The organism is Agrobacterium sp. (assembly GCF_032092815.1).
GTDB lineage: Bacteria > Pseudomonadota > Alphaproteobacteria > Rhizobiales > Rhizobiaceae > Agrobacterium.
This window is the reverse complement of record NZ_DAMDBP010000011.1, coordinates 1-57,671: the sequence shown is the minus strand read 5'-3', so window position 1 is coordinate 57,671 and position 57,671 is coordinate 1. Positions and strand designations below refer to the sequence as shown.

The window sequence follows — 57,671 nt, the reverse complement described above, 5'->3', positions numbered from 1 at the left end:
GGATGGCTTCAAGGCTCGGCTGCTGGCGTCGCCCGACATCAACGGCACCGTCCAGCTTGTTGTTTTCGATATTCACCCAAGTCCGGTAACCGGAAGGTTCCGCGCAGCCGACAGGCGAAATGCCGAGTGAAAGCGCAATTTCCGTAGAGGTCCATTCAAGCGTGACCACACGTTTTGCCGGCGCGGCAACAAGCAGATCAGGTGTGGCAGCCAAAGCCGCCACACCTGCTATAAAGCTTCGTCTTTGAATTTCGATTACCACTTCACGCTCACGGTACCCACCACGGTTCGTCCCTGACCGTAGTAGCACTGCGTGGTGGTGTTGCAACCGGCCACATAGTCCTTATCGGCAAGGTTATATCCATTGAGCTGGAATGAATAACGATCATGTTCATACCGCGCAAAGGCATCGACCAGTGTGTAACCAGACACGAAAAAGGTATTGTTGGTATCTCCCGCCGTTTTGCCAATATGGCGGGCGCCGGCACCAATGGTCAGCTTGCCATCCCAGGCGTCCGGCATCGGCACATCATAGCTGACGAATATCGACTGCTGCTGTTTCGGCACCGTATATGGCAGCTTGCCAACCTGTGTCGCCGTCTGACTGCGCGTCACCTCCGGGTCCTGCCAGCTGGCGGCGGCCGTCACATTCAAGCGGTCCCAAAGGGTGGCATTGGCTTCAAGCTCGATACCACGAACCCGCACCTCGTCGGTTTGATAATATTCGCCCGAAATGCGTTGAACGACATTCTGCTGCGTCGCTTCGAAACCGGACAACGTCACATTGTAGTCTTCACCCTCCGGTGCATATTTGACACCAATTTCCTTCAGTTCACCGGTCGTCGGTTTCAGTGGCTTCGGTGCCAACGTGAGAACTGGGGAGAACGATGTCGAATAGACCGCATAAGGAATGAAGCCATTGTCAAAGACATAAGCAGCACCAACGCGACCGGTAAAGGCGTTGTAATCGCGGCGCTGCTGCGTGAGCACGTCAGGGGTGCCATATGCAATGCTATCGGAATCATTGGTTACGAAGTCCTGACGTCCACCAATCGTCAGACGGAAACGATCAAGCTCAATCTGATCCTGCAGATAGATGCCAGCCTGTTTCTGCGTCTGATCAAGATGTGTCTTGATAGGAGCAGACGTCACACCGATGTTGTAGATCGGGTTAAAAATGTTGAGGTTATATGCAGTGCCGGTCTTCGTTCCGGTATCATTGACGAGATTTTGCCACTGCAGATCGACACCACCCAACAGCGTGTGGCTGACTGGGCCCGTATCAAACTTGTACTCAAGATTGGTGTCGAGGGCGATGGCATTGAGCGTCGGTTGCGCATTGTAAACCGTACGTGCAAGCGTAGTCGGGGAGGCGGCAAAGCCAGTGGCATAGAGGTTCTGGTAGTTCACATCGAGATAGGAATAACGGAAATTCTGTCGCAACGTGAGATCATCGTTGAAGGCATGCTCCAGACGGTAACCGATATATGCGGTTTCCTTGTCGTAGATTGCCAATGATGGGTCACCATCGGAAAAATTACGCGGGATCGTCAGTCCAAGACTGTTTGGATAGACACTGCCAAGCGCCGGAATAAGCGACGGTACCTGGCCGGCATCATCCTTCATGTAAGCACCATAGACGGTGATGCTGGTATCTTCGTCAGGCGACCATTTCACCGTAGGGCTGATCGCGATGCGGTCATTCTTGCCGAAATCATTCATCGTGTCGCTGTCACGCACAACACCTTCAACACGATAGGTCAGGTCTGATCCGCTGCCGAGCGGACCTGTGGTGTCGAAGCCGACTTCCTTCTGCTTGAAGCTGCCGAACCTGACATAGGCTTCGCCACCGGCCTGATCAGAAGGATCCTTGCTGATCATGTTGACGACACCACCGACATTCGTCTGGCCGAACAGGGCAGAGCTCGGTCCACGCAGCACTTCGACGCGATTCAGGAAATAGGGTTCTACACGAAAACCTGCATAACCGCCGGTCTGGTTGGCAATCTGCGGAACGCGCAGACCGTCGAGATAGAGGTCAGCACTGAAACCACGAATGGTGAAATAGTCCGAACGCGGATCATTACCATATCGCTGGCCATTGACGTTGGAACTGTAGAGCAGACTGTCGGCGACCGTCTGCACGGCGCGGTCTGTCATCGCACCACGGGTGATGACTGAAATGGACTGAGGCGTCTCGGCAATCGGTGTCGTCGTTTTGGTCGCCGAGGCAGAGTCCTTTGCGACGTAACCGCGCTGTTCAACACGCGCCCCTTTCACGGGCGCTTTCCCATCGATGACGATAGGCGCAAGCTGCAGTGAGGCGTCGGCATTCTGCGCCAATGCCACTCCAGACCCGCCGACAAGCGAGCCCATGGCGACACCGGACATCATCCAAAACCGAATACGCGCAGCGCGACGGGTCAATATATTGCGAGGCGTATGAATGATGTTTTGCATTGCGACGAACCTGTGATGCGAGTACTGGCGGAGGCGGGGAGTATCCGGGCAATTTCCGCTCTATCTCGAAGCCCCGCCAAATTCGGCGCATAACTAGACTTTTTTAATCATCATTGTCAGGTCAAAATTGGTCTTTCGTGGGCCATTTATCGGCCTGATTGGATTGTTTTGGCGAAATAGTCTTCATTGGGCCATATTTTCTTTTTGAAAAACCGGATCGCTGCGACTATTGCTTCGGCTCATCGCAGTGTCACCGAATTGCCGGTCATCAAATTGCTGTGCATTTGGAGCTGAAATGACAGAGCAGCATAAAGCCGCAGACCTTCAAAACGTGCCAAGGCCGGTTACCGCAATGGCCCGCATCTACGATAAAAGCGTCGATTTCGGCTGGCACAGCCACCGCCGTGGTCAATTGCTGCAAATTATCGACGGTTTCATGACCGCACGTACCGCCGACAGCTCGTTCATCATTCCAAGCGGTTACGGGCTGCTGATCACCCCTGACATCCCGCATGCGGTGAGGTCGCATGGCCGCGTTTCCATGCAGTCGCTGTATATCGAACCGGACCCCGGTGTTACCCTGCCATGGGAGCCGGCTCGGGTCATCGAAACATCGGTGCTGTTATCGGCTGCTGTCAGTGCCTTTCTCGAACAACCGACCCTCTATGATGAAAAGGGGCGCGGCGGACACCTCGCGGCCTTGATCCTCGATGAAATCGCCCATGCGCAGGAAGGGCCGTTTGCCCTGCCGATGCCCGTGGACAAAAGGCTGCAACGGCTATGCCGCGACCTCTCGGAAACGCCGTCAATCGATCTCGACATTGACCACTGGGCGGATGATCTCGGCATGAGCCGCCGCACCATGACCCGCAAATTCCGCAGCCAGACGGGCATGAGCTTTGCCGAATGGCGGCGACGCCTTCGCATGGCACATGTGATGCGCAGGCAGGCGGAAGGGGCGCGACTGGATGAAGCCGCCGCCGATGTCGGTTATCGCAGCCTCTCTTCACTTCGAAAAGCCATGCGCGAGGTCGCGGTGTGAACGACCAAGTGGGCAACCAAGTGAGCGAGCGAACAACACGCATACCCGCCGTCGAAGCGCGTGGACTAACCGTGGCCTATGGCGACGCCCTTGCCCTCAGCGACGTCAACGTCGAGGCACATCAAGGGCGTATCACCGTGATATGCGGCGCCAATGGCTCCGGCAAAAGCACTCTCCTGAAGGGATTGGCGGGGCTGGAAACACCCACATCGGGTGACATCTTGCTTTCCGGCCAGCCCCTGTCGGAACTGTCGCGGCGCGACATCGCCCGCAGGGTCGCGGTGATGAGCCAGTCACCGGAAGTGCCGACCGGTCTGACGGTCGAAGAACTGGTGGAACAGGGCCGCCATCCGCATCGCCCCTGGCTTGGCCGCATATCCGCGCGTGACCGCAGCCTGATCGATAGCGCCATTCGAAGAGTTGATCTTCACCATCTGCGCCAACGGGAGCTTGCAACATTGTCCGGTGGAGAACGCCAGCGGGCTTGGGTCGCCATGGCGCTGGCGCAGGAACCGCAATTGCTATTCCTGGATGAGCCGACCAGCTTTCTCGATATTCGCCATCAGGCCGAACTTCTAACCTTGCTTCGTCAGCTCAACCGCCAGGAGGGGCTGACAATCGTTGCGGTGCTGCATGACCTGAACCAGGTCATGGATATTGCAGACGATGTGCTGCTGATGTGCAAGGGCAGGGTTCTGGCAACAGGTACTGCGCAACAGGTTCTAACGGCAGATCTGCTGGAGGACGCCTTTGGCTGCAAGGTCGACATCGTGCCACATCCGCGTGACGGCGAACGTGGTTATTGCCTGATCGACTGGGTGGGTAACACCGACGCAACTGGCACTGTGCGGCGTGAGGCATGAAGGTGTCGCGGTCACGCATCCGGCCCGTGCTGTCGATCTGTGCCTGGCCAATTGGCCTTTGCCTGCTGTTGATGCTTGCCCTTGTTGATTTTCGCATCGGCAGCAAGCTGGTGGCCTGGAGCGACGTTTTGGCATTTCCGTCACGTCCCGCCACCCTGGCCCAGACGGTTCTGGAAACAATCCGCGCCCCAAGATTGATTGCCGCCATTTTTGTGGGTGCGGCGCTTGCGGTGGCAGGCTCGGTGTTTCAGAGCGTGCTTCGAAATCCTCTTGCCGCCCCGGATATTCTCTCCGTCACCAGCGGCGCGCAACTGTTCCTCGTTGTGTCGACCCTGCTGCTGCCAGCCGTGATCCCACCAATCATCGCCACGACATCTGGTGCCGCAGTCGGCGCCGTCTTCTGCATCGCGCTGGCTGGCGGCTTTCGCGCATCTCCAGGACGGCTGGCCTTGGCCGGCGTTGCGACATCTCTCTGTTTTGTGGGCATCGCCTCGGCAATCATCCTGCTCGCCGATGATCGGGCCTCCGGCCTGCTGTTGTGGACAGCCGGCATTCTTGACCAGACAGGCTGGTCGAAAATCCTGACGGCTGGCCCGGCCATTCTTTTATCGTTTGCAGGTCTGATGCTGATCGCACGCCAGCTGGATCTGCTTGTGCTCGGTGAACAGACCTCAGCCAGTCTAGGTGTGACGCGGGCTACCACGCTGACGGGCCTGACAGCCGGTGTGGTTCTGGCAGGTGCGGCGGTAACACTTGCCGGACCAATCGGTTTCATCGGGCTTGCCGTTCCCAATGCGCTCAGAGCACTCGGCATTACACGACACCATCGCCATCTGCCTCTTGCCGCGCTCTGGGGTGCCAATGCGCTGCTGTTTGCAGATGTGATAACACAGGTGCTGGTTGGCAATGGCGTGACCGTTCCAACGGGCATTGCCGTTGCCTCTCTTGGCGCACCTGCGATGCTGCTGCTCTTGAGAACAACCAAGGCAGGTGGTGAGGGCCGCATGCCAACACCTTCAACGGCGCGACGCCTGCGTGCCTCTCTGCTTTTTACAGCCCTTGGCATAACAGGTCTGATGCTGGTGGTTGCGGCATTGATGATTGGCGACGGCGTTTCGTCGTCTTTCGATGCGGCTCTTGCAAATCTTGATCTGCGCGCGCCGCGTCTGATCATTGCACTGGGATGTGGTGCCATACTGGCAGCAGCAGGTGTGGTGTTACAGGCTGTCACACGAAATCCGCTTTGCGGCCCTGAAACACTGGGCCTGTCACAAGGGGCAGCACTGTTTAGTCTGGTGGCACTGCTTGCAGGCCTTTCTCCGGGCACACCGATTTTTCAGATGGTTACGATCGCCGGCGCGATGTCAGCGGTGCTTCTTCTGATGATATTTGGCCCCGGCAGATCGCCACAAAAGCTCATTCTGGCCGGCATCGCCATCGCAGCCAGTTTTGGTGCCATCAGCACCATCATCGTTGTCGAGGCACGGCTGCAGACCGCGCAGGCGCTATCATGGCTCAGTGGATCAACGCATGGTCGCGGCTATGGTGATGCCGCGGCGATGGTTCCCTGGCTTTTGGTCGTAACAATGTTCGGCCTGTTTTGCAGCCGCCAGCTCGACGCCCTTGTGTTGGGCGATGAAAAAGCACGTGCACTGGGTGTGGAGACGGGTCGCGGCCGCATTTTTGCGCTGATCTATGCGGCAGTCGCCACGGCCATTGCCGTTTCGACAATTGGCGCGGTCGGGTTCATTGGCCTGCTCGCCCCCCATGCCGCACGCCTGATTGCTGGTCCCCGCCATGCGAGAAATCTGCCGGTTGCAATGGCCATTGGCGCCATTCTCATGGCAACGGCAGATCTTGTCGGGCGCAGTATCATCGCACCGCTGGAACTGCCCGCCGGCATTATCACCGCCGTCGTCGGCGCACCGTTCTTCATGCTGTTAATGCGCCCGCCAGCATCCCGAAAAACGTCCGTTTCGTAGCCACCTCAGCCCAGTCCGAGCGTTGTCACACCGAAAACATACGCGGTTTCGAATGACGGCGGTGTGCCACGATACATGCGCGTCGTCTGGAAACCGCGCTCAAGACCGTGATCCTCTAGGACGGCGGAAAACTCGGCTTGATCGGCAGGCACGTCGATGTGGATCAATTGACCTTCAATCTCGGCCGCACAGGCAAAAAGCAATGTTGTTGCAGCACCAGTGTCAGCGGCGAAAAGCGGCCCGATCTTGTACCCCTCATGGCATTGCCGCGCGACAGCATAACCGCAGATCGCACCATCGCGGACAAGCACTTTTGTCTGCCTCGGCAACGCCAGCCACGCCTGCAAAAAAGCCGCACGGCGCTCTGCAAAACACCCGGCGTCGAACGCGATCAGGCTGATCGGATCAATCTCCTCAAGGGAGCGGATGTCAGGATCGTTCCGGCCTTTCAGCTTTCCGCTCCAGCGAAAGGTCTGATAGTCAGGGACAAATCCCATGGATCGATAATTCGCCAGTTGCTCCGGCACGCCGTCTAGACCGATCGTTCGGTTTTTCAGATGCGCCATGCCCGCATCCCAAACGCGCCGCCCGTATCCGCGCCCACGAAAATCAGGATGCGCGATATAAAGACCGATAAACCCGAAATCAGATCCATAACGGATGGCAGATATGCCGGCGGCCATCTGCCCATCGACAAAACAGCCGATGAATCCTTGCGGATCAGCGGCCTGAAAGGGTGCCGCATCGGCCAGTCCGGGGTTCCAGCCCTCGGCCTTTGCCCAGCCGATCAGCATGTCGATCTCTGCCAGATCGAGCGATCGGATCACAACCTCACTCATAAGCCTGTCAGCCGATCAGGTTGAAAGGCCTCCAACATGCCTCGATAGGGTTTCGAGATCGGTGTCGCATAGGCGCCGCGCTTGGCGGTCGACAGGCCAAGCGTAACCAGAGATTCTGCCTGTTTCACCGCCGCTGCAACGCCGTCCACGACAGGCACACCGAATTCGGCCCTAAGCTCTGCGGTCAGATCCGCCATGCCGGCGCAGCCGAGCACAATCGCTTCAGCCCTGTCTTCCTTCAGCGCCAGCGCAATCTCGCTGCGCAACCGGTCGCGGGCATTGGAATTCGGGTCCTCAAGAGACAGGACGGAAATATCCGCGGCTCGCACCTTGCAGCGCGACGACATGCCATAGCGGTAGACGAGATGTTCAAGCGGCAGCCGCGACCGTTCCATCGTCGTCACAACAGTGAATTTCTGGGCGATGAAGGCCGTGGCAGAAACCGCCGCCTCGCAGATACCGATCACCGGCACGTTGGCGAGTGCCCGCGCGGCATCAAGGCCGGTATCGTCGAAACAGGCAATAACGACGGCATCGATGCCCTGTTTTTCACCAGCAGCGATTTCCTTGAGCAGGCCAGGCACCGCAAAAACTTCGTCATAATAGCCTTCAATGGAAACCGGTCCCATCGATGAGGTAACGGCAACAATCTCCGTCTGATGCCCTGCAACGCGGCGAGCGCTGTCGGCGATGGTTGCGGTCATGCTGGCGGTTGTATTGGGATTGATGATCAGGATACGCATCGGTGTCTCATCAACTCCGCTGTCTGCGACGATTAAGATGGACGATCAGGCCGAGTGTGCCAGCAATCACCAGGAAGGAGAAAACTGTGGTGACCGTACCGAGCGCATAAAGCACCGGCGTCGTCACATTGGTCGTCATGCCGTAGATTTCCAGCGGCAGTGTGTTGAATGATCCTGCTGTCATCAGCGTGCGGGCAAATTCGTCATAGGACAGCGTGAAGCCGAACAACCCAACGCCGATCAGGCTCGGTGCGATCATCGGCAAAACGACATTCGAAAATGTCTGCCAGGAGGATGCGCCAAGATCCCGTGCCGCTTCCTCGTAAGCCGGCGAAAAGCGGTTGAAGACGGCAAACATGATCAGCACACCAAAGGGCAGCGTCCAGGTCAGGTGCGCGCCGAAGGCCGAGGAATACCATGCGGGCTGCAGGCCGAGCTGGCTGAACAACACGCCGATGCCGAGCGAAACGATGATCGAGGGGACAACGAGGCTTGCGACCGCCAGATAAAACAGCGCCGTCGCGCCGATGAATTTTCGGCGAAAGGCCAGTCCGGCCAGCAGCGACACGACAACGGTTACCAGCATGACCATGATGCCGAGCATTGCCGAACGGCGGAACGAACCGCCGAAATCACCCACGGCCTGGGTTTCGAACAGGTTGGCGAACCAGCGCAGCGACACGCCGTTGAGCGGGAAGGTGAGGCCACCATTCGGCCCCTGGAAGGAGAGGATCAGGATCGCCGAGAGCGGGCCATAGAGGAACAGCACGAAGACGGCAAAGAAGATGGCGAGAAGGTAGAATTCCCGGGAGCGTTTTTCGCGGTACATCTTAAAGCTCCTTCCGGATATCGACGATCCGCAATATGCCAGCGACCATCATCAACACGAGCACCAGCAGCACCACGGCATTGGCGGCAGCGGCCGGATATTGCAGCAGCGACATCTGGTTCTTCATCATCAGCGCGACGGAGGCGCTCTGTCCGCCGGACATCACCTGAACGGTGGAAAAATCGGCCATAACAAGCGTCACGACAAAAATCGTGCCAATCGCCATGCCGGGTTTGGCCAGTGGAATGATGACATTTGACAGGATCTGCCAGGAAGAAGCGCCTGCATCACGGGCCGCCTCTACCAGCGATTTGTCGATACGCATCAACGTGTTGAAGATCGGTGTCACCATGAACAGCGTGTAGAGATGCACCATGGCCAGCACGACGGCAAAATCGGAATAGAGCAACCATTCCACCGGCTCGGAAATTACTCCGGAGCCCACCAGCGCCGAATTGATCAGGCCGTTTCGACCAAGAACCGGGATCCAGGAAATCATCCGGATGATATTCGATGTCAAAAACGGGACGGTGCAGATCAGGAACAGCACCATCTGCATTGATGTGGTGCGGATGTGGAAGGCGAGGAAATAGGCGACCCAGAAACCGATGAAAAGCGTGATGACCCAGACCAGGGCGGCATATTTCAGGGTGTTGAGGTAGGTCTTCCAGGTCACCCATGACCCCAGCGTTTCGGCATAGTTCATCGTCAGGAAGTCGGGATACATCTGGGCGAAGTCATAATCCCAGAAACTGACAACTGCGATCATGATGATCGGTAGCAGCAGAAAGAACCCAAGAATGAGCGTCAGCGGCACCGCCTGTAGATAGGAGATGACGGCAAGCGGCAGCTGAAAGCCTTTTGGGCGAGCCTGCCCGGCATTTTCCGTATCCGTCGATGTGATCGTCGCCATTGCTTGGCATCTCCCTATGGGCCTCTGGACCTTCTCTCAACGAAAAGGCATCGCTCCCGGCTACATCATCTCGCCTACCGGCCATCTTCTCCACGATTGGGAAGAAGACTTGATCCGCTCACCTGCCATGATCGCGCCTGGCGGTGCGGCTGGGTTAAGCCCTCCCCCTTGCGGGGGGGAGGGTGATGTGTTTGTCTATCAGGCTGCGATAAACTCGTTCCAGCGGCGGACCATGTAGCGGTCTTCGTCCATCACCGAGTTCCAGCAAGCGACATGGCCCATGCGTTCTTCGAAGGAGCCGCCGTCGCGCACGGCGCCGGCCTTTTCCATGACCTTGCCATCCGGCGCGACGATATCGCCCGTCGCGGCCTTGCCTTCGATCCAGTAGCCCCATTCATCGGCCGACATGTGTTCCTTGGCGGTTTCCATGCAGGCGGAGTAATAACCCTGACGGTTGAGATAGGCGCCAACCCAGCCTGACGTGTACCAGTTGATATATTCGTAGGCCGCGTCGAGCTGTGCACCGGTCAGATGTGCTGCAAGACCCAGACCGCCACCCCACGACCGATAACCTTCCTTCAGCGGCTGGTATTTGCAATCGATGCCCTTGGAGCGTACGGCGGCAACCGCTGGCGACCACATGGACTGGATGATCACTTCGCCCGATGCCATAAGGTTGACCGACTCGTCGAAGGACTTCCAGAAGGCGCGGAACTGGCCGTCCTGCTTGGCCTTGATCAGGAAGTCGATCGTCTTGTCGATCTCTTCCTTGGTCATGTTGCCCTTGTCGGCATATTTGATGTTGCCGAGCGCTTCCATGATCATCGCCGCATCCATGATGCCGATCGACGGGATGTTGAGGATCGAGGTCTTGCCCTTGAACTTCGGGTCCATGATGTCGGCCCAGGTGGTGATTTCACGGCCAACCAGATCGGGACGAATGCCAAGCGTATCGGCATTGTAGATCGTTGGCATCATGGTGAAATACTGGGTTTCTTCCTTGGCAAAGGTCTTGTCGCCCGGCTTTTCAACGAAACCGACCGTGTGCGGCGCGGTGCCCTGTGCAATCACGCTGTCAGGTGTCAACTTGCCATTTTTGAACAGCGGCACGACCTTGTCGTAATATTTCAGCTTCTTGGTATCCATTGGCTGGATCACGCCTGCCGCATAAACCTTCTTCAGGATCCAGTATTCGATATCGGCGATGTCATAGGACTTCGGCTGGGTGACTGCGCGCTGGGCGGCGGCATCCGAATCCGTCGCCGTCATCTCGAGCGTGATGCCGAGATCGGCCTTGCACTTCTCGGCAATCGCATTGAGGTTCGACACGCCGGTGCCAAACTGGCGAAGCGTGATCGGGTTCTGCGCCCAGATGGTCGGGAAACCGGTAATTGCGCCTGAACCGGCTGCAAGGCCGGCCGCAGCCGATGCCGTTTTCAAAAGCGAACGACGGGAAATTCCCTTGGCCGTCTTCTCAATCCCCGTTTTTTTTGTATCGGTCATGCCAGTTCTCCTCTTGAGGTTTATTGTTGTATTTTCAGTGCTTAAGCCGCCCCAGCACGAGCGCGTCCTCACGCTCCCACGAAAGCGGAATGGCATCGCCAACCTTCACCGGATTGGCGAAATAGTCCTTGTCACTGAGGATCGCGGTAAAATCCTCTACACCGGAGCCATTGACGGTGAGCTTCACCGATGAGCCGCGATATTCGACGTTGGAAACGGAACCGGTGAAACCGAGACCCTTTTCGGTCGCCGGTGCTACGCGCACATGGTCGGTCCGGACCGCGATGTCGGCCGTGTCGGTCAGGCCCGCTGCATCGGCGCCGATCGCCAGAAAGTCGCCGCCAGCCGGAACCGAAATCATCAGCTCATCGCCGTCGCTTTTGATCACGCGGCCGGAAATCACGTTGTGATCGCCCATGAACTTGGCGACGAAGGCAGTTGCCGGACGCTCAAACACCGTGCGTGGATGAGCGGCCTGCTCGATGCGACCATCATTCATGATGACGATGATATCGGCGAGCGCCATTGCCTCTTCCTGGCTGTGCGTCACATGCACGAAGGTAATGCCAAGCGAGGTCTGCAGCTTTTTAAGCTCCGCCCGCATGCGGATTTTCAGGAACGGGTCGAGGGCGGAAAGCGGCTCGTCGAGCAGAAGCGCTTCCGGATCGGTGATCAAAGCGCGGGCAAGCGCCACTCGCTGCTGCTGGCCGCCGGAAAGCTGGGCCGGGCGGCGTGGCGCATAGGCTTCGAGCTGCATCAGCTTCAGCATGTCGAGCGCCTTGGCACGCCGCACGTCTTTCTCCACCCCCTTCATCTTCAAGGAAAAGGCGACGTTGTCGACGAGATCGAGATGCGGGAACAGTGCGTAGGACTGGAACATCATCGCCGTGCCGCGCTTGGCCGGCGGCAGGTCGGTGACAACAGCATTGCCAAGCCGGATATCACCCGTCGAGATGCTCTCATGTCCGGCAATCATTCTGAGCGTTGAGGTCTTGCCGCAACCGGAAGGTCCTAGCAGGCAGCAATAGGTGCCGGCGGGGATCTTCAAACTGATCTCATGGACAGCCGTGGTGGCACCATAGATCTTGGAAACGGATACGATGTCTATTTCAGCGGCTTTGCTCATAGGCACTCTCCTGCGATTGTTTTTAGTGATGCAGGAGCCGTGCCAGTTCAATTTATCGTTGAAGAACAACGATATATTGTCACAAGACCATTTTCGTCATTCATGGTTGCGTAAATTTGCATCGATTGTTTTCGATCCAATGGTCAAATCGTATGCAATCTTAATAATGGATTGTAAAATATCCTACTAGGCAGATGACCCCTCAACGCGCTACAACAGGTCATACTGGACGAAACCAATGACCTTGCTTGAACAAACCGCCGTCTCTGCTGATCCGATGATCGAGGACCGCTCGATGGCGATCCGCGAGTCTCTGCGCAATGCCATCATCGACCGACGGCTTGCACCGGGAACGAAACTGTCCGAGGCGGAAGTCGGCGCGCTTTTTGATGTCAGCCGGACGGTGGCGCGTGCCGCCCTGCAGATGTTGACCTTCGAAGGTCTGGTGAAAACAGAACGTAACCGTGGTGCCTTCGTGTCCAATCCGACGCCGGAAGAGGCACGGCAGATCTTTGCATCCCGCCGGCTGATCGAGCCGGGCATTGTTACCGCCGCCGCCGAACGGATCACGCCGCAGGACATCGCGCGTTTTCGCGAACAGTTGATTGAGGAAGAGCGCTATATGAATGAGCGCGGCCCGGCAGCACGGCGGGCGGAAATCAAGGCATCCGGTGATTTCCACCTCATGCTGGCCTCTGTTGCCGGCAATGCCATCCTGCAACGTTTTATGGATGAGCTGGTGGCGCGGTCTTCACTGGTCATCGCGCTATATGGCCGTTCCGGTGTGTCGAGCTGCGGCCATAGCGAACATTTCGCCATTCTGGACCTGATCGAACGCGGTGACGCCAAACGTGCCGCAGACCTGATGCTGCACCATATCGATCACATCGAGGCCGATCTAGACTTGCAGCCCAAGCAGGGCGTGGCGCTGAAAGATGCGCTGTCAATTGGCTAAAGGATGAGGTCATCCAGACAATGACGCCGACCTCCAGGGTCGGCGTCAGATTTTTCATTACTTCTTGATGGCTTCCAAATCGACATCCAGCGACAGGTCTGGACCGAGGCCGAAATCGGCCAGTTTGGTGATGCCGAAATCTGCGCCGGTGATGGCACCGGTGGCAGAAAATCCAGTCTTGATGGTGTTTGCATCCCAAGGCAGCGGAGATTCTGCATTCCACGTCACGTCAAGCGTGACAGGCTTTGTGGTGCCAGCAAGCGTCAGATCGCCGGTGACCTTGGCTGTTTTGTCGCCAGTCTTTTCAATGCCGGTGCTCTTGAAGGTGATCTCAGGGAATTCCTCGACATTCAGGAAGTCTGGGCTCTTGAGGTGGGTATCACGCTGCTCGTGGTTGGTGTCGATGCTGGCAGCATCGATTTTCAGGTCGATGGAGCTCTTCGTGACATCGTCCTTGTCGAATGAAATTTCGCCAGAAACCGTGCGGAAGACGCCGTGAGCCTTTGCCCAACCGGCGTGGTTGGTCTTGAAGCTGACCCATGCATGGGTTGGGTCGATTTCATAGCTGTCGGCTGCAAAGGCAGTACCGGCGGCAAACAGACCAAGAAGGGCTGCGGTTGTTGCAATAAATTTCATGGACTACTCCTGTGAACGGGTATCGAAATGATACCGGTGGGGATCATCAGCCGGCGAATTGAAGACCGGCAGTGAGGATGGCAATGATTGCCGGCACGGCGACGATCAATCCGCAGATCAGCGGGCGCAGCGCCGGGGCAAGTTTCAGGCGGTTGGCGAAGGTTGAGGTCAGCGGCAGCAAGGTGAGGGTGAGGCCGGCGATCACCAGAGCGGCGCTGGAGGCCTGTGGTGCCAGGATCGCGGTTGCCAGCAGGCCGACAAATGCCACCCACGCAAAGGCAAATCCACTCAGGCCACCAAGATTGAAGGCGCGCTGGTTTCCACGCAGTTGCGCAATATAGGCCACCAGGAGGTAACCACCGAACAGGGCGGTCAAGGCGCCATTGAACATGGCCATGCCCATATAACCGCCAAAGATCGCCACAAGCGCCGTGGACAGTGCGGTGGCAAATGCCGCCTGTGGCAGAACCGGCTGCTGCTCAGCCGTGTCACGGCTTTTTGCAAGCGTTGCCCAGATGGTACCGACCACCGCAATGGCAATGAGAATGAGCGTGACCGTCAGTTTCCGCCCGCTATTCGACAAAATGACGCTGCCCATCCACCAGGCGGGAACCGCCAGAGAGATCAGCGCGCCAAAACCGGCGAGCGCTGCGGAGCGTGAACGAACAAAAGGTGCGAGGATTGCAAAAACCAGACCACCAGCCAGCAGCACATAAGGCAGTTTATGAGCGGCCCGCACCGGTGGAAAGGCTGGCAAGCCATCCAGACCAACAAGCACCACAGCCGCAAACAACGGGATGAGTGCGGCCACCAAAATCCAGCCTGTGCGGCTTGCCTTGCGTGCCACCAGGCTTGCGACAACACCAAGGACCAGGGGCAGTGCAACGATCGTTAAAAGCATCGTTTGAAGCATGTGAAATATGACTTTCCGTATCACTTATCAAAAGTCGGTTCGACTATGCGGGCGACGCTAATCCGACTGCTCGACGCCGCGCAAGCGGGGCCACGGGCCGGATTCGTCACATTGACGTGATAGAAATAGTTATCGAGGGGTGACACTTCGTTCGCAAAAATTGAACAATAAACTCCCGTTCAATTTTGATCACAATCGTCAAGCCAGCACACAGAGAGGTCACCAAATGGTGGTGACAAATACAGACAGACGGCACCTCTGACGTACAAAAAAAGGGGGGGGGGCGCCCGGCAAGAACCGGACGCCCCCCACGAGACGGCTGAATGCACTCAGTGGTCAGACGCCACCTGCGGGGTTGGTTCGACCTTGCGTTTGCCCTTTGCCTTGACCCAATCGACTGCGACAAACAGCAGTGGCACAAAGAACACGCCCAGAATGGTCGCAAAGATCATGCCACCCATCACCCCGATACCGATCGAGTTCTGAGCCGCAGAGCCTGCACCCGTTGCCCGCGCCAGCGGCAGAACGCCAAGAATGAAAGCAAGCGAGGTCATGACGATCGGACGCAGTCGCATTCTGGCCGCTTCAATGACCGCCTCAATGGCGGTTCGTCCGGTCGTCATCAGATCCTTGGCGAATTCGACAATCAGAATGGCGTTTTTCGCTGTCAGGCCGATGGTCGTCAGCAGCCCGACCTTGAAATAGACGTCGTTCGATTGGCCGAAGAGCTGCGCAAACAGAAGCGAACCAAATACTCCAACCGGCACAGCAAGAATGACGGCGAAGGGAACGGACCAGCTTTCATAAAGAGCAGCAAGGCACAGAAACACCACGACAAGCGACACGGCATAAAGCAGCGCTTCCTGCGAACCCGCCAGGCGCTCCTGATAGGAGATGCCCGACCATGCGGCGCTGTAACCGGCGTCAAGGTCGGTAACAAGCTGCTCGGCGCCATCCATGGCCGCACCGGAGCTGACGCCACTTTGCGCAGAACCATTCATGGATACGGCGGCCGTGCCGTTGAAGCGGGCAAGCGACGGTGACCCTTGTGTCCACGATGTGGTGGCGAATGCCGAGAACGGGATCATCTGCCCCTCGGAATTTTTCACCGACCAGCGATTGACGTCATCCGGCTGCATGCGGAACGGCGCATCGGCCTGCACGATAACCGGCTTGATCTCACCCTTGTAGATGAAGTCATTGACCTGTGAACCGGAAAACACCGTGGTGACCATGCTGTTGAGATCCGACAGGCTGATGCCGAGCGCACTTGCCTTTTCCTGATCGATATCGATCTTCAGCTGTGCTTCGAGCGAGCGTGTATTGCCACGCACATCAGCGACTGTGGCGCTGCCTTTGGCATTGTCGGCCAGTGTGTTGGCAGCGGCGGTCAGCGCATCACGACCATTGTTCGCCGTATCCTGCAGGTACATGGAGAAGCCACTGGATTGGCCAAGGCCCTGAATGGCTGGCGGCATCATTACAAAAACCTCGGCATCGCGGATCTTGCGGAAATAGGCCGAAGCACGTTGCTGCACGGCAGAGGCACTAAGGCGGCTATCGGTCCGGTCATCAAAATCCTTGAGGCGAACAAAGCCCATGGCCGCATTTTCACCACTGCCATTAAAGCCAAAACCAAGCGTCATGAACACGCTTTGAACCGCATCTTTTTCCTCATTGAGATAATAGTCCTGAACCATGTCAATGACGGCCTGCGTGCGGGCAGCATTGGCGCCAGCCGGCAGTGTGATCTGGGTCATCAGCACGCCCTGGTCCTCTTCCGGCAGAAACGAGGTCGGCAGCTTTGAATAAAGACCATAGGCCGAGACAAGAAGAATGGCGAATACGAGGAACATCCGCACAGGCCGCGCAATCATCTTGCCGACCCATCCGGCATAACCGTTGGTAATACGGTTAAACCCTCTATCGAACCAGCCGAGCCAGCGGCTGAGCCCCCAACCATGGTTGGGTTTCAGCATCATTGCGCAAAGGGCAGGTGTCAGAATGATGGCCACCAAAACGGACAGCAACATTGCACTGGCAATCGTCACCGAGAACTGCCGGTAGATCACGCCGACCGATCCCGAGAAGAATGCCATGGGGATGAACACCGCCGTCAGAACGAGGGCGATACCAATCAGCGCGCCCGTGATCTCGCCCATCGACTTTTCCGTCGCTTCACGTGCGGAAAGTCCCTCATCGCGCATGATGCGCTCGACATTTTCAACGACAACAATGGCGTCGTCGACCAGAAGCCCGATGGCAAGCACCATTGCAAACATGGTCAGCATGTTGATTGAAAATCCAAGTGCCGCGAGAATGCCAAATGTTCCCGCCAACACCACCGGCACCGCAATCATCGGGATGAGGGTTGCACGGAAATTCTGCAAAAACAGCAACAGAACCACGAAGACGAGAATGATCGCCTCGATCAGCGTATGGATGACCTTTTCGATGGACAGCTCAACAAAGGGCGTTGTCTCATAGGAATAGGCAATCTCGACACCATCGGGCAGCGACTTTGCAATCTCGTCCAGTTCGGCGTGCACGGCATCGGATGTCGATATGGCATTGGCCCCGGAGGCGAGCTGGACACCAAAACCTGCAGCGGGCATGCCGTTATAGGTCGAGCTCTGCCCGTAACTTTCCAATCCGACTTCCACCCGCGCAACGTCGGACAGACGCACAACGCTGGCGCTGGAATCCGTCTTGATGATGATACGCTGGAACTGGTCGATAGAGGTCATCTGGGTGCGGACGATGATGCTCGCCTTGAGCTGCTGCCCCTTCACCACAGGTGTGGAACCAATAGACCCCGCCGCAACCTGGGCATTTTGCGAGGAAATGGCGGAGGTCACATCGGAGGGAACAAGTCCGTATTTTTCCATCAACACGGGATCAAGCCAGATGCGCATGGCGTAACCTGAGCCGAAGGACTGGACCGAACCTACCCCATCTATCCGTTCGATACGTTCCTCGATCTGGCCCGACATGATATCGGCCAACTGATCAGAGGTGTAACGGCCGTCATGCGACACGATATTGCCAATCATCATGATGCCGGAGGAAGACCGGCTTACCCGCACGCCGTCGTCCAGGACGGCATCGGGAAGTTGAGATTCGACACGCGACAGCTTGTTCTGGACTTCGACCTGTGCCGTTTCAGGATTGGTGCCATTTGCAAATGTCAGCGAGATCGAACTGGATCCCGTGCTGGAGGTCGATTCCATGTAGAGCAGACCCTCAAGGCCAGTCATGGCACTCTCGATGCGTTTGGTAACAGAGTTCTCCACCGCATCGGCAGTCGCACCGGTATAGGTCGCATTGATGCGGACCGTGACCGGGGCGATCTCCGGATATTGCGAAATCGACAGCGAATAAATGCCCATCAGACCAGCAAGCATGGTGGCGATGGCAAGCACGATCGCAAAGACCGGTCGTGCAATGAAAAAGCTGGCAACAGCGTTGCGCGACGTGTTCATCGTCATTTGCCGCCCTCCGCACTGTCGTCTGAGGCAATGGTTTGTTTCACGACACCATCCTCATCGATACTGGCTGCGACAGGCTCAATGGCCGATCCGTCAGATATTTTCTGGAAACCATCAACGATGACCTTGTCGCCAGCACTGACGCCTTTGGTCACGATCCAGTCGTTTCCACTCGAGCCTGAGGTGGTCACCTCAACGAGTTTTGCCGTATCATCGGCAGAAACGAGATAAATGGTCGCCTTGCCGTCATCGCCGCGCGTGACGGCGCGTTGCGGAATGAGGAAGGTATTGGTCATTGTTCCAAATTTCAGGGAGGCGGAAACAAACATGCCCGGTATCAGGACGCGCTTTTCATTGGGAAATGTAGCCCGCACGGTAAACGAACCGGTGGTTTCGCCAACGATCATGTCGGCAAGCGATACCTTGCCTTCACCATCATAGGCCTTGCCATTTTCAAGCGTCAGAGCGGCAGCCAAAGGGACACCACGCGGAACGGAAATCTGGCCCTCATCAATCTGGTCACGCATACGCAGCAGGTTGGCACTGGTGTCCATCAGGTCGACATTGATCGGGTTGATCTGGCGAATGGTCGCCAGGGCATCCGTCTGGTTTTCGGTCACCAGTGACCCGACGCTGACGGCAGCAATACCGATCTGCCCGGTAATTGGCGCGCGAATGGTCGCATTGTCGAGGTTGATCTGTGCGGTTTCCAGATCGGCTTTGGCAGCCTCTTCTGTTGCCTGGGCCTGAAGCAGCGCAGATTCTGCATCTTCAGCAACCTGCGCACTGACAGCATTCGTCTGCTGCAGCACCTTATTTCGGTCATAGGTCGCCTGCGCGCTTTTTGTGGCCGCCTGCGCCTTTTTCAGCGCTGCGGAGGCCGAGGCTCGCGCAGCCTTGAACTTTGACGGGTCGATCTCAAACAGGACATCGCCTTCTTTCACCTCGCGCCCTTCGGTAAAGGCTATCTTGCGGATGATACCAGCGACCTGCGGACGAACTTCCGCCGTGGCATAAGCAACGACACGGCCGCGCAGCGTTGTCACCTGCTCAACAGGCTCGGTCTTCATCGTGATGTAACCGACCTCTGTTTTCCCGACTGGTGATGGACCTTTTTCAGTGTCCTGATTGCACGCTGTGAGCAAAAGAAGTGTCGCTGAAGCGGCCAGTGCCCTCGAAAATTTCATACAGAATCCTATTTTGTCGCTATTATCACCGTGCGGAAATGCAGGGGGGAAGAGATTTATCTCGATCTGACAATTAGGGTAACCATCATTACCGTAATTTCAAGTTACCAATTTGTAAGCTCCAGGCAGGCCGCAGCGAATGGCGAGACACTCCACTGAAACCAGGTGCCGCCAAACAGGCGAGGGCACCACAAGACAGTGGCGATCGTCATGAGAAGCTCGACACAATTCAATGGAGGCGTTGATGGAGCGTGGTTACGTCTGCGGTCGCAAAAATGGCTCGAATGTCAGCGGGGAAAAAGGCCGCATCCGGATCGGCGCCAGCGGCATCACGATTAAAATTTTGATGGATGTCGCCTTCGGCGCGCAAATGGCCAAGGGTTGGCCCAATGGAGCCAAACCGGGCGACGATGACCAAGCGGGATATCTGCGGACTGTTTTTGCACGATGGTCGACGGCCTGCAGCCGCGTGCCCCCAGCATTCACGGACTATCATCAATGGCGAGAAACGGACGCCGGCGCCCGTTCACCCTAGTCCTCAATCGTCGCTGACATGCCGAGTGCGGCACGTGCAGCACGCTCGCCACTCATGAAAGCCGCATCCGTCCAGATGTAACCCCACTGGCCGAACCGTCCGCAATATTCGATACCCACCTCATCGAGATAGGCGTGCACGATCTCGACCGCGGCCTTGCGGTCAAGGTCAAAGATCACATTGCCGAAGGGCAGCATGATCGCACTTTTATGGATGACCTCGGATCGCGACATCACGACACCTGACTTGATCAGCGCATCAATGGCCGGTTCGATCCAGTCATCCGGGCTGCCGGTCAATGGCCGGTATTTTTCGCTGAAGTAGATTTCCGCCTGCAGGGCACCACAGCCATCCGGCACACTTTTCTTCGACAGGTTGCCACGGTAGCTGACCCGCGCAAACGGAATGTCCTCATCATAGAAATAGGACCATTGCGGTTTGGTCTCGATCGGACGATTAAGCCCGATATTGACGACCACCACCTGGGTGCAGGCAAGTCTTGCTGCCGCCGCACGCACATCATCCGGCACACCCTTGATCAGCGGAATGACCACGGGAAGCGGCAGCGACGAAATCAGCTTGTTGAAGTCATGTGTCGTGCCGTCCTTGAAGGTCAGCTTCTTTTCCCTGGTGTCGATGGCGGCAATCTCATGATCGCAAAGCACCTCGGCCTTGTCGTAAAAACCGCTGATGAAGGATTCAAAACCACCCTCGGTCGGATAGCGAAACTCGTTGACGTAAAAAACATCAAGCGGTTCGTGTTCCAGCGCGCCGCGCAGAACTTCTTCAAGATTGGGCCTGTAGAGGCGTGGTCCCAGCCAGTCGGTCGACATGTTGCTGGCACCTGTCGTGTGGTATTTGCGGGTATAGACCGCCGGGAAGGTTTGAGCGAAGGTCTTGCCGAACGCGGCCAGCAGCCAGTCCTCGTAATTGTCGATCTTCGGATTTTCGATCTGGCGGGCCTCGATGAAATCCTTGATGCAATTGACAACCAGTTCTGGCGGCAGGCCATGCAGGTTGACCTGTGCAGGGTGCTTGATCCAGTGCCCTTGCCAGTAATTGTTGCAATAGACATTGCCGACCTCGAACTTCTGGCCGGTCGATTCCGCAAACAGGTTCTTCACGCGCGGATTTTTCGTGAACGAGATATGGACGCCCTCGTCGAACACGAAACCATCACCATTGCCAAAACTCGAGGTGAGGCCACCTGGCCTCGACCTCTTGTCGTAGATTCTGGCCCTGATGCCATTGGCAAACAGAACGTTGGCCGCACCGAACCCGGCCATGCCGCTGCCCAAGATCGCGTATCCCTGATGCTCCATCGTCGTTCCCTCAGTTCATCCAGCGGACATCGTCGGACAGACGCCCCGCATCCATCAGCCGTTCCAGTGTCGTCAAACGTTTGGCCGCCGCTGGAACGACTTCGCGCCCGGCCTGTTTGGCACTGGTCAGGCCATCGACAAGACGGCCAATCGATTCCGACAGTGAAACCGACGGCTGATGATCAGGCGCAACCTTGGCAAATCGGGTGAAATCGACCTGATAGGAGCGTTGATCCGGAGGTGCATTTGTGTTGATCGAAACCCGCGTGCCGGGGATCGCCTCTGCAACCGCTTCAGCCAGCTGGAACACCTGATAATTGTTTTCGTTGCGGCCCGCATTGATCGACACGAAACGACCGTCATCATCACTGTCGCGTTTGATCGCCCATTCCATGGCCCGCGCCATGTCCTTGACGTCAATCAGCGGCCGCCAGGGCGTACCATCGCTCAAAACCCTGATCTCACCGGTCGCCAGTGCCGTTGCAACGAAATCATTCAGCACCAGATCCAGCCGCAGCCGTGGCGACTGTCCGCAAGCGGTCGCAAAACGCAGGCAGGTGATTGCCATCTTTGGGGCTTCAAGCTGTTCCAAGGCCTGTTCCGTGGCGATCTTCGAACGGGCATAGGCCGTCAGCGGCGTCAACGTATCGGTTTCCTTGCGCGGCCCACCCTCGGCAATCCCGTAGACGCTGCAGCTCGAGGCAAACACGAAGCTTTTCACGCCGGCCTCGGCTGCGGCTTGCGCGATATCGATACTGGCGCGGTAATTGATGCCTTCGGTCTGCTTTTCAAAACGGGCACCGATCGGATCATTGGACAGCGCAGCCAGATGCACGACGGCATCAATGCCTTCCAGCAGTTCGGTAGGAAAATCCCGGACGTCGCCGAACACCTGCTTGTCCAGTACACGCTCGGGAAATTCATCCGGCAATGTCAGGCATTGGGCAAAATAACCGCTGTCGAAACCGATCAATTCGGCATCAGGCCAGACGGAACGAAAATGGGCTGCCACGACAGGGCCGACATAACCCATATTTCCAGTGATCAGGATACGCATTGGCGAACCGCCTCTATCTCGTGGTTGTCGAAAGAACAGGGACAGCCGGGCTTGACCCGACGATTTTTTCCAGTTGCACAGGCCGGTAACCGAACTGGGTGACGGTGCGTAAAAGCATGCCGTTACCGACCCTTCTGGCATTGTGTGGCATCCGCATTGAACTGGCGACGCGCAAGAGATGCAAACCGTTGCGAATATTCGCCTCAATGCCGCCGATCTTGCGCCCGCTTCGGCTGATGCCGCCATAGATCAGTTTCGGCTGGGGCAAGCCGCGAAAACTGCTTCTGATCTCATTGAGATCACCCTCCGGGTTCATGCCCAGCCTTTCAAAGGTCTTGTAGACGGCACCGGTATAAAGCGGCCTGGTATGCAGGATCGGCGAGGCATCGATAAAAGCCGCACGATAAGCGGGTTTGGCCATCATCATCGTCCAGATGTCGTCCTGCCCCCAGCCGGTTGGCCAGCGGTCAAGCACCGGTAAAAGCGTGCGCAGATAATCGGTGCGGATGATGGGACACATCGGCTCGACATAGTTCCCATACCGCAGCTTGAAGGTCGGGCAATGCGTCGTGACCGGATAGGAAATATGGCTGGATGGCAGAAGCGATGGCTGGCCGATGTCAAGGTCATGCGATGCCATGATCTCGAACAGATCGGATATCCCGTTCGGCTCAAACAGCAGATCATCATCCGGAAACATGATGTAATCATAGCGGTCGAGAAGATCAGGATTGGCTCGCAGATAACGGCAAGCGCTGTCCCATTTCGTGCCCGTATCGACCGAGAGCGGAAAATCGCCGTCATCGAGGTCTGCCTGCTGTTCGTCATAGGTGCTCAGCTGCAGATCCCAGTTTCGCGATTCCTTTGGATCAAGCAACCAGTTGCGATGCAGTGACAACCGGCCGACACGCGCAAATATCAGGTTGCGAACGTCTTTGGCGTCAGACATCAGCCACCTCGATCTCTTGCGGATGAGGAATGGCTCTGAGGAAGGTGCCGCCCTTCTTGCTGTAATCGGCCTGCTGGACAACGATTTCGTCAGCAAAATTCCACGGCAGGATTAGCAGGTAGTCGGTCGGTTCGGTCACCAGCAGATCAACCGGCTTGATCGGCAAACGGACGCCGGGCATGAATTTTCCAACCTTGTGGGTGTTGCGATCCACCACATATGCAATGGTGGACACGGGCAGGTCAGCATAGTTCAACAGCGTGGCACCCTTGGCGGCAGCGCCGTAAGCAGCAATCGTCTTGCCATCGTCACGGAAGGCGCCAAGCATGGTTCTGAGGCCGTCGCGAATGCCTTCGACGCGCAGGCCGAAGTCGCGGTAACAATCAAAACCGGTCAGGCCCATCGCGGCTTCCTCGTCTTGCATCTTCTGCAGGCGATCGGTTTTTCCGGGCATCTTGCTGACCCGCAGGCGCAGCGACCCGCCATGGATATCGAGCTTCTTTGCATCATTGAGATAAAGCCCGTGGCGACCCATCAGCGGTTCGAGCGCTGCCAGGGAATAATAAAAAAAATGCTCGTGGTAGATCGTGTCGAAAGCACAGCTTTCAATCAGGTCCCTGACGTAAGGGAACTCGAATTCGGCAATGCCGTCATCGGCCAGCAGAATGGCGAAACCTTCCACGAAATAATTGATGTCATTGACATGGGCGAGCACGTTGTTGGCCAACATGACCGAGGCGCGTTTCCCCTCTGCGACCAGTGTCCTGGCCAGCCCCTCACCAAAGAAGTCAATGACGGTCGGCACGCCAATCGACATCGCCGCTTTCGCCGGGCCACTTGCCGGATCAATACCCAGGACGGGAATTCCGTGCTCAACGAAGTTCTTCAAGAGATAACCGTCATTGCTGGCAATCTCGACAACCAGGCTGTCAGGCCCAAGCTCGCGCTCCGCGATGAGATCCAGCGCATGTTCGCGGCTGTGGGCGAGGAGGGCCGGAATGAAGGAGGAAAAATACGGATAATCCTGACCGAACAGGATTTCCGGTGGCACATCCTCACTGACCTGCAACAGCCCGCACTCCTGGCACAACACCACCTCCAGAGGAAAGAGTGGCTCCTGCACACCGAGCTGTTCGGGTTCAAGCAACGCATTGGCAAGCGGTTGCTTGCCGAGATCGAGAATGGTGTCGAGTTCACCGCATTTACACGACCGGCAGGCCGTGATGCGACCGGATTTTGGCGACGAGGCTTCCACTTGAATGCTTGCAATGGTCATTGCCGAACCTCCCTGATTAATTCAGCGTCCAAACACAAATCTGCTGCTGCACGTATTCTGGAAAACGGCACGCCGGCGCGCTCCGCTATGTCGAGAAGCGACCGGCTTCCGTCGCATTGATTGAGAACCCAGAGCAGGTCCATCTGCGAGGCGCCGCCAGCCTCTTTTTGCCCGGCGATAGCGCGGTAGAGCCCCCGCCGCCCAAGCTGTGGTTCACCCCTGCCATCAACCCGGCAATAGATGGCGTTTCGCTGCAACGTCACAAGCAGGTCCACCAACAGGCGGAAGGACTGGTCGAGCGCCTGCGGCGTCACGAAATCGCAATTGTCGAGCGAGGTGTGGTATTCGGGAAACGTGCCATGAATGGCGCGCATCAGGCAGCCAACGGGCAGCGCAATGCCAGGCGATCCGTATTGCCGCTCGTCATAGCCATAGGGCGAGAATTCAAGCATTTGATAGGCATGGCCGCTGTGGCGCAGCACATGTTCGGCGGCAAGATCCACGACCGCGCCATTGACTGTCTTTTTGTAATGGAACGGCCCATCATCGCCGGCACAGGTCAAAACCAGACCGTGAACGATGCGATCAAGACGGGCCTCATTCGTCGCCAACCAGGTGATTGCGCCGATGGTGGCTGGCAGAAACAGCAACCGCAGGCCGAAGCGACGGGCAGGTTGCGCAAGAAAATACCGGGCAAGTGCCGTTGCAACAACGATGCCGGACAGATTGTCATTGGCGAGACTTGGATGGCAGACATGAACGGAAATCAAAATCTCCTGTTCAGTGTCGCCGGGAATGAAAAACTCACCATAGGTCAGCGAACCATCAACAAGCGCGCTGTCGATCTCGACCTCGTAAGCCTCATCCTGCATCGCAGTCCAAAGCGAATGCGGCAGGCAAAAACCCCAGTTCGGCGCGTAATAGGAGGTGCGATAGGGGATCGCATCCGGCTGGTCAGGCAATGTGTGAACATGCGCTGCCAGTTCCATCAGGCTAAAAGTGCCGCGCACCGGAACGCTGTAACCCACCACGTGAAGATTATTGTCGGCGAAATCAACCAGCACCCGACCGTCCTTCGCCTTGATGGTCGCCGCGCGGATATTCCACTCACGCGGCACCTCCCAGTCGAAGACCTCAGTGCCGGTGGCAACCTCATGGATTTCAACCGATATATGCTGCCTTAACGCCTGCAACGTCGCTCGTACACCATCGCCTGTGAGGCTGCGTGGCAGCGGAAACAGGGTGCGCAGCAGCGTCATCATGTCGAGCGGCTGCACAAGGCTGCCGCCTTCATTCCCCTCGGCCTTGAATACACGATCCAGCATCATGCAACGCTCCGTTCAAGCCAGGGCATTCTCGCCTGAAGATCCGGCCATGTCCGATCCTTGTCGGACATCTCCGTCACTGGTTCCGGCCATTTGATCGACAGGAGCGGATCATCGTAACGCGCTCCATCATAAAGTTCGGGGTAATAGGCATCACCCATCAGATATTCGACGATTGTATCTTCGCTCAGCGTCTGGAAGCCATGTGCGAAGCCCGCCGGAATGAACAACATCTTTCCATCATCAGCACCAAGCTCGACATGGTAGACTTCGCCGAGGGTTTTCGATCCCTCACGAAGATCGACAATCACATCATGAATACGCCCGTAGCTGCAGCGAACGACCTTGGCATCGGCATGGGGCGCCCTTTGAAAATGCATGCCACGCACAGCGCCACGTGTTTTGGTGAGAGACGTATTGCCCTGAACGGGTCTGAATGCGACGGCAGCATCGTCAAAAAGCGCCTGACACCAGACACGCGCAAAACTGCCGCGGTTGTCAGCATGAACTTTCAGATCGATGAGCCTGGCATCCGTGCCGCCGAGAGAGGTGAAGTTCATAACGCCTCCTCAGCCAGCGGCTACCAGACTTTCCATTCGGCAGCGCTCGATGCCCACATTTCGTTCAGCACCGTCTTGTCGCGCAACGTATCCATCGGGTGCCAGAACCCACGGTGACGATAGGCCATAAGCTCCCCCTGCTTGGCCAGTTCATCCATAGGACCGCGCTCCCACATCACCTCGTCGCCTTCGATCAGCCCGAGCACCGACGGATTGAGGACAAAGAACCCCCCGCTGATCCATGTTCCGCTGTTTTCGGGTTTTTCGTTGAAGGTCTGGACGCGCGGATCTTCCCCCTCCAGATACATCGCACCAAAACGGCCGACCGGCTGTACAGCTGTGACAGTGGCGCTTCGCCCATGACCCTTGTGAAACTTCAACAAGGCCGTCAGATCGATGTCTCCGACGCCATCGCCATAGGTCATGAAAAACGGTTCATTGCCCACGAGATGCCGGATGCGAGCGAGCCTGCCACCGGTCATGGTCTCGGCACCTGTGTCGGCCAGCGTGACACGCCAGTCTTCGCAAGGTGGATCAAGATAGGTGGCTTGCGATGTCGCGAGATCGAAAGTGACGCTGGATCCGCGCAAACGCAGATCTTCAAAAAACTTCTTGATCAGGTGGCCCTTATAGCCACAGCACACGATGAAGTCTTTCACGCCATGAGCGGCGTATATCTTCATGATGTGCCAGAGAATGGGCTGTCCGCCAATCTCAACCAAAGGTTTCGGCACAATAGACGTCTCTTCAGAAAGTCTTGTTCCAAGACCCCCCGCCAAAATTACAGCTTTCATAGTAAAACGCGCCACCAAAACTGTGAAACCCGCGAATGGCTTTCACTTCAATACACGAAACCAATGCTTAAATGCTTTAGATTTTCCTTAATAAACCAAGAAAAACACAATTTAGAAAATCCATCAAGCATTTTTTACTTTCCATTAAATTTTCGAGAACATCGTCGATGCTTTAAAATTATCATGACGACACCAGAGCAGCGCCACGACAAACATCAGTAAAACACAAGGTTTTGCGTGCTGTCTGTGACGAAGGTTATAGGCACGCCATTTTGGCAATGGTTGAATTTCCAGGCATGGAAATGCTCGCCCAAGGGAGAGGACAGCGAGACAAAATCAGCCCCGCACGCCTATCAGGACCACAACCGCATTATTGACCTTGGGGATTGTCGATCCCATCTTGGCACCATGGCAAAAAATGCAAACAGCGATATCGAACTGATCAGAACCTGGACCTTGTCGACCACTGCCACTTTTGGCTCAGCGGTACGAACAAAGGGCATATTGCAGGAAATAAAAGCGAGGTTGCCAGCGACGTTCAAGAAGCTGCTGGAGCTTGACGGTCGCGAACTGACGCTGGCAATGCCCGCCCGCGACAAGACCATTTTCAACTCGGCAGTTGCTGTCATCTCCAAGGCAATTGAGGATGCAGAAACTCTTCCTGTCATTCCCCGCGAAATACAGGATATTTTGGACATCAAGACGACTGAACGGCACCGTTGGCTGGCGGACGGACGTCTGCAAAGCATTGGCACGCGGACCGTCAGGCTGAATGGTCGCGCCCGGCGCATCACCTTTCACGTCTTCGACCCGAAAGTGGTCGAGGACCTTCTTGATCGGGGTGCGGTTGACCAATGGCGAGTGGAAGATGCCGAAGCCAAAGCGGAAAAAAGGCAGCGTGCCGCCTATCAGGCGAAGCTGACGCGCGCGCTAAAAAAATCTCAAAAAGACAAGAAAAAACAGACTCAGGGTTCTGATGAACCAGTGACCGAACTGCGCGGCTGGGCCGAGTTCGATGTTGATGGATTTCTCAGGTAACAAATACCATCAACTTAATGGTGCGCGATGACCATCGCGCTTCGATATCGCTGACGACGACTTTCCATGTATGGTCTAAAGGTGATTCCCGCGCAGAGAAAAATTTATGGAAACGTCGCTCTATCAACCCGTCAAAGCCTTTCTTGAAAAGGCAGGTTACGTGGTGAAAGGAGAGGTGGGTGGTTGTGACCTCGTTGGCCTCAATGATGAAGACCCACCGGTTGTTGTCGTCTGCGAGCTTAAACTGTCATTCAATCTCGAATTGATCCTGCAGGCGATCGACCGGGCCTCCATATCGGACGAGGTATGGATCGCAGCCAAGATGTCGTCCCGAGGCAAGGGGCGTGAAACAGACAAACGCTTTCGCGATCTTTGCCGACGATTGGGCATCGGCATGCTTGGGGTATCGGACAATGGTGATGTGAATGTCATCGTCAGTTCGGTCTCGCCAATGCCGCGAAAGAACACCAAACGGCGCTCCAGGCTGACGCGAGAACATCAGCGGCGCAAAGGCGATCCGGTTCTCGGCGGCACAAACCGCACACCCCTGATGACGGCCTATCGCCAGCAGGCACTTGGCTGCGCAATGGCGCTCAGCAACGGTCCCTTGCGTGTGCGCGATGTCCGACTTCTGGCGCCTGACGCCGGCAAGATTTTGCAATCCAACGTTTATGGCTGGTTCGAACGACTGGACAGAGGTGTGTATGGTTTGACCGTGGCCGGGCACGAGGCGCTGGTGCGCTGGCCTCAAGGCAACGTCGTCTGAATGGCGCAGGGGTGCGCCATCCAACTGATAATCTTGAAGTGATTTATTGCGGTCAATTTCCCTTGGGTTGACCGAACAGGGCAATCAAGCCATCAACGATGATTGAACGCCAGATCAGCCAGTCATGTCCACCCGCATATTCTCGGTAAAAAACATGCGTATTTCTGGCAAGCAACACGTCCCGCAGGTGGCGGTTCGTATCGAGAATGCTGCCGACCCCTTTGCTCGCGTCCGCCTCGAACAGACCTGCGCTCAGGAAAAAGCGCATATCGGGAACAGGTTTGGAAGCAACCAGACCTGCAACATATTCCTGCCGATCCGGCGGTGTGCCCTGCGGTGACCACCAATACGAACCGGACATGGACAACACATTGCCGAATAATTCCGGGTGACGGAGCGCAACGGTCGTTGAAGCCAGACCGCCGTAACTCGCACCACCAAGTGCTGTTCGTTTCGGATCGTGTTTCAGACCGGTTTCCGCAAGCACGCGCGGCAAAAGCTCACTGGCCATGAAGTCGGCGAATTTGGGATTGGCTGGCAATTCGCTCGCCCGCGCAGCAGCCCCCGGATTGGCAATAAAAACAGCCACCGTCGGACCGATCGCACCCGAGGCAATCATGTTGTCCAGAATGACGGGCATCGGTATCTCATTCAGCATCTGCTTGGCGTCAAACAGGAAGATGAGATTGACATTTCGGTCAGCAACATTGAGGTCAGCCGGGCGATAGATGGTGATTTCGCGTGTGTTGCCAAGCTTTTGGCTCGCCAGCATGAATTTTTGAAGGCTGCCTTTTGGGTCGCCATGATCGGCGAGATATGGCTCGGCCGGCGCGTCCGGCAGCTCAAGGATCGAGTCCCTGTTGTAGCGATCAGGCCCATTTGATGGCCAGCTCTTGCTGTTAAACGGGTCTTCCTGCGCAGTTGATAGAATTGCCACGCGCCGTTCGCGGGCCGTTCCAGGCACGTCAGGAACATCGGGCGCCAGTTGGTAGGAAATGCGTGTCTGCGCCGGCACTGTGAAACTCTTGTACCAGACATCGGATGTTCCGATCCGATCGAGGTTTTCGTGGTTGCCGGAAGGCGCACCAAACAGGCGCACGTTCTTTTCCGCTCCGCGCCACAGAAACGTGACGATATACGAGCCATCCGCTTGTCGTTCCAAAAGCGGAGTGCCCTCGTTGCGGACAGTCGCCCAGAACGCATCTGTCGAGATACCCGCCGCGATATCCCCGGCCAAAGCCTTCATCCGTGGGCTGAGAAACTCGATATCACTGCGTTTCTGCTGGTCAGGCTTAACCTGCCAATTGAGTGACAGCCTGTAGTGGGCGTCATCCGTTCTGGCTGTCAGCTTCAACAATGCACCGTCTTCTGTCGGAACCAGATGGAAATCTGTCTCGCCACTCGCATTCTCAACGATCCTGCGCAAATGCGTGCCATCTTTGGTCACCAGATTAAGATCGAAGCTGCCGCTTTCGCTTTTCAGCACGCCGCGGAGATAGTCAGCACGACCGGCCTGCGGATCGAACAGTCTGCTGTCATCAATCCTCGCGATTTCGCCGCCCCGTTCTTCGCCGGTTACAAGCTTCACGATGTCCTCGTTTCCCGCCATTCCGGAACCAAAGGAACCGGCCATAACGGCCAGTCCCAATGCGAAAGCGGTTATTTGTCGTCTCATGGAAATCACCAGCTATATTTCAGGGATGCCGTCACGCTACGGCCCGATCCATAAAAGCAGGCATAGGCACTGGCACATGAAGCGACATATTTTTCATCGGCCAGATTGGTCGCGTTAACCTGCAACTTCAAACCTTCCAGTTCAGGGGACTTCAGCGAGAAATCATAGGAGATCGACGCGTCGAACAGTGTTGCAGAATCCACCTTGAATGTGTTCGTGGAATTGCCCCAGCTATTACCAAGGTAACGCACGCCCCCACCGAGACCAAGGCCGGCCAGCGGGCCATCAAGGAACTCATATTTCGCCCAGAGAGACGCCTGATCAATCGGCACACGTGTTGGAGACATGCCGAGCTCGGAGGACACCAGCGTTTCGGTGATTTCCTGATTGATATGGCTGTAACTGGCTACGAGCGACAGATTATCAGATATCTCGGCATGGGCTTCCAGCTCGACACCCTTGCTGGCGATCTCGCCAATCTGCCGATAGGGGTCGGTCGGGAGTTCGCGGGTCAGGACGTTTTGCTGGGTGAGATCATAATAGGATGCGGTGACGTACCAGTTGGCACCCTCCGGCGCATATTTCAAACCAATCTCGAACTGCTGCGCCGTCGTCGGGTCAAAAGCAGCCTGACCTGTAGCAGGGGCCTGCGTGACCGGCTCAAAGGAGGTCGTGTAGCTCGCATAGGGTGAGATGCCCCAACCGATGTCGTAAATTGCGCCCAACCGCCAGGTCAGAGCCCGATCATCGAATGCCGCATCCGCATTGGTGGCTTTATGATCATCAATCTTGGTATCGGCCCAATCATAACGAAGCCCTCCCATGACATTCAGTCGGCCGACCTCGATCTGGTCCTGAAGATAAAGCCCAAGCTGCGATGCTTTTGTCGTGGCATCTGTCGATATGGAGTAACCGGTAACAGAGACGTTGCCATAGGTTGGGTTGGTCCAATCAATCGAATTCGCCGAACCGCGACCAACCAGATTGTCCGTCGTCGTGTAGCGATAATCCAAACCAGCCAGAAGAGTGTGCTGCAACGGACCGGTGTCAACAACCGCCTGAACCTGGTTGTCGATCACAAACTGATGCTGCAACTGCGTTTGATCGCTGGCAGACCGCGTGATCGTCTTATCATCGGTCGAAAGCGAACCCCAGACCAGAGTATTGTAGGTCTGGTCAATCATGCCATACCGGGCGTTCTGACGAATTGTGACGTTGTTTTCAAACTCGTGCTCGAACGAGTAACCGATATAAGCCTGTGTACGGGTCGATTTCTGATAATCCGGATCACTGACAAGGAAGTCGGTCGGCACATAACCAAAAGACGTTGGATAGATCGTACCCTCGGCATCCATGAAGTTGCGGTACCCCGCCTCGGGGTCGTTTTGGTAAAGCGCTTCCACCGTCAACGATGTCTGTTCATCCGGCGACCAGGTCAGAGACGGCGCAATGCTGAAACGTTCGGTCTTGAGATAGTTTTCTTCCGTGTCAGCACGCGACGCTGTGCCCACGATGCGATAACGCAGATCATCATTGCCGGGCACGGCATCCGAAAAGTCAAAACCGAGCCAAGCCCGCTGGTTCGTTCCGATCCCAACCTCGACCTCCCGCAACGTCTCTTCAACTGGGCGTTTGGTCACCAGATTGACGATACCACCAGGATTTGCCTGTCCATAAAGAATGGAAGAGGGGCCACGCAGCAGTTCGACACGCTCAAGCAGATAGGGATCGATCTGTCCGAGCGAGTTATCACCATAGAGCAGGCCATTCACGAAGCGTGGAACATAGGAAAAACCGCGCACGAACATTTCGTCATGCAAATTGGATGAGCCGCGATATTCGGTCGAAATGCCGGCAGAATAACGCAGCGCCTGCGCCACAGATTTCGCATCCTGATCTTCGATCTGCTGGGCTGGCACCACACTGACGGATTGGGGTGTTTTGTTCAGCGGCGTATCGGTTTTGGTGCCTGCAGTGCTCCGCTTGGCGACATAACCAACGACGGGGCCATTGCCTGTTTCGACATCCGTCTGGACAGTGATTGTTCCCAGTTGCGCTGCATCCTCCGTTGCCTCCTGCGCCAATGCAACACCGGTGGATGCCAATAGCGCTGCCACCATAACTGCGTGTGGCTTGGCAGCGGCCCTGACCGACCAAGAAAACCCCTTCATGGAAACCGAACCCATCATCATTGTCCCTACTCATGCGTTCCATCGCTCTTTCCACGCAAAAGCGGGCCAAAGCAAACTTGACTATCGAAGTCATGTATATGATTAACGGTCTGGTAAAGTCGACAGCGGGCAATTGGCCCAAAACGGCAAAGACCTGTGCGCAAACGGCGGGGCTTTTGATGGCCCGGTTCAATGGCGCTTGAGAAGGAGCGGGGAAATGACGTCACCAAACTTGCCGAAATTTGACCCGTTGATCGGTCATCTCGACGTCAGCGTTCTGGATGGCGTCGGCAACCATCATGTCGGTCGCCCAGCCATCGAGCTTTCGCCAAAATTCCAGCTGTTCGTTTATCTGGAAGGCGAGCAGCAATTTTACATCGACGATGTCTATTTCCATCTCTCGGCAGGCGAGGGCAGGGACAGTCGACCAAAGGCACTGGTAATGAACCGGGTGCACAAAGCCATCCTGCGCCACACGGAAAAACCGACGCAATATCTGCGCAAGGTGATGATCTCGGCACCGGTCAGCTGGGTGGAAGATCTGAATGCCGAAGATGTCGAGCGCTCACCCGAACTGGCAGATTTTATCTCCGGCCATATCAACCATTTTCTCTGGGTGCCATCACGTCACGCCATCCAGCTCGCAAGTGAAATTGCCGATCCACCACCGGCCTATAGCGGTGAGTTGAAGACACTGTTTCGCAAGGCAAAGGCGCTGGAGCTGATGTGCCTGGCATGCTCTGCACTTGTGGAACAAAACAGCGATGAGGTGTCGCATCCCACGCTATCAGCCTGGCGCCAAAGCCAGAAGGTCAGGGATTTCCTGCTGGAGAATTTGGACCTGCCATTGAGCATCACTGAAATTGCCCGCGAGACCGGTGCCAGTGTCAGCTCTGTGCAGCGCCATTTTCGCGAACATTTCGGACAAACCGTCTTTCAGTTCATCCGCTCCAAACGGTTGGAAAAAGCCCGGGAAGCGCTGGAACGAGAGGGGTCAACGATTGCGCAGGCCGCCTACATCGCCGGTTATTCGGACCCGTCAAATTTCACGAATGCCTATAAACGCGCCTTCGGATCGGCGCCGAAATATCACCGCGCCTGATCATGGCTTTGCCGTGGGAAATGCGAGCGGATTGACCGCTCGATATCCAACACAGCATTAGCTGAAATCAACAGTTGGCTTACTGCCAGCTGCTTGTGCGCAAATTCCAGTTTTGCTGGCTAAGGCTCGGTGTCTTGTCAGCCACTCGACTGGCAGCTGCGGGTTGGCTTTGGCCGTTTGGACGCATCGCCGGCAAGGGAATGCGCGCTCCACTTTGCAGACTGACCTGCTGCAGACCGGCAGAATTATAGGAAGAGTTCTGCGGCACCGCATGGGCGGTTGCAAAGGTCTCGTCCATACCCGATCTCACGATTTCTTCCGTGATAACCGGATTGGCAGCCGGGTTTGCTGGTGCGGCAGCGATCTGGACTGGCTCGGCAGCAACCTGTGGAATGGCGGGTGCGGCTTCAGGCGCGGCACTGGCCACCTGTGTTTCGCCAGCGGCGGCACTCGCAGCTTCCGCGATGATCGTCGACGACAGAGCAGGGTTCAGCTCTGGATCGTTGGAAGAATAGGCGAGAATGTAGCTGTTGGCCGGCTTGGGTGCAGCGGTCTGCAGATTGCCGTTCTCGTCACGTTTTTCATAGAAAACATTGCCACCGGCTGCCGCGACATAATGCATGTTATTGTATGGGAAGCTGTAGCCTTCCGTGTGGAAGAACATCGCATTCTTGACGTCAGGGTGGCGCGCGCCCTTGAGAACGGCGTCTGCGGCATTGTTGAGATCAGGCGCGGTTGCCTCATCCATCTTGCGGGTCATCACACCAGGTGCGAACTGATTCTTCTGAGAAACCACACCGCAGATCGTTTCGGGATAAATGCCTGATGTCAGCCGGTTCATGATCACGCTGCCAACAGCGATAAATCCGTTTTCGCTTGTTCGCCTGGATTCGAAATACATCGCGCGCTTCAGGCATTCGCGATCTTTGTTCGTGTAGCTGTATACGGCTTTCTGAGACTCAACGGGCAATTTGGCCGGTTGATGTTTGGCGTCCACCGAAGACACATTTTGAGCGCTTGTGCATGCGGAGAGCAGCATTCCTGCCGAAAGACATAAAGCTGCTCTATAAACAGCCGCTGGTATCTTGATCATCGTGTCAGCCAAAATTTTTCAGAATATACGCGCGGTGGAAACTACATACCGGATGGATAAAAATTTATCAATGGCATTTCACTTTCGAGCAATCCTGGGAATTTAATTCCGGTCATCGATGCGCCACAGCCAGACAGAACGGCATTTTATTTCAATCGGTTAGGATGGAGAACCGTGCGGGCTCCGACCGCAGCACGGATATGGCCCTCCAGTTGCAAAAATTTTGTGACAAGATCAGGCGTTGGTAAAATCGCTGACGACAAATTCTCCCTTCCACTTGGAATCAGGGCACTGAACTCTTCAAGAGCAGCGATTGGCGCTGTTTGGCGCGTTGCTCAATATGTGTTCGTTCATCAAGCGTTGAAAAAATCAGCGCAAAAACCAGCGCGATGGTCGCCCCGACCATCGTGTCCAGAATGCGTTCTGCGGCGATTTCGGTGCCCGCACGACCTCCCGACAGGAAATAGGTCGTCAGCAGAGCCATGACGGTCACAAATATCTGTGTCAGGGCATAGTTCAGCCCAATCACAAGCTCGGCGGCAACCTGCGCGATGGCAAGCAGCAGCACAACCACCCAGAAAGATGGCTGCTGATGCAGCAGCCCCCAGACGATCAACGCGCCTGCCAGCGTGCCGGCCATACGTTGCACGGCCCGGTAGATGGTGAGATGCAGATGAATACCCTGCATTACGGCCACAACGCCAAGAGCGGCCCAGGCGGGGTGAGCCGCACCGGCCCAATGTGTTGCCCAGGAGGCGACAAAAGCCGTGAGGGCTATCCGGCAGGCGGCAATCAACAGAGAGCGGCGGGACGGCTGGTGCATGACAGGCACAGCGGGCATGGATTTGATGGCTTTCTGCGCCAGCACATCACTTGCAACACACAAGACAAGGGAAAGGACAGCACCGGCACAGACTGCCAGGCCGCGATCAACCGCAGTCTGCCAGATGTCAGTTGGGCCAAGCGAAGCGCCAGCGGCAAACACGAAGATCAGCGCGCCGGGCGGACCAAAACGGCAACTCACCGTCGCGACGAAAAACAAGCCGCACAACAGCGCCAGAACCAGCAACTGCCCCTCAAAGGCCAGCGCATAACCGGCGAGCGACATGATCACCACACCGGACAATTGGCACAGTGCACACTGGACAAGCACCTTCAAACGGGCACGGCCAACGGAAAACCGCCCGAACAGTGCAATCATCGTTCCCAGCACCGTGTAACCGGTCATTTCTGGCCAGGGGGACAGCAATGTCACAATGATCGCAACGACGGCGGCAATGGCCGCCTGCATGCCCACCACAAGGCCAAGCCAGGGAAACGCATTGATATCTATGCGCAGACTGTCGGGAATATGGTGAGCCGCCAACATTCTCTTGGCGGCACCCCAGTGGGAAATGCGGTCGGTTGCGGTCTCATCACAGCGTTTCATCGTCAATCCCGTGTAACAGTTTCAGACGATCGTCGATTTTTCGCAGGCTATCGGCCAGAGTGGCGATCTCGATGTCGGTGAGGTCCTGCAACAACTCATTTTCCGTCTGGCGCAGGCTGGACCGAACTTTTTGCAACTGCACCTCACCCTGCGGCGTCAGATGGATGCGGCGCGCCCGCCCGTCACTCTCGTCCAAGCGCCGTTCAACCAGGCCTTGCCGCTCCAGAATATCGAGGAGACGCACCAGGCTGGCTCCCTCGATGCCAACATGTTTGGCCAGCTGTTTCTGGGTCACGCCGCCGCCACAGGCCTCGAGATGCACGAGCGGCATCCATGTCGCATCGGTCAGCCCGGATTCCGCCAGACCGGCGTCCAGCGATCGACGCCACCGCCGGGCGACAATGGAAAACCGGGTGCCCAGTTGGGCTCTCTGCATTTGTCTATCTGTCATGCCTCAATCGATAATATAAATTAGATTGCAATTCAAATTATTTTTATGGCGAGTTAGCTCTGACGAATGCAGCTGAAAAAGGCCCTGGAGGAATGCAGCTTGGCCGCACTCGGCCCGCTTCGGGAAATCTCACCTGTCTGCCCGGCGTTCCATTGCATCGACCAACTCATTTCGTTGTTGGCAAAATTGCCCCTAGGATGGCACTGGGTGTGGAGGACCAGTGTAATGGCACGCAAGGATTTTGATCCCGAGACAGTCAAACCGGATGGTCGGCCACCGGCCAAAGGCACACTCTTTGATCCCGAAACGGATGGTCCGTGGCGAGGCTCGCTACCGGGGGAAATGTTGGGCTCACGGACAACTGTTCTCGCCTATGGCAATGATAAGCCGGGGTGAGGTCCACACCTTCACGTTCATCCCTATGATGAGACCTTCGTTATCATAGCGGGTCGCGCCCGGTTCTTCGTCGGAGATCAGGTGATTGAAGCAGAAGCTGGCGAAGCGGTTTTGGGACCCGCCGGCATTCCGCATCGGTTTATCAATCTTGGGCCGGGGCGATTGCAGACAATCGACATTCACCATTCACCGCGCTGGATCCAGACCGACCTTGAGTGAAAACCGCTTTCGCGGTTGCATCGCGGGAACCAATTTCACCTGATGTGGTTATGCCCAGCGTGAACCGGTTCTCTTTCGGTTCATCGCAGGCTGGTCAGCTTCGCGTGTCTTCATCTCTTTTTTGTTGGATTTACGCGAGGTCGATCTATGCCCAAAAACAATGCGCGCATCACGTCCGGTGACTACACATCCCTGGGCGCAACGCTCAGCGATGACGGCGTGAATTTCGCACTTTTCAGCGCCCATGCGGAACGCGTGGAGCTTTGCCTGTTCAGTGAGGATGGAAAAAACGAAATCGAGCGCATCGAACTTCCCGAATTCACCAATGAAGTCTGGCACGGCTTTGTCCCCAATCTCAAGGCCGGAACGCTTTACGGATACCGTGTCCACGGCCCTTATGACCCCACGAAGGGTCACCGCTTCAACGCCAACAAGCTGCTCGTTGACCCCTATGCCCGCGAAATTGTTGGCGACATTGCGTGGGGGCAAGCGCAGTTTGGTTACATCCTCGACAGTGAAGACAAGGATCTGTCATTCGATGAAACCGACAGCGCGCCCGCCATGCCCAAGGCACGCATCATCAATCCGCGTGAATACGACTGGGCGGGCGATATCAAGCCCGGCATATCCTGGTCCAAAACCATATTTTATGAAACCCATGTCAAAGGCTTCACGCAGCTGTTCTCCGCCTTGCCGGAGGAGGTGAGGGGCACATTCGAAGGCCTCGGTCACCGAGAAATCGTGGACTATTTCAAGAGCCTTGGCATCAGCTCGGTCGAGCTGCTGCCGATCCACTGGTTTCCAGATGATTCGCACCTGCTCGACAAGGGACTGAAAAACTTCTGGGGTTACAACACGCTTGGCTTTTTTGCCGCGGCACCCCGCTATTACGGGCCACGCGGCCTTGTCGGCTTCCGCGACATGGTCCGCGCTTTCCATGACGGCGGCATCGAGGTCATCCTCGATGTGGTTTATAACCACACAGCGGAGGGTAACGAACTCGGACCGACCCTTTCCTTCAAGGGCATCGACAATTTCTCGTACTATCGCACGATCCCCGATGAGGCGCGTTATTACATCAATGATACCGGCACCGGGAACACCGTAAACACCTCGCATCCCAGGGTCTTGCAGCTGATTACGGATTCGTTGCGCTACTGGGCCGAGGAGATGCATGTCGACGGTTTCCGCTTCGATCTCGGCACGGTGCTGGGACGCGAACCGGAAGGGTTTGATCAGCGCGGCGGCTTTTTCGATGCGGTTGGGCAGGACCCGGTGCTTTCCCGCCTGAAACTGGTTGGAGAACCCTGGGACATTGGCCCCGGCGGTTACCAGGTCGGCGGTTTCCCGCCCGGTTGGGCGGAGTGGAACGACAAATACCGCGACACCGTGCGCGAATACTGGAAAAATGAAGATGGCAGTGCCCCGGAATTCGCATCGCGCGTTCTGGGGTCAGCCGATATTTACGACCAGCGCGGCCGGCGTCCCTGGTCGAGTGTCAACTTCGTCACGGCTCATGATGGTTTTACCCTGCATGACCTGGTGTCCTATAATGACAAGCACAATGAAGCCAATGGCGAGGACAACAAGGACGGCCACAACGACAACCGCAGCTTCAACTACGGTGCGGAAGGCCCAACCGATAACGAGGACATCATTGCGATACGTGAGCGGCAAAAGCGCAATTTCCTGCTGACGCTTCTTTTCTCGCACGGCACGCCAATGCTGCTGGCAGGTGACGAATTCGGCCGCAGCCAGATGGGCAACAACAACGGATATTGCCAGGACAGCGAGCTGAGTTGGGTGCATTGGGACAACCTTCCCGAAAGCACGCATCAATTGCGCGAGTTCACCAGAACGGTCATTGCGCTGCGGCAAGACCACTCCATTCTCCGGCGCGACAGCTGGCACGATGGAACAGTGGTAACGTGGTATAATCCCGACGCAAGTGAGCGTGGCGAAGAACAATGGGCCGATGCGCGCAGCAGGACCATGGCACTGCGTTTGTCGCGACAGGATAGCGACGAAGAGGGCTGGAAAGACGTCCTGATATTGTTCAATCCCCATGACGCCGCTGTGCCCTTCACTTTCCCGCAAGCAAATGGCAAATGGACAGCGGTGCTGACCACGGCCGATCCTGATGCCAATGAACAGCAACTGGACGCCAACGAGTATGTGGTGGCTGATCGCAGCGTGGTTCTGTTGCGATCAGACTGACACATACGAGGGGGCCTGAACGGCTTAACCTGCTCAAACCGAAACTGTGTTCTGACCTCTATCAAGGTGGCGCATAAATTAACCTCGATCATAAGTTGCGGGTTATTAGCGATTGCGCATCTTGCACCTCTGCAACCAATCATGCTTCATACAGGGGGGTCTAGGGTCATCTGTTTATGCGTGGTTTGTTTCGTTTTGTTGTCGCCTGCGTGCTGTCTTCGGCGGTGCTTTCCAGCGCATCCGCTACAGAGAAAACATTTGGTCCTTTCACCGTTGATGACACAAAACCTGATGTCATTGCTCTAAATGGCGAGATTGACGTCAATTCGGGCCTGAACTTTCGCCGCGCACTTCAGGCCGCACCAAATGCAAAGCTGGTAACGCTCAACAGTCCCGGCGGCAATGTGCAGATGGGACTGCTGATTGCCGACGATATCCACCAGCGAAAACTCGCAACCTATATTTCTAAGGACAGTGAGTGTCTGTCCGCCTGTTCCTTTGTTTTTCTGGCCGGCGATAACGAAAGGTCGATGGGGCGCTGGGTGTTCATCAGCTGTCTTCGGATGCGCCTGATCTCGTTGGCGCACAACTTGCTATTTCCGACATCATCGAAGTTCTGAACAGGTTCGGCACGCCGATGGATGTGATGCACGTCATGTTCAAGACACCGCCGAATGACATGCATATCTTCAGTCGCGAGGAAATCGAGCGTTACAAACTCAACCGCAAGAGTGGAGACCAACTCTCTACGCCGGCTGTTATCGATGTTCCTGTCCCGACGTCGAATGCAATCGAAGACGACCGAACGGACCAGTTCGAACTATCTGAGGAAGACAACGCTGCTCCATCCGAGACATCTCAGCAGGCAAAGCTATCAACACTTGACCAGTTTACGCGACGCCCGAACCGAATAGCAGTCTATACTGGCCTTGATCTCTTCGGTGACGACATTTCTTCGACGCGCACCAAAGATGCCGGCGAATGCGCACAACATTGTCTGATGCTTGACGGCCAGTGCAAGGCGTTCACATTCAACGCGAACCCGAAAATAAAGCGTGGACCAAACTGTTTCCTGAAATCCAGCACCGGTCGTGCTGACGGTAACAGCGTTGCATTCTCCGGTCGTTTTTTGAGCGGCGCCGAGGCTAACCCGCCGGCCATCACACTCGGCACGATCGACCCGCAGTCAGCGCTGTTTGAGAATGTCGATTTGCCCGGCGGAGATTTGTCGCGACGCCCGCATTATGCTGCCAAAACCCCGCTGGATTGCCGCCTTGCATGTATAGATGAAAAACAATGCGTCGCATTCACCTACGTCAAGCCAAAGAACGAATGCTGGCTGAAGGCCGCCGTTGGAACACCGATGCGAGGTAAGGGCATGGTGTCAGGCTTGAAGAAGCTGGAAACATTCGAGCCAGCCAGAATCATAAGTTTGGACTAAATCTGCCTGTCTACCTCAACGTCCTGACGACCTTGCCGTCACTGAGGTTTTAAGCGGCAGTGAATCGAGCCTCCTTCAATGCGCAATCTTGCGTCGTTCGTCCATGTCGATATGGGAGTAGGTGCGTTTCATTGCATGTTCCTTGCGAGTGACAACCCATTGGTATCATTCGCAAGTCGCACTTCATCCTTGAACCCACCCGGCTACATATATAGATCACATAAGATTTCTTATGGAACTTTCAGGTGCCTGTCACCGCAACTGTTGGATTGCCGTTGTTTACAAGGCATGTTCCAAGCACATGTAAACAGTCAACCGTACCAAATTCATGCAACCTTCCTGGACTGTACGATTGCAACCGAGGTTTATGCAGCATACCGAACGGCACGAATGTCTTTGTGTGAGTGTACCTTGCAGCCGGTGATAACGGGGCTTTCGGCGCAGTGTCCGTACCGAAAGCCGTCAGCGAGCTGTTGGATGTGAGCCTTGTCAGCCCATTCTTTCGGAGGCGTAACTTCCGGGGCTTGCGGGAAAGACCACGGTTTTGTGGCCGTTCTGGAATACACGCTGGTGGATATGCGCATGCACGGCTCTGGCCAAAACCTGCGCCTCCACATCGCGTCCAATCGATACGTAGTCGTCGGGCGATTGCGCATGGGTTATGCGGGCAACATCCTGTTCGATGATCGGGCCTTCATCCAGATCGGCAGTCACGTAATGCGCCGTCGCACCGATCAGTTTTACCCCTCGTTCAAATGCCTGCTTGTAAGGATTGGCACCCTTGAAGGATGGCAGGAAGGAGTGGTGAATATTGATGATGCGGCCGGACATTTTTTTGCACACACCGTCCGACAGGATTTGCATATAGCGCGCCAGCACCACCAGCTCGGCACCTGAGTCCTCAACAATTGCCATCAGCCGCGCTTCCGCTTCCGGCTTGTTTTCCTTGGTCACCTTGATGTGGTGGAACGGGATATCATTGTTGACGATCAGCTTCTGATAGGTGAGATGATTGGACACCACGCCGACAATATCGATCGGCAATGCACCGATTTTCCAGCGATACAGCAGGTCATTCAGGCAGTGACCGAAATTGGACACCATCAGCAGAACCTTGGTGCGCTGGGCAGCATCATGGAACGCATATGCCATGTCAAAAGGCTTTGAAACCGGTTCAAAACTGCTGCGCAGGGTCTCGAGATCGGTTCCCAGTTCCGAACGAAATGTGATGCGCGTGAAGAAGTTTTCGGTCTGCGGATCATCAAACTGCGCAGAATCCGTGATGTTGCAGCCATGTTCCGCCAGAAAGGTAGCGATGGCAGCGACAATCCCGCGACGGGACTGGCATTGAACGGTAAGGACAAAATTCTCCACGCGGGAACTCCATGAAGTCATGATGGGATGGGCCGGCCGTCAGGCCGCAACAGTGAGGTGGGTAACAAGCAGATCGGTCAGCGACCGTTCCCAGGTGGTCGGCACCATGACCAGAAACCTGTTGGGCTCCAGACGTTCAACCAGAACGCCGACATGATGCAGAGACGTCTGTACGAAGGTACCTGCCGGGAAGGCAGTTTGCGAAAAGTCGAGGGCGATCACACGGCCCAGCAAACCGGCCACCCCCTCTCCTTCAAGCATCAGGCAGATACGCGCATCGGAAAGATCAAGCGCCACAAGATCCTGTGGCACCGATATATCAACCGGTGTTTCGGAGCGCACAAGCACACGATCCGGCGCAATGCGCCACGCTGAATTCCCACTGCCATGCACTGGCATGCGATAATCCGTTGGCAGTGACAGGCCTTGCGTCTTTAACGCCGCGTTGGCGGCGTCCGTGAATGTTTCCCATCCCGCCAATTGTGTGAGATGGCCAAGCGCGATCTCGGAGATCGACACGGCCTGTCCGTCACTGTTGAGACCACCAAGCGGAAGCTTATGTTTTTTAGCCATTTTGACGATGCCCTTCCGGATCGAAGAAGTGAGGAGAAACGACCTTGGCGCGCAGTGTTTGGTTGCCAACAAAATCAACGACCTGAATTGTTTCGCCGATCCGTTCCGGTCCCTTGGACAGCAAGGCCAGCGCGATGTTCTTTTTCAAAGCCGGTGAATAGGTTGTCGATGATACCCAGCCTTCGCCATGACCTTTCGCAGGGACATTCAATCCAAACAGCAGCGACCCGGCCCTTGCACCGTCGTCACCGACGATTTCCAGACCAACCAATGACGGGCGTGTTGCATCTTCCAGCACCACACGTTTGCGCAACACCGATCCGATGAAAGGTTTCTTGCTCGAGGCGAAACCTTCGAGACCTAGATCTTTCATGGTTGTGCGGCCCTCGATTTCGGCGCCGGCCACATGGCCCTTTTCAATACGAAGGGCACCCATCGCCTCGGTTCCATAGGGTTTGAGATGGTGCGGAGCACCCGCTTCGATCAACGCGGCCCAGACAGTTGGGCCGGATTTGGCAGGGATGTAGATTTCATAGGCCAGTTCACCGGAATAGCTCATCCGATGGAGACGGCACGGCACACCGGCAATCGTCACATAGGTCAGGTGATTGTTTGGCAGAGCCTCCTTGCTCAAATCCGCACCGGTCAGCGCCGTCAGGACAGCCCGTGACTTCGGACCGGCAATGGCAATGGCCGCCCACTGATCCGTCACGGTTGTCACATGCACCTTGAGATCACGCCATGCCGTCTGCAGCAGGAACTCGGCCTGTGCCAGAACCTTGGCGGCATTGGCTGTTGTGGTCGACATGAAATAGTCGTTCTCACCCAAACGCGCCGTCGCACCGTCATCAAGAACAAAACCGTCTTCTCGCAGCATGACACCGTAGCGCAGGCGACCGATTGGCAATGTCTTGAAACCGTTTGCGTAAACGCGGTTGAGAAATTCCGCCGCATCCGGGCCCTGCACGGCAATCTTGCCAAGCGTCGACACGTCGACAATGCCAACATGGTCACGTACGTGCGCTGCTTCACGGATATAGGTGTCACGCAATGTCTCGCCCTTTGCCGGATAATACCAGGGACGAAGCCAGGCGCCCGCTTCGATCATCTCGGCACCATTTTCCATGTGCCAGTCATGAATGGTCGACAGGCGCGTCGGGCGGAAATGCAGGCCATGATCGTGAGCAACGATCGCGCCGATGGCAACCGGCGTATAGGGCGGACGGAAGGTCGTTGTTCCAACCTTGGGAATGTCCATGCCTCTCAGCGCTGCCATTCTTGCCAGTGCATTGAGGTTGGAGGTCTTGCCCTGGTCGGCAGCCATGCCTGATGTCGTGTAGCGCTTGAGATGCTCGACCGAGACATAACCTTCCAGATGCGCCTGATCGATATCGGCAAGTTTCACATCATGCTGGAAATCGATAAAAGCCTTGCCCGGCGTTGTGCCATCAGCCTTGGTGATAACGGTGGTCGGCGACAGATCGCGACCCCAGAAATCACCGCCATCGGCCACGGTATCGACCTTGCCAGCGTCACCTCCGGTATCGTAGCCCTGTGCTATCGCTTCAGCGGTTGAGACAGCAGCAACCAGCGATCCAACGCTGGTGACGGTTGGTTTCTGTATCGGCAGAAACGCGTCGAATTCTGGACGGTATTGCGGTTTGCCGAAGCGCTGGCTCCACAGATGCAGCGCCGGAGCCCAGCCGCCGGATGTTGCGATCAGATCGCATTTGATTGCAATCTCACGGCCAGATGCCCGACCATTGGGGTCGGCAGGCACGATGCGAGCACCGCGCACCTGACCACGGCCTTCTGCCTTTAGCAGGCCATAACCGAGCCGAAGCTCTACGCCCGCAGCCTTGGCGCGGCTGGACAATGCCTCCGGAATGGTTCGGCGAAGGTCACAGAGCGTGATCCTGGCGCCGACCTTGGCGAGATCGATGGCGGTGCTATAGGCACTGTCATTGTTGGTCGCGACGACGATAGTCTCGCCGGCCAGGACGGCGTAACGGTTGAGATATTTCCGCACGGCCGATGCCAGCATCACACCGGGAACGTCATTGCCGGCGAAAACCATCGGCCGTTCAATGGCACCGGTGGCAAGAATTGCCCGCTTGGTGCGCACCAGCCAGTAGCGCTGGCGCGGTTTGCCCGCTTCCGGAACCAGCAGATGATCCTGAAACCGTTCGACCAGACCAAAGACATCACTGTCATAGGCACCAAACGCCGTTGTGCGGCTGAGCACCTGCACATTGGGCATGTTCTTGAGTTCGGCCACAGCGTTGCGAAGCCAAGTATCGCTTTCACCACCGGCACCTTCGCTCAGCAAAGAGCCACCGAGTTCGTGATCCTGTTCAACCAGCATCACCTTTTCGCCCTTGCGGCCTGCGGCCAAGGCTGCGGCAAGTCCGGCCGGGCCTGCCCCGACGATCAGCACATCACAGAAAGCATTGATCTTTTCGTAGTGATCCGGATCGTCAAGTGTTGTCGCCTTGCCCATGCCGGCGGCATTGCGGATGATCTTTTCGCAGGCCATCCAGAAGCCGGTGCCTTTGAACGGGCCGATAAATGTCTTGTAATAGAAGCCGGCCCCAAAAAAGCGCGACAGGGCACCGTTGACCGCCCCGATATCAAACTGCAGGCTGGGCCATGCATTTTGCGGCGTCGAGATCAGGCCATCGAACACCTCGACCATCGTTGCCTGAGCGTTGGGTTCGTGGCGAGCGCCGTCACGCAGATGCACGAGGGAGTTGGGTTCTTCGACACCGGCTGCCATCAGGCCGCGTGGGCGGTGATATTTGAAGCTGCGTGCGGTGATTTTCTGGCCACCGGCCAACAGGGCTGAAGCCAGACTGTCGCCGGGGTGAGCGGCAAAGGGCTTGCCATCGAACTGCACGGTAACCTTGCGGCTGCGATCGATGCGTCCGCCGGAGGGAAGTCTGCGCGCTGTCATGCCGCCACCTCGCGGGCAAGATAACTTGCCGAAATCTCATGGGTCAGCGTATCACGCTCCACCACCACCCATTGACGGCAGCCGGTCACATGGTGCCAATATTCCTTGTGCGGACCGCGCGGATTGTCACGCATGAACACATAATCGAGCCAGGCCTTGGGATCGCTCTCGTTCATGTCAGGCCGGCGGATCGTCGCATCGGAGCCATAGGTAAACTCCGTTTCGTCCCTCAGCCCGCAGACGGGGCAATGAATTCTCAACATGATGGAACCTCAATGGGCGTTGGGTTGCGGGCCTGCGCCCTTTTCGTCGATCTGGTAGCCGCGTTCGAAACGCTCCAGCGTGAATTCGGCGTTGTCGGGGTGCGGTTCGCCCTTGGCGATTGTCCAGGCAAAGCAGTAACCGGAGGCCGGTGTCGCCTTGAAGCCGCCGTAGCACCAGCCGCCATTCAGCCAGAGACCCTCCACCGGCATCTTGCCGATGATCGGCGAGCCATCCATCGACATGTCCATGACCCCGGCCCAATGACGCAGCAGCCGCAGCCGCGACAGCGACGGCATCAGCGCCTTGGCACTGTGCAGCGTATGCTCGACAATCGGCAGACCACCACGCTGGGCATAGGAGTTGAAACCGTCGAGATCGCCGCCGAGCACCAGTCCGCCCTTGTCGGACTGGCTGATGTAGAAATGCGCTGCACCGAAGGAGATGACGCTGTCGACCAGTGGCTTCAGCGGCTCGGTGACAAAGGCCTGAAGTACATGGGTTTCGATTGGCAAACGCAGGCCGGCCTTTTCCGCCAGATGGCCAGTATGACCGGCAACGGCAAGCGCCACCTTCTTGGCGCGGATCGGGCCACGGGTTGTCTCCACACCAACGATTGCACCATTATCCCAGATATATCCGGTCACTTCGCATTGCTGGATCAGGTCCACACCGTGCTGGTCTGCGCCACGCGCAAATCCCCAGGCAACCGCGTCGTGACGGGCTGTTCCGGCCCGTGACTGGTAAATGGCACCATGGATCGGGAAACGGGCACTGGGCGAATAGTCGAGGTAGGGCAGTCGGCGCATCACCTCGGCCCGGTCAAAAAGTTCAGCATCGATGCCATTCGCACGCATGATGTTGCCGCGGCGGCGGGCAGCATCCATCTGCCCTGGAGAGTGGCAGAGATTGTACTGGCCACGCTGCGAGATCATCACATTGTAGTTCAGATCCTGGCTCAGGTTCTCCCAGAGCTGCATCGAGCGCTCGTAGAACATCGTATTGCCGGGCATCATGTAGTTGGAGCGAACGATCGTGGTGTTACGACCGGTATTGCCACCGCCAAGCCAGCCCTTTTCGATCACCGCGACATTGCGAATGCCGTGCTCCTTGGCAAGGTAATAGGCCGTTGCCAGGCCATGGCCGCCACCACCGACGATGATCACGTCATAGCTTGGCTTCGGCGCCGGGTCGCGCCAGGCGCGGGTCCAGTTCCGGTTGCCACTCAGGCCGTGGCGTAAAATAGACAGGGCAGAATAATGACTCATGCGATCTCCTCGCGGTAATCGGTACTTTCGCGCACCACCTTGAGCACTTCGTCATTGCTCAACAGGCCGCGTTCTATGGCTAGGTCTATGAAAGGGCGGCGCTCTATGGCTGATGCCTGCACAAGGCGGGATACCTCGGCGTATCCGAGCTTGGGCACAAACACGGTGGCCAGTGCCGATGATTGCATCAGGTTTTTGAGCGACTGTTCTTCGTCGGCTTCTATGCCGGCGATGCATTTGTCTGCGAAGATGCGCGAGGATTTGGCCAGCAGCTCGATGGAATCAAACAGGCGCGAGGCAATGACCGGTTCAAAATGGTTGATTTCCAGCTGGCCCTGAAGGGCCGCCAGCGACACCGCTGCATCATTGCCGACCACCGCAAATGCCACTTGCTGCATCATCATCGGCAGGACAGGATTGACCTTGCCTGGCATGATTGAAGAGCCCGGCTGTACCGAAGGTAACCTCAGTTCACCGACACCGCTGTTGGGACCGGATGACAGGATGATCAAATCAGATGCGATCTTGCCGATGACCTCGCCACAGATACGGATTTCCGATGAAACCCGCGCAAAGGCATCGGCATTCTGCATGGCATCAAACATGTCATCGCCGGGGCGTACATCCGCGCCGACGATTGCCTTCAAATGCCGATAGACGGCTGAGCGATATCCCGGCGCTGAACCCAGGCCCGTACCGATTGCCGTGCCACCCAAAGGCAGAACGAGCATGTCTTCGCGCGCCTGCGAAAGCTTGTTTTCCAGACGCCGGATGGCGGCGGCATAACCACCAAAAGCCTGACCCAGCCGCATGGGTTGGGCCGCCTGCATGCAGGTGCGCCCAATCCGCAAGACATCTGCAAATTCAGTGGCCTTGACCTCGAGACACGCGGCAAGATGACCAAGCGCCGATATCAGTGACGAAGCCTTGTCATAGACCGCCAGTTTGACGGCAGCGGGCAAAACATCATTGGTGGACTGCCCGGTATTGACGTGATCATTGGGGTGAATGCGGCGATAATTGCCCGGTTCATCACCCAAGACCTGCAAGGCACGATTGGCGATCACCTCATTGACATTCATGTTGATCGACGTGCCGCCAGAGCCCTCCAGCAGATCGACAATGAACTGGTCGGAATGCAAACCGCATTCGATTTCTTCTGCAGCCCTGTCGATGGCCTGCGCCACATCGCGCGGCAATATGCCAATGTCGCGATTGGCGGCAGCAGCGGCGCGCTTGATTTGCGCGAGCGCCTTCAGCAATTCCGGGGCATCCCCCAATTTGTGAAAGGAGATGTCGAAGTTTTCCTGCCCACGCAGCGTCGCGACCCCATACAATGCGCCGCAGGGTAACTCGCGCGCTCCCAGGCTGTCTGTGTCGGTTCTGGTATTTGGCATGGAGGTTCCAAAGTCCGTTCGTGTGATGCCGCAGCATCGCAAACTCCAGGAACCATTTGAACTGAATAAGCGAGACTTAAATTAATTCACTTATTGGCATTAATTCATCTAATAGTATGGGCGAGCTCGTTGCAAAACCGCTGTGAAGATTTTTATGTCGGACACATCAAAACGGCGGAGCAACACATGCTGGCAAAGATCGCATTCATCGGTACTGGCGGGACGATTGCGTCCATTGGCACAGACCAGTTTGACCTTCTGGATTATAACGCCAGTCAGCAACGGCTCGATGCGGCAGCGCTGATCAAGCGGATCGGCATTCAGGGAACCATCGCCGATATCAGCCCGGTCAATTTCCGTCAGATCGACAGCACGGCAATTACACCAGTTGACTGGGCAGATCTGGCAGACCTCTGCTGCCAGCTGGCTGACGATAGCAGCCTGCGCGGCATCGTGATTGGCCACGGTACGGCGAGCCTCGAAGAAACCGCATGGGTTCTGTCACTGGTTCTGGACCTGAAAATTCCTGTCATCCTGACCGGATCGATGCGGCCTCTGACCGGAGTTTCGACCGATGCCCATGCCAATCTGGCCGCGGCAATCCGTGTGGCGATTGCGCCCGCAACCGGACCCGGCGTGTTTGTGGTCATCAATGACGAAATCCACGACCCGAAAACGGTCACCAAAACCCACACGTTGCGACTGGGTGCCTTTCAGTCTCCCTGGGCTGCTCCGATCGGATATGTCGATGGAACCGAAGTCAGGTTTCAGCAGGTAAAAAAACGCAGGAATAAATCCTTCGCACGCGATCTGCTGCGTGAAACGCCACGCGTGGATATCAGCTATAGCCATGTCGGCGCTGATGGATGTGCGATAAATTCCTTTGTGGCGGCAGGCGCAAAAGGCATTGTTTCTGCGGGTTTCGGGCCGGGAATGGCAACACCTGCAGAAACGGCTGCATTACATGAAGCGGTAAAAGCTGGCGTTGTTGTTGTGCAATCGTCCCGCACCGGTGCGGGGCTGGTGGTCGATAGCGCCCACCATCAAAGCCTTGGCATTATTGCCGGCGGCGATATCAATCCCCAGAAAGCCCGCATCCTTTTGTCACTTTGCCTGGCCGCTGATTGCAGTCACGGTGACATTGCAGAGGTGTTTCACTCGCTCTGATCGCCCTCGAGAAACGGCGGTTTCCAGATCATCTCACCCGCCGTTTCGGCGAGCCACGGAATGTGGCTGACGATCAGTGGCAATGTGTGCTTTACCAGCATCTGACGGGCCGCTTCCGCCACCCGTGGCCCCAATGTGTCAAACTCGCCGCGTCTGGTTACCAGTGTCAATTCGCGGGAAAATCCGGGGCTTGGCAGTGGCAGTACCGAAAGTGCCGGCATGTGAATGGCGCCCTGAACGAGGCAGAGAGGCGTGGTGATGGCCACGCCAACGCCACCGGCGACCATTGCAAGCAGCGAGTCCGAGGTGTCGAACGACAACACCTGCGGGTGCTCGATGCGCAGTCGCCTGAGATGGCGCTCGACCTGCATGCCCATATGCGAGCGTGAACTGTAGCGAATGAGCCGGTGTTCAAACAGCAGATCCCTGAGCGGCTGGTTGCGCAACGTATCCCCCCAGGCAACCGGCGCAACAAGGACAAATGGCTCCCGGTAGAGCGGGAACCGCATCATCTCATCCAGCTCTTCCATCGGATCCGAGGTGATTGCCGCATCGATATCGTGGCGCATCAAGGCGTCGGTGTGTGAGTGCGCAAGGCCTGAAAAGGCCGCCACACGCAGCGCAATCGCCCCCTCCATCAGGTCGCGGATCAGCACCGGACCAACCGATGAGGCAAAGGTATCGACCATGCCCAATCGCAGGTCCTGTCGTTCAGGCCGCCTTGCCGTCGCCCTCACCTCTTCAATCGCCCGCTCGGCACGATTGGCAATTTCCCGGATATGGGCCACCAGCACCCGCCCGGCTTCCGTTGCAACAAGCGGGCGCCGGTCGCGGTGAACAAGCGTCACCTCGACTTGCGCTTCAGCGCGCTTCATGGCTTGAGAGACCGCTGATTGGGTCATGCCCAACTGCGCGGCAGCAGCGCTCATGCTGCCCTGCTCGATCACGGTTGCGGCAATTTCCAGGGCGTGCAAATCCGGTAGTGGCATCCGCTTAGTTTACCCGAATTAATCTTTGTCAGTAATATGACTACTACTCGTAAATCTCCATTGAAGCAACGGCTGCAATTGGAGACATTCCCTTCACATCAGCTTTCCTAGTCGCAACGACAAATGCAGACGACACCGATGCTTGAAAGTGATGCAAACAAACTGGTCAAAAAGGGGAACGAAATGTTCAAACTGAAAGCAATCTTTCTGGCGACAGCCTTCGCTTGCGTCGGTTTTTCCGCATCGGCACAGTCCTGCGGTGATGATACCTTGTGCAAGGTAAAAGAAGCAGGTGTTCTGAAGATTGGCACCAAGGACGACTACGTGCCCTGGTCCTACCGCGCCTCCGATGGCAGCTTCAAAGGCATGGAAGTCGATATCGGCAAAAAAATCGCCGAAACCCTTGGCGTCAAGGCCGAATTCGTCAAGGTGACCTCCGCAAACCGTTTCGAATTTCTGGCGCAGGGTCAGATCGACCTGATGATCGCCTCCGCGTCTGACACTGCCGAACGACGCAAAGTGGTCGCTTTCGTTCATCCGAATTATTATTCGTCCGGTTACACGCTTCTGCTTCCCAAAGCCGTGACGGCAACGGAGTGGTCGCAGCTCGCTGACCAGACCGTCTGCGCCGTACAAGGCGCCTGGTACAACAAGCCAGCACAGGAAGAGCTGAAACTGAAGGTTCTGGCCTTTGCCGGTACTGCGGAGACCGAAGCTGCGATGACGCAAGGGCGCTGCATCGGCCTGCTTGAAGACGACAATCAGATCAACGTTCGTCTCTCCAACCCGAAATGGGCCGAGTACCAGAAACCACTGTCGAGCCAGGCAGACACCCCATGGGGCATGGCGGTACGCCAGAATGACCAGTTTGCGCCGTTCGGCCTGTCAATTTCCGGCATGATCTCCGAAATGCACCGCGACGGCACCCTGCTCGCCCTCGAAAAAGAGCATGGCATCGCAAACTCAGCCTTCCTCATCAAAATGCACGATGCTCTGAAAGATCACATCAACTGATCCTTGAACCGTAAACAGTCCGGGGCGCAAATGCTCCGGACAGCACTGAGGATTGGGCTGTGATTACAGAGATCCAGACATTTTTTCGCGATCTGGCGGCATCGGGGATCAATCTCACGATCTTCTACGACGCCTTCGACTTCGACCGGTTTACCACCGGTCTTGGCAATACCTTACTTCTGATCCTGGTCAGCGCATTTTTCTCCATCGTCATCGGTGCGGCCTGCGCCGCAATCCTGTCCCTGACAACGGGATGGCCGACAAAAATCATTCGCGGTTACGTTGCGCTGTTTCGCAACACGCCATTGATCGTGCAGATGTATTTTTTCTACTTCGCGATCGGCAGCATCATGCCGGTGGGGCGCAGTGAGATAGGTCTGCCGCAGCCCTTGATCGGCAGTTTCAGCTGGGCGGTAATTTCGCTGTCACTCTATTCCGGCGCGTTCAATACCGAGACGTTTCGTGCCGGTGTCGGTGCTGTCCATGGCTCGTATCAGGAGGCCGCTTTTGCACTTGGCTACAACAAACGCCAGGCATTCTTTTCTGTTACCGTGCCGCTGGCGTTGCGTTTTTCCTTTGCGTCTCTCGCCAACAATCTGGTCGACCTGACGAAAGCAACGACTGTCGCCTATGCCGTTGGTGTCGCTGAACTGCTTTACGTGTCCAACCAGATCTGGTCCGATTCCCTCAACACCATTGAAATGATGAATGTGATGCTGGTGATCTACCTGATCCTGACCGGAGCCGTCGTCGTCATCATCAACAGGGTCGAAGCCGCCATGCGCCTGCCCGGCTTTGGACTTGGAGACGGACAATGAACCAGACCAGCATTCTTCCCCAGATTCTCGAATGGATGCCCTTCGTTCTGCAAGGTTTTGGGCTGAACATTCTCATGAGCCTGATGGCAATCGCCATTGGCACGGCCATCGGTACATTTATCGGCTTTGGCCAATTGTCACCCAATGTGGCGGTCGGGGCGCCGTCAAAGTTTGCCACACAGCTTTTCCGCAACGCACCTTGGCTCGTCCTTCTGTTCTACTGCATATTTCTCATTCCCTATCAGGTGAACATTGCAGGCATGACCATACAGCTGCCGAGCTGGCTGCGAGCAACCATCGGCTTTTCGTTTCCGGTCGCGGCCAATTTTTCCGAAATCGTGCGTGGCTCGGTCAACTCGGTGCCACGTGGACAGTGGGAAGCCGCCGAGGCACTGGGTTACAGCCGCCGCGCCACCCTGTTCCGGATCATCCTGCCCCAGTGCATCACACGCATGGTTCCGCCATGGATGAACCTCTACGCCCTGCTGCTGACCGCCACACCCCTGTCGATGATCGTCGGTGTCGAGGAAGCGCTAGGTCGTACCCAGGCAGCTGTGCAAGCCCAGAGCGACTCCCGGGTGCTGATCCCGATGTATCTCGCTCTTCTCACGATGTTCTTTGTCTACACATGGCCGATCAATCGACTGTCGTTGATGCTCGAACGCCGCTTCCGCACAAAATGAGGTGCTGACATGACTATTAATTCGAATGCGAAGCCATTGATTTCTCTTCGTGGCGTCCGCAAGTCCTTCGGCACGTTTGAGGTACTTCGTGGCATCGACATGGATATTCGCAAGGGCGAGGTCGTGGCGATCATCGGCCCATCCGGTTCCGGCAAGTCAACGATCCTACGCACCATCAATGGGCTGACGCCGATCAATGAAGGCACCATCCAGGTTGGCGACATCAATGTGAGTGACCCCAAGCTCGATCAGGTCAAGTTGCGTCATCGCGTTGGCATGGTGTTTCAGCAATACAATCTGTTTCCGCATAAAACCGTTCTGGAAAATGTCGCCATGGCACCAATTCAGGTGCTCAAGCAGCCGCGCAAACAGGTGGAAGAACGGGCCCGCAAGCTGTTGTCCGACATGCGCCTGCCCGACAAGGCAACGGCCTATCCCGGCGAACTGTCCGGAGGTCAGCAACAACGTGTGGCCATCGCCCGCGCACTTTGCATGGAGCCGGAGGTCATCCTGTTTGACGAGGTAACAGCGGCGCTCGATCCGGAGATGGTCAAGGAAGTGCTGTCAGCCGTTCGCAAAGTCGCAGAAGACGGCATGACATGTATCCTCGTGACGCATGAAATGGGCTTTGCCCGCGAGGCTGCAGACCATGTCTATTTCACCGACAAGGGCGTGATTGTCGAACATGCACCGCCGACAGATTTTTTCACCAAGGCCAGCGATCCACGCACCAAAGAATTCCTGTCCAAGGTGCTGTGATGTCGAGGGTCATCGATGGGAAACTGTTTGCGCTGCGACTGCGTGAATTCATAGGCCAGCAGGTTGCGATCATCAAAGCCGAGCACGGCATTGTACCCGGCTTGGCAACCATATTGGTGGGACAGGATCCGGCTTCCGAGGTCTATGTGCGCAACAAGGCGCGCCAGACGATTGAAGCCGGCATGGCATCGTTCAAGCATACGCTGGATGCCACCACATCCGAGGCAGAACTGCTGGGTCTGATTGCGGAACTGAACGCGAATGACGACGTCCATGGCATTCTCGTTCAATTGCCACTGCCCGCGCATATCAGTGCCGAGCGGGTGATCAACGCGATTGATCCGCGCAAGGATGTCGATGGTTTCCATGTGTCCAATGTCGGCATGCTGGGGACCGGCCAGCCGGCCATGCTGCCCTGCACGCCACTCGGCTGCATGATGTTGCTGCGCGAGCAGTTTGGTTCATTGACGGGCAAAAACGCTCTGGTGGTGGGCCGCTCGAACATTGTTGGAAAACCCATGGCGCAACTGCTTCTGGCCGATGACTGCACTGTCACCATTGCCCATCGCTACAGCGAAAATCTCGAAGAGCATTGCCGTAGAGCTGATATTCTGGTGATGGCGGTCGGCAAACCCGAGATGATCCCAGGCTCATGGATCAAACCGGGCGCGACGGTGATCGATGTTGGCATCAACCGCGTTGAGCGCAACGGCAAACCAACTCTGGTTGGTGATGTTGATTTTGCTTCCGCATCGGACGTCGCCGGTGCGATCACGCCGGTCCCCGGCGGTGTTGGCCCCATGACAATTGCCTGTCTGCTGTTGAACACACTGACGGCATTCTGCCGTTTGAATGGCATGCCTGAACCGGTTGACTCTGGCCTTTCACTGATCGATCAGATCGGAGTGGTCAGGGAGTTCAAAAAAGCTGGCTAATTTTGAATTGCGCAATTGTCTGGCCTGATTTCGACGACAAAAAGAACCCGTGATTTAACGCCTGTTTGTCGATGACGAAACGCCAATTGATGTTGGCGACAGCATCGGCCGCAGCAACATTTGATGATGATGACGCCTCCAGTGACAGGATCGTTGCGATCTCGGATGACGTGTCTGCCACCGGCTGGCTCTGGTTGACGCGCGATGATGCAGCCGCATCAAGTCATGGAAAACCCCGGCCGCTTCTTACCGGCCGGGGTCATTTAATCCAATCATCACCCAATCAATAATAGGGCGACTGGCAGGTCGCACGATAACCAACGCGCGGCACATAGGTATTGTCATAGGCCCGGTATGTCCGGTAACGCGCCGAGCACCACTGATAGTGACGCGGGTTGATGCCGGCCGCTGCCGGGCGCGAATTGCTGATAGCACCGCCAATCACTGCCCCTGCTCCGAATGCTGCCAGCGGATACCACCAACCATCGGAATGACGACGATATCCGTGGCGATATTCACGGTAGCCGCGGTGTCCACCATACCAGCCTCGGCGGTCGTGGCGGTCGTATCGGCGAAAATCGCGGTGATCACGCCTGATGTAGCGGTGGTCGCGACGGTACTGAACATTTTCCACGTCTTTCTGGTCGGAGACTGCCGGCTTCATCACGGTCATTGGTACTGCGGATGCAGGAATGACTGATGTCATCACGGTAACAGCAGACAATGCTGCAATCAAAGTTCTCTTAAAAAGCATCTCGTTCTCCCTGGAATTACGTGACCCAAACTACCCCCGGATAAATATGGTTCCACACAATATATACTTTATAACGTCTAATTGTGTCACATTACGGTGAATGCTTGCGTGCAACCGATTGTTATACTGGATTGGTTTTCGAGATATTATGGATGATCTGCAGAGAGTATCATCAGACGCTTTGACGCCGCTGGTGCAGAAGTGAACAGGTACATCCCCAACCGCCGTCCGTATGGATAGAAGGCCGAATTTCTCGAAAAAATTGGCTATGTCGGCTGCCGATGCCAGCCATAAAGGGAAGCCGCAGACGGCAACTGAAATCTGCGCGGCAGCGCGTCGCACAAATGTCTACGCCTGTCGCCCTTCCTGCCTGATGTGAAGCGCATGTCACGCTGTTTTTCCAAGATGATACACTTCAAATCGTGTCTGCTATCAATCAGTTAACCCTAGTTCCGGTTTCCTGATGATTGTCCGTCTGATGAACAATGCACTGGCGACTTTTGTGTCAAAAGCTGCTCTTAGCGGACCATGCAGAAGCGTAGGGACATTGGATTGATGGCAAACCAACATGCCATATCGTAATTCTAGAAGCAAAGAAGCTTACTCCCAGCAGCTCGTCAGCCTTCTAAAAGTTGCTGTTTTGATGGGGCTATTCGTTGGCTGCTTGTGGTTTGTTTTATTTTTGCTGACGCGGCAATGGCACCTTGCCTACGCTGTAGCCCTGTTGGCGGTTGCAATTTTGCCGTGCTGGATGATTGGCATCAGAGGGTATTTTTCCGCCGGGCTGATGCTGGCGCAGCTGGTTTGCACGATTTTCGTGGTGCTATTTTCACTGCTCTTTGACGTGTCGAATGGCGCTGCACCTCGCAGCACGCATGTGTTTCTGCTGGTCATTGCATTTGCCGGTTACATTAATTATCGGCGCAAGGATGACTGGTATCAAGCACTGCTCATTGTGCTCAGCCTGTCGGCTTTTGTTGTTCTTTCCAGCACCAACTATGCAATCCCAACTGGCTACCTCATGCCGGATGAGATCCGCACTTACAGTGCGTGGTCCAATTACATCGTTGCTACAGCCATGCTTGGTGGTGGCTTGGCCTTCATGAACCTTGAGGTTTCGCGTGACGCGAAACTGGGGAGAGAATTACGCCTCGCCCTGTGGAACGAAGAACTGGAATTATTCTATCAACCGCAAGTGGGATATGGCGGCCGGATATCAGGCGCAGAGGCTTTGATACGTTGGCGCCATCCCAAACGGGGCTATATCCCGCCTTCTGAATTCATACCCGTCGCGGAGCGTTTGGGCCTCATGCCCAAGGTGGGAGAGTGGGTGATTGCGCAAGCGTGCGAGAAACTGTCAGACTGGAAAGACCGTCCAGTTCTCATGTTTGGATGCCCCTTTCGATGCAAGGACTTTTTTGACCGCTGGAG

General features: G+C 56.3%; 51 protein-coding genes and 1 pseudogene (1 of these 52 running past the window's edge). 20 read left to right on the top strand and 32 right to left on the bottom strand.

Annotation, left to right across the window (positions count from 1 at the left end):
• Together RT613_RS08825 and RT613_RS08820 are read right to left on the bottom strand one after the other, a co-directional pair.
• Positions 1 to 262: the 5' end (the start) of an iron-siderophore ABC transporter substrate-binding protein gene (locus RT613_RS08825; protein WP_313614639.1), read on the bottom strand. It extends 614 nt beyond the left edge of the window; 262 of the gene's 876 nt are visible here — the first part of the coding sequence; its start codon is at positions 260 to 262; the stop codon falls past the left edge of the window.
• The gene (locus tag RT613_RS08820) at positions 256 to 2,460 is read right to left on the bottom strand and encodes a TonB-dependent siderophore receptor (protein WP_313614637.1); all 2,205 of its coding nucleotides are present in this window, start codon (positions 2,458 to 2,460) and stop codon (positions 256 to 258) included. Before RT613_RS08820 ends, RT613_RS08825 begins: the two co-directional genes overlap by 7 nt.
• A 295-nt stretch (positions 2,461 to 2,755) precedes the next feature.
• Between RT613_RS08820 and RT613_RS08815 the strand changes: the two genes are divergently transcribed.
• Genes RT613_RS08815 through RT613_RS08805 form a run of 3 tightly spaced genes read left to right on the top strand, consistent with a single transcriptional unit; the run spans position 2,756 to position 6,347 of the window.
• On the top strand, positions 2,756 to 3,502 hold the full coding sequence (locus RT613_RS08815) for a helix-turn-helix transcriptional regulator (protein WP_313614636.1): 747 nt from the start codon (positions 2,756 to 2,758) through the stop codon (positions 3,500 to 3,502).
• Positions 3,503 to 3,522: 20 nt separating this feature from the next.
• Positions 3,523 to 4,365: an ABC transporter ATP-binding protein gene (locus tag RT613_RS08810; RefSeq protein ID WP_313614634.1), complete on the top strand. Its 843-nt coding sequence runs from the start codon at positions 3,523 to 3,525 to the stop codon at positions 4,363 to 4,365.
• Complete coding sequence (locus RT613_RS08805; protein WP_313614633.1) at positions 4,362 to 6,347, top strand: iron ABC transporter permease; 1,986 nt, start codon at positions 4,362 to 4,364, stop codon at positions 6,345 to 6,347. The genes RT613_RS08810 and RT613_RS08805 overlap by 4 nt, the downstream gene beginning before the upstream one ends.
• 5 nt (positions 6,348 to 6,352) lie before the next feature.
• Here RT613_RS08805 and RT613_RS08800 read toward each other — a convergent pair whose 3' ends face one another.
• From RT613_RS08800 to RT613_RS08775, 6 genes are all read right to left on the bottom strand, one after another.
• Positions 6,353 to 7,186 carry a GNAT family N-acetyltransferase gene (locus RT613_RS08800; RefSeq protein WP_313614631.1) on the bottom strand — a complete coding sequence of 278 codons (834 nt, stop codon included), beginning with the start codon at positions 7,184 to 7,186 and terminating at the stop codon, positions 6,353 to 6,355.
• Positions 7,183 to 7,929 (bottom strand): aspartate/glutamate racemase family protein, encoded by a 747-nt coding sequence (locus tag RT613_RS08795; protein WP_313614630.1) that lies wholly within the window; start codon positions 7,927 to 7,929, stop codon positions 7,183 to 7,185. The genes RT613_RS08800 and RT613_RS08795 overlap by 4 nt, the downstream gene beginning before the upstream one ends.
• 10 nt (positions 7,930 to 7,939) lie before the next feature.
• Entirely contained in the window at positions 7,940 to 8,758 is an 819-nt protein-coding gene (locus RT613_RS08790) for an ABC transporter permease (protein ID WP_183993039.1), read from the bottom strand.
• A 1-nt stretch (position 8,759) separates the two neighbouring features.
• Positions 8,760 to 9,671 carry an ABC transporter permease gene (locus RT613_RS08785; protein WP_313614628.1) on the bottom strand — a complete coding sequence of 304 codons (912 nt, stop codon included), beginning with the start codon at positions 9,669 to 9,671 and terminating at the stop codon, positions 8,760 to 8,762.
• Between the two features lie 198 nt (positions 9,672 to 9,869).
• A complete protein-coding gene (locus RT613_RS08780) occupies positions 9,870 to 11,174 on the bottom strand; it encodes a PotD/PotF family extracellular solute-binding protein (protein WP_313614627.1) in 1,305 nt (434 codons plus the stop codon).
• A gap of 34 nt (positions 11,175 to 11,208) precedes the next feature.
• Complete coding sequence (locus tag RT613_RS08775; RefSeq protein ID WP_313614626.1) at positions 11,209 to 12,300, bottom strand: ABC transporter ATP-binding protein; 1,092 nt, start codon at positions 12,298 to 12,300, stop codon at positions 11,209 to 11,211.
• Between the two features lie 238 nt (positions 12,301 to 12,538).
• Between RT613_RS08775 and RT613_RS08770 the strand changes: the two genes are divergently transcribed.
• Entirely contained in the window at positions 12,539 to 13,255 is a 717-nt protein-coding gene (locus tag RT613_RS08770) for a GntR family transcriptional regulator (RefSeq protein ID WP_313614625.1), read from the top strand.
• A 57-nt stretch (positions 13,256 to 13,312) separates the two neighbouring features.
• Here the strand turns inward: RT613_RS08770 and RT613_RS08765 are convergent, their stop codons facing one another.
• From RT613_RS08765 to RT613_RS08750, 4 genes are all read right to left on the bottom strand, one after another.
• A complete protein-coding gene (locus RT613_RS08765; protein WP_313614623.1) occupies positions 13,313 to 13,891 on the bottom strand; it encodes a YceI family protein in 579 nt (192 codons plus the stop codon).
• A 46-nt stretch (positions 13,892 to 13,937) separates the two neighbouring features.
• The gene (locus tag RT613_RS08760; protein WP_313614622.1) at positions 13,938 to 14,804 is read right to left on the bottom strand and encodes a hypothetical protein; all 867 of its coding nucleotides are present in this window, start codon (positions 14,802 to 14,804) and stop codon (positions 13,938 to 13,940) included.
• Between the two features lie 329 nt (positions 14,805 to 15,133).
• On the bottom strand, positions 15,134 to 18,286 hold the full coding sequence (locus RT613_RS08755) for an efflux RND transporter permease subunit (protein WP_313614757.1): 3,153 nt from the start codon (positions 18,284 to 18,286) through the stop codon (positions 15,134 to 15,136).
• 2 nt (positions 18,287 to 18,288) lie between these two features.
• A complete protein-coding gene (locus RT613_RS08750) occupies positions 18,289 to 19,479 on the bottom strand; it encodes an efflux RND transporter periplasmic adaptor subunit (protein ID WP_313614620.1) in 1,191 nt (396 codons plus the stop codon).
• 244 nt (positions 19,480 to 19,723) lie between these two features.
• Between RT613_RS08750 and RT613_RS08745 the strand changes: the two genes are divergently transcribed.
• Positions 19,724 to 20,014: a hypothetical protein gene (locus RT613_RS08745; RefSeq protein ID WP_313614619.1), complete on the top strand. Its 291-nt coding sequence runs from the start codon at positions 19,724 to 19,726 to the stop codon at positions 20,012 to 20,014.
• On the opposite strand, the gene RT613_RS08740 is transcribed toward RT613_RS08745, so the two are convergent.
• Genes RT613_RS08740 through rfbF form a run of 7 tightly spaced genes read right to left on the bottom strand, consistent with a single transcriptional unit; the run spans position 20,011 to position 27,297 of the window.
• Positions 20,011 to 21,336 carry an FAD-dependent oxidoreductase gene (locus tag RT613_RS08740; protein WP_313614617.1) on the bottom strand — a complete coding sequence of 442 codons (1,326 nt, stop codon included), beginning with the start codon at positions 21,334 to 21,336 and terminating at the stop codon, positions 20,011 to 20,013. The two genes, RT613_RS08745 and RT613_RS08740, sit on opposite strands and share 4 nt — an antisense overlap.
• 10 nt (positions 21,337 to 21,346) lie before the next feature.
• Positions 21,347 to 22,393, bottom strand: coding sequence for an NAD-dependent epimerase/dehydratase (locus tag RT613_RS08735; protein WP_313614616.1), 1,047 nt, complete (start codon positions 22,391 to 22,393; stop codon positions 21,347 to 21,349).
• A gap of 13 nt (positions 22,394 to 22,406) precedes the next feature.
• The gene (locus RT613_RS08730) at positions 22,407 to 23,342 is read right to left on the bottom strand and encodes a DUF707 domain-containing protein (RefSeq protein WP_313614614.1); all 936 of its coding nucleotides are present in this window, start codon (positions 23,340 to 23,342) and stop codon (positions 22,407 to 22,409) included.
• Positions 23,335 to 24,618 carry a class I SAM-dependent methyltransferase gene (locus tag RT613_RS08725; RefSeq protein ID WP_313614612.1) on the bottom strand — a complete coding sequence of 428 codons (1,284 nt, stop codon included), beginning with the start codon at positions 24,616 to 24,618 and terminating at the stop codon, positions 23,335 to 23,337. Before RT613_RS08725 ends, RT613_RS08730 begins: the two co-directional genes overlap by 8 nt.
• On the bottom strand, positions 24,615 to 25,946 hold the full coding sequence (locus RT613_RS08720) for a DUF4910 domain-containing protein (protein ID WP_313614610.1): 1,332 nt from the start codon (positions 25,944 to 25,946) through the stop codon (positions 24,615 to 24,617). The genes RT613_RS08725 and RT613_RS08720 overlap by 4 nt, the downstream gene beginning before the upstream one ends.
• Positions 25,943 to 26,503 carry a dTDP-4-dehydrorhamnose 3,5-epimerase family protein gene (locus tag RT613_RS08715; protein ID WP_313614609.1) on the bottom strand — a complete coding sequence of 187 codons (561 nt, stop codon included), beginning with the start codon at positions 26,501 to 26,503 and terminating at the stop codon, positions 25,943 to 25,945. Before RT613_RS08715 ends, RT613_RS08720 begins: the two co-directional genes overlap by 4 nt.
• A gap of 20 nt (positions 26,504 to 26,523) precedes the next feature.
• A complete protein-coding gene (rfbF, locus tag RT613_RS08710; RefSeq protein ID WP_313614607.1) occupies positions 26,524 to 27,297 on the bottom strand; it encodes a glucose-1-phosphate cytidylyltransferase in 774 nt (257 codons plus the stop codon).
• Between the two features lie 408 nt (positions 27,298 to 27,705).
• Here rfbF and RT613_RS08705 point away from each other — a divergent pair, with 408 nt between their 5' ends.
• Positions 27,706 to 28,335 carry a hypothetical protein gene (locus RT613_RS08705; RefSeq protein ID WP_313614605.1) on the top strand — a complete coding sequence of 210 codons (630 nt, stop codon included), beginning with the start codon at positions 27,706 to 27,708 and terminating at the stop codon, positions 28,333 to 28,335.
• A gap of 106 nt (positions 28,336 to 28,441) precedes the next feature.
• Entirely contained in the window at positions 28,442 to 29,101 is a 660-nt protein-coding gene (locus tag RT613_RS08700; RefSeq protein WP_313614603.1) for a DUF2161 family putative PD-(D/E)XK-type phosphodiesterase, read from the top strand.
• 52 nt (positions 29,102 to 29,153) lie between these two features.
• Here RT613_RS08700 and fes read toward each other — a convergent pair whose 3' ends face one another.
• Both fes and RT613_RS08690 read right to left on the bottom strand, forming a co-directional pair.
• Positions 29,154 to 30,776, bottom strand: coding sequence for an enterochelin esterase (fes, locus tag RT613_RS08695; RefSeq protein WP_313614602.1), 1,623 nt, complete (start codon positions 30,774 to 30,776; stop codon positions 29,154 to 29,156).
• A 5-nt stretch (positions 30,777 to 30,781) separates the two neighbouring features.
• A complete protein-coding gene (locus RT613_RS08690) occupies positions 30,782 to 32,947 on the bottom strand; it encodes a TonB-dependent siderophore receptor (RefSeq protein ID WP_313614600.1) in 2,166 nt (721 codons plus the stop codon).
• A 217-nt stretch (positions 32,948 to 33,164) separates the two neighbouring features.
• Here RT613_RS08690 and RT613_RS08685 point away from each other — a divergent pair, with 217 nt between their 5' ends.
• A complete protein-coding gene (locus RT613_RS08685) occupies positions 33,165 to 34,049 on the top strand; it encodes an AraC family transcriptional regulator (RefSeq protein WP_313614599.1) in 885 nt (294 codons plus the stop codon).
• 79 nt (positions 34,050 to 34,128) lie between these two features.
• Here the strand turns inward: RT613_RS08685 and RT613_RS23855 are convergent, their stop codons facing one another.
• The 3 genes from RT613_RS23855 to RT613_RS08670 form a co-directional block, all read right to left on the bottom strand.
• A complete protein-coding gene (locus tag RT613_RS23855; RefSeq protein WP_409558789.1) occupies positions 34,129 to 34,950 on the bottom strand; it encodes a cell wall hydrolase in 822 nt (273 codons plus the stop codon).
• 475 nt (positions 34,951 to 35,425) lie between these two features.
• Positions 35,426 to 36,571, bottom strand: coding sequence for an FUSC family protein (locus RT613_RS08675; protein ID WP_313614597.1), 1,146 nt, complete (start codon positions 36,569 to 36,571; stop codon positions 35,426 to 35,428).
• On the bottom strand, positions 36,558 to 37,022 hold the full coding sequence (locus RT613_RS08670) for a MarR family winged helix-turn-helix transcriptional regulator (RefSeq protein ID WP_313614596.1): 465 nt from the start codon (positions 37,020 to 37,022) through the stop codon (positions 36,558 to 36,560). The genes RT613_RS08675 and RT613_RS08670 overlap by 14 nt, the downstream gene beginning before the upstream one ends.
• A 225-nt stretch (positions 37,023 to 37,247) precedes the next feature.
• Here RT613_RS08670 and RT613_RS08665 point away from each other — a divergent pair, with 225 nt between their 5' ends.
• The 5 genes and pseudogenes from RT613_RS08665 (at position 37,248) to RT613_RS08645 (ending at position 41,295) form a co-directional block, all read left to right on the top strand.
• On the top strand, positions 37,248 to 37,418 hold the full coding sequence (locus tag RT613_RS08665; RefSeq protein ID WP_313614595.1) for a hypothetical protein: 171 nt from the start codon (positions 37,248 to 37,250) through the stop codon (positions 37,416 to 37,418).
• A gap of 21 nt (positions 37,419 to 37,439) precedes the next feature.
• Positions 37,440 to 37,637, top strand: a pseudogene (locus tag RT613_RS08660) (cupin domain-containing protein); the annotation flags it as partial.
• A 147-nt stretch (positions 37,638 to 37,784) separates the two neighbouring features.
• Positions 37,785 to 39,854 carry a glycogen debranching protein GlgX gene (gene glgX, locus RT613_RS08655; protein WP_313614594.1) on the top strand — a complete coding sequence of 690 codons (2,070 nt, stop codon included), beginning with the start codon at positions 37,785 to 37,787 and terminating at the stop codon, positions 39,852 to 39,854.
• Between the two features lie 224 nt (positions 39,855 to 40,078).
• Positions 40,079 to 40,474 (top strand): hypothetical protein, encoded by a 396-nt coding sequence (locus RT613_RS08650; RefSeq protein ID WP_313614592.1) that lies wholly within the window; start codon positions 40,079 to 40,081, stop codon positions 40,472 to 40,474.
• A 35-nt stretch (positions 40,475 to 40,509) separates the two neighbouring features.
• Complete coding sequence (locus tag RT613_RS08645) at positions 40,510 to 41,295, top strand: PAN/Apple domain-containing protein (RefSeq protein ID WP_313614591.1); 786 nt, start codon at positions 40,510 to 40,512, stop codon at positions 41,293 to 41,295.
• A 489-nt stretch (positions 41,296 to 41,784) separates the two neighbouring features.
• Here RT613_RS08645 and purU read toward each other — a convergent pair whose 3' ends face one another.
• Genes purU through RT613_RS08615 form a run of 6 tightly spaced genes read right to left on the bottom strand, consistent with a single transcriptional unit; the run spans position 41,785 to position 49,121 of the window.
• Positions 41,785 to 42,669: a formyltetrahydrofolate deformylase gene (purU, locus tag RT613_RS08640; RefSeq protein WP_313614590.1), complete on the bottom strand. Its 885-nt coding sequence runs from the start codon at positions 42,667 to 42,669 to the stop codon at positions 41,785 to 41,787.
• Positions 42,670 to 42,708: 39 nt separating this feature from the next.
• Positions 42,709 to 43,242 carry a hypothetical protein gene (locus tag RT613_RS08635; RefSeq protein WP_313614588.1) on the bottom strand — a complete coding sequence of 178 codons (534 nt, stop codon included), beginning with the start codon at positions 43,240 to 43,242 and terminating at the stop codon, positions 42,709 to 42,711.
• A complete protein-coding gene (locus RT613_RS08630; protein WP_313614586.1) occupies positions 43,235 to 46,195 on the bottom strand; it encodes a sarcosine oxidase subunit alpha family protein in 2,961 nt (986 codons plus the stop codon). Before RT613_RS08630 ends, RT613_RS08635 begins: the two co-directional genes overlap by 8 nt.
• Entirely contained in the window at positions 46,192 to 46,458 is a 267-nt protein-coding gene (locus RT613_RS08625) for a sarcosine oxidase subunit delta (protein ID WP_250984067.1), read from the bottom strand. The genes RT613_RS08630 and RT613_RS08625 overlap by 4 nt, the downstream gene beginning before the upstream one ends.
• A gap of 9 nt (positions 46,459 to 46,467) precedes the next feature.
• Complete coding sequence (locus RT613_RS08620; RefSeq protein WP_313614584.1) at positions 46,468 to 47,724, bottom strand: sarcosine oxidase subunit beta family protein; 1,257 nt, start codon at positions 47,722 to 47,724, stop codon at positions 46,468 to 46,470.
• Positions 47,721 to 49,121 carry an aspartate ammonia-lyase gene (locus RT613_RS08615; RefSeq protein ID WP_313614582.1) on the bottom strand — a complete coding sequence of 467 codons (1,401 nt, stop codon included), beginning with the start codon at positions 49,119 to 49,121 and terminating at the stop codon, positions 47,721 to 47,723. The genes RT613_RS08620 and RT613_RS08615 overlap by 4 nt, the downstream gene beginning before the upstream one ends.
• 186 nt (positions 49,122 to 49,307) lie before the next feature.
• Here RT613_RS08615 and RT613_RS08610 point away from each other — a divergent pair, with 186 nt between their 5' ends.
• Positions 49,308 to 50,288, top strand: a complete 981-nt coding sequence (locus RT613_RS08610; RefSeq protein WP_313614580.1) for an asparaginase — start codon at positions 49,308 to 49,310, stop codon at positions 50,286 to 50,288.
• On the opposite strand, the gene RT613_RS08605 is transcribed toward RT613_RS08610, so the two are convergent.
• A complete protein-coding gene (locus RT613_RS08605) occupies positions 50,276 to 51,277 on the bottom strand; it encodes a LysR family transcriptional regulator (RefSeq protein WP_313614579.1) in 1,002 nt (333 codons plus the stop codon). The genes RT613_RS08610 and RT613_RS08605 overlap by 13 nt on opposite strands.
• A gap of 183 nt (positions 51,278 to 51,460) precedes the next feature.
• Between RT613_RS08605 and RT613_RS08600 the strand changes: the two genes are divergently transcribed.
• From RT613_RS08600 to folD, 5 genes are read left to right on the top strand one after another with little or no spacing between them, the layout of a single operon-like run.
• A complete protein-coding gene (locus tag RT613_RS08600; RefSeq protein WP_313614578.1) occupies positions 51,461 to 52,291 on the top strand; it encodes a transporter substrate-binding domain-containing protein in 831 nt (276 codons plus the stop codon).
• 59 nt (positions 52,292 to 52,350) lie between these two features.
• Complete coding sequence (locus tag RT613_RS08595; RefSeq protein WP_313614576.1) at positions 52,351 to 53,109, top strand: amino acid ABC transporter permease; 759 nt, start codon at positions 52,351 to 52,353, stop codon at positions 53,107 to 53,109.
• Complete coding sequence (locus RT613_RS08590) at positions 53,106 to 53,792, top strand: amino acid ABC transporter permease (protein ID WP_313614575.1); 687 nt, start codon at positions 53,106 to 53,108, stop codon at positions 53,790 to 53,792. Before RT613_RS08595 ends, RT613_RS08590 begins: the two co-directional genes overlap by 4 nt.
• Positions 53,793 to 53,801: 9 nt before the next feature.
• Positions 53,802 to 54,551, top strand: a complete 750-nt coding sequence (locus tag RT613_RS08585) for an amino acid ABC transporter ATP-binding protein (protein WP_313614574.1) — start codon at positions 53,802 to 53,804, stop codon at positions 54,549 to 54,551.
• On the top strand, positions 54,551 to 55,486 hold the full coding sequence (folD, locus tag RT613_RS08580; protein ID WP_313614572.1) for a bifunctional methylenetetrahydrofolate dehydrogenase/methenyltetrahydrofolate cyclohydrolase FolD: 936 nt from the start codon (positions 54,551 to 54,553) through the stop codon (positions 55,484 to 55,486). The genes RT613_RS08585 and folD overlap by 1 nt, the downstream gene beginning before the upstream one ends.
• Before the next feature lie 283 nt (positions 55,487 to 55,769).
• Here the strand turns inward: folD and RT613_RS08575 are convergent, their stop codons facing one another.
• Complete coding sequence (locus tag RT613_RS08575; protein ID WP_313614571.1) at positions 55,770 to 56,240, bottom strand: BA14K family protein; 471 nt, start codon at positions 56,238 to 56,240, stop codon at positions 55,770 to 55,772.
• A gap of 568 nt (positions 56,241 to 56,808) precedes the next feature.
• Here RT613_RS08575 and RT613_RS08570 point away from each other — a divergent pair.
• A partial coding sequence (locus RT613_RS08570) for an EAL domain-containing protein (protein WP_313614570.1) occupies positions 56,809 to 57,671 on the top strand: 863 nt, incomplete at its 3' end.

Excerpts from the sequence above, each read along its gene's own strand:
- RT613_RS08820 (WP_313614637.1), bottom strand. The coding sequence starts at position 2,460 with ATGCAAAACATCATTCATACGCCTCGCAATATATTGACCCGTCGCGCT.
- RT613_RS08815 (WP_313614636.1), top strand. The coding sequence starts at position 2,756 with ATGACAGAGCAGCATAAAGCCGCAGACCTTCAAAACGTGCCAAGGCCG.
- RT613_RS08805 (WP_313614633.1), top strand. The coding sequence starts at position 4,362 with ATGAAGGTGTCGCGGTCACGCATCCGGCCCGTGCTGTCGATCTGTGCC.
- RT613_RS08800 (WP_313614631.1), bottom strand. The coding sequence starts at position 7,186 with ATGAGTGAGGTTGTGATCCGATCGCTCGATCTGGCAGAGATCGACATG.
- RT613_RS08795 (WP_313614630.1), bottom strand. The coding sequence starts at position 7,929 with ATGCGTATCCTGATCATCAATCCCAATACAACCGCCAGCATGACCGCA.
- RT613_RS08790 (WP_183993039.1), bottom strand. The coding sequence starts at position 8,758 with ATGTACCGCGAAAAACGCTCCCGGGAATTCTACCTTCTCGCCATCTTC.
- RT613_RS08785 (WP_313614628.1), bottom strand. The coding sequence starts at position 9,671 with ATGGCGACGATCACATCGACGGATACGGAAAATGCCGGGCAGGCTCGC.
- RT613_RS08780 (WP_313614627.1), bottom strand. The coding sequence starts at position 11,174 with ATGACCGATACAAAAAAAACGGGGATTGAGAAGACGGCCAAGGGAATT.
- RT613_RS08775 (WP_313614626.1), bottom strand. The coding sequence starts at position 12,300 with ATGAGCAAAGCCGCTGAAATAGACATCGTATCCGTTTCCAAGATCTAT.
- RT613_RS08770 (WP_313614625.1), top strand. The coding sequence starts at position 12,539 with ATGACCTTGCTTGAACAAACCGCCGTCTCTGCTGATCCGATGATCGAG.
- RT613_RS08765 (WP_313614623.1), bottom strand. The coding sequence starts at position 13,891 with ATGAAATTTATTGCAACAACCGCAGCCCTTCTTGGTCTGTTTGCCGCC.
- RT613_RS08760 (WP_313614622.1), bottom strand. The coding sequence starts at position 14,804 with ATGCTTCAAACGATGCTTTTAACGATCGTTGCACTGCCCCTGGTCCTT.
- RT613_RS08755 (WP_313614757.1), bottom strand. The coding sequence starts at position 18,286 with ATGAACACGTCGCGCAACGCTGTTGCCAGCTTTTTCATTGCACGACCG.
- RT613_RS08750 (WP_313614620.1), bottom strand. The coding sequence starts at position 19,479 with ATGAAATTTTCGAGGGCACTGGCCGCTTCAGCGACACTTCTTTTGCTC.
- RT613_RS08745 (WP_313614619.1), top strand. The coding sequence starts at position 19,724 with ATGGAGCGTGGTTACGTCTGCGGTCGCAAAAATGGCTCGAATGTCAGC.
- RT613_RS08740 (WP_313614617.1), bottom strand. The coding sequence starts at position 21,336 with ATGGAGCATCAGGGATACGCGATCTTGGGCAGCGGCATGGCCGGGTTC.
- RT613_RS08735 (WP_313614616.1), bottom strand. The coding sequence starts at position 22,393 with ATGCGTATCCTGATCACTGGAAATATGGGTTATGTCGGCCCTGTCGTG.
- RT613_RS08730 (WP_313614614.1), bottom strand. The coding sequence starts at position 23,342 with ATGTCTGACGCCAAAGACGTTCGCAACCTGATATTTGCGCGTGTCGGC.
- RT613_RS08725 (WP_313614612.1), bottom strand. The coding sequence starts at position 24,618 with ATGACCATTGCAAGCATTCAAGTGGAAGCCTCGTCGCCAAAATCCGGT.
- RT613_RS08720 (WP_313614610.1), bottom strand. The coding sequence starts at position 25,946 with ATGATGCTGGATCGTGTATTCAAGGCCGAGGGGAATGAAGGCGGCAGC.
- RT613_RS08715 (WP_313614609.1), bottom strand. The coding sequence starts at position 26,503 with ATGAACTTCACCTCTCTCGGCGGCACGGATGCCAGGCTCATCGATCTG.
- rfbF (WP_313614607.1), bottom strand. The coding sequence starts at position 27,297 with ATGAAAGCTGTAATTTTGGCGGGGGGTCTTGGAACAAGACTTTCTGAA.
- RT613_RS08705 (WP_313614605.1), top strand. The coding sequence starts at position 27,706 with ATGGCAAAAAATGCAAACAGCGATATCGAACTGATCAGAACCTGGACC.
- RT613_RS08700 (WP_313614603.1), top strand. The coding sequence starts at position 28,442 with ATGGAAACGTCGCTCTATCAACCCGTCAAAGCCTTTCTTGAAAAGGCA.
- fes (WP_313614602.1), bottom strand. The coding sequence starts at position 30,776 with ATGAGACGACAAATAACCGCTTTCGCATTGGGACTGGCCGTTATGGCC.
- RT613_RS08690 (WP_313614600.1), bottom strand. The coding sequence starts at position 32,947 with ATGAAGGGGTTTTCTTGGTCGGTCAGGGCCGCTGCCAAGCCACACGCA.
- RT613_RS08685 (WP_313614599.1), top strand. The coding sequence starts at position 33,165 with ATGACGTCACCAAACTTGCCGAAATTTGACCCGTTGATCGGTCATCTC.
- RT613_RS23855 (WP_409558789.1), bottom strand. The coding sequence starts at position 34,950 with ATGTATTTCGAATCCAGGCGAACAAGCGAAAACGGATTTATCGCTGTT.
- RT613_RS08675 (WP_313614597.1), bottom strand. The coding sequence starts at position 36,571 with ATGAAACGCTGTGATGAGACCGCAACCGACCGCATTTCCCACTGGGGT.
- RT613_RS08670 (WP_313614596.1), bottom strand. The coding sequence starts at position 37,022 with ATGACAGATAGACAAATGCAGAGAGCCCAACTGGGCACCCGGTTTTCC.
- RT613_RS08665 (WP_313614595.1), top strand. The coding sequence starts at position 37,248 with ATGGCACGCAAGGATTTTGATCCCGAGACAGTCAAACCGGATGGTCGG.
- glgX (WP_313614594.1), top strand. The coding sequence starts at position 37,785 with ATGCCCAAAAACAATGCGCGCATCACGTCCGGTGACTACACATCCCTG.
- RT613_RS08645 (WP_313614591.1), top strand. The coding sequence starts at position 40,510 with ATGTTCAAGACACCGCCGAATGACATGCATATCTTCAGTCGCGAGGAA.
- RT613_RS08635 (WP_313614588.1), bottom strand. The coding sequence starts at position 43,242 with ATGGCTAAAAAACATAAGCTTCCGCTTGGTGGTCTCAACAGTGACGGA.
- RT613_RS08630 (WP_313614586.1), bottom strand. The coding sequence starts at position 46,195 with ATGACAGCGCGCAGACTTCCCTCCGGCGGACGCATCGATCGCAGCCGC.
- RT613_RS08625 (WP_250984067.1), bottom strand. The coding sequence starts at position 46,458 with ATGTTGAGAATTCATTGCCCCGTCTGCGGGCTGAGGGACGAAACGGAG.
- RT613_RS08620 (WP_313614584.1), bottom strand. The coding sequence starts at position 47,724 with ATGAGTCATTATTCTGCCCTGTCTATTTTACGCCACGGCCTGAGTGGC.
- RT613_RS08615 (WP_313614582.1), bottom strand. The coding sequence starts at position 49,121 with ATGCCAAATACCAGAACCGACACAGACAGCCTGGGAGCGCGCGAGTTA.
- RT613_RS08610 (WP_313614580.1), top strand. The coding sequence starts at position 49,308 with ATGCTGGCAAAGATCGCATTCATCGGTACTGGCGGGACGATTGCGTCC.
- RT613_RS08605 (WP_313614579.1), bottom strand. The coding sequence starts at position 51,277 with ATGCCACTACCGGATTTGCACGCCCTGGAAATTGCCGCAACCGTGATC.
- RT613_RS08600 (WP_313614578.1), top strand. The coding sequence starts at position 51,461 with ATGTTCAAACTGAAAGCAATCTTTCTGGCGACAGCCTTCGCTTGCGTC.
- RT613_RS08590 (WP_313614575.1), top strand. The coding sequence starts at position 53,106 with ATGAACCAGACCAGCATTCTTCCCCAGATTCTCGAATGGATGCCCTTC.
- RT613_RS08585 (WP_313614574.1), top strand. The coding sequence starts at position 53,802 with ATGACTATTAATTCGAATGCGAAGCCATTGATTTCTCTTCGTGGCGTC.
- folD (WP_313614572.1), top strand. The coding sequence starts at position 54,551 with ATGTCGAGGGTCATCGATGGGAAACTGTTTGCGCTGCGACTGCGTGAA.
- RT613_RS08575 (WP_313614571.1), bottom strand. The coding sequence starts at position 56,240 with ATGCTTTTTAAGAGAACTTTGATTGCAGCATTGTCTGCTGTTACCGTG.